59 protein-coding genes (2 of these 59 cut by a window edge) are annotated in these 57,671 nt (G+C 44.7%); 21 read left to right on the top strand and 38 right to left on the bottom strand.

The genetic code is table 11. The features are described from left to right. The 3 genes in view from RLN88_RS04585 to rsmA are tightly spaced (at most 1 nt apart) and all read right to left on the bottom strand, a layout consistent with a single transcriptional unit that may run on beyond the window. On the bottom strand, positions 1-144 hold the start of the coding sequence (locus tag RLN88_RS04585; protein WP_350220207.1) for an NAD(P)-dependent oxidoreductase. Its footprint begins 798 nt before the window's first position; only the first 144 of its 942 coding nucleotides appear in the window; its start codon is at positions 142-144; the stop codon falls past the left edge of the window. Continuing rightward, on the bottom strand, positions 141-1,505 hold the full coding sequence (gene mgtE / locus RLN88_RS04580) for a magnesium transporter (RefSeq protein ID WP_350220206.1): 1,365 nt from the start codon (positions 1,503-1,505) through the stop codon (positions 141-143). The genes RLN88_RS04585 and mgtE overlap by 4 nt, the downstream gene beginning before the upstream one ends. A 1-nt stretch (position 1,506) precedes the next feature. Further along, the gene (gene rsmA / locus RLN88_RS04575) at positions 1,507-2,262 is read right to left on the bottom strand and encodes a 16S rRNA (adenine(1518)-N(6)/adenine(1519)-N(6))-dimethyltransferase RsmA (protein ID WP_350220205.1); all 756 of its coding nucleotides are present in this window, start codon (positions 2,260-2,262) and stop codon (positions 1,507-1,509) included. 70 nt (positions 2,263-2,332) lie between these two features. Here rsmA and pdxA point away from each other — a divergent pair, with 70 nt between their 5' ends. The 10 genes from pdxA to RLN88_RS04525 all read left to right on the top strand — a co-directional run bounded on the left by pdxA (position 2,333) and on the right by RLN88_RS04525 (position 9,185). Next, entirely contained in the window at positions 2,333-3,376 is a 1,044-nt protein-coding gene (pdxA, locus tag RLN88_RS04570) for a 4-hydroxythreonine-4-phosphate dehydrogenase PdxA (protein WP_350220204.1), read from the top strand. Between the two features lie 39 nt (positions 3,377-3,415). After that, positions 3,416-3,958 (top strand): YceD family protein, encoded by a 543-nt coding sequence (locus RLN88_RS04565; RefSeq protein ID WP_350220203.1) that lies wholly within the window; start codon positions 3,416-3,418, stop codon positions 3,956-3,958. Between the two features lie 24 nt (positions 3,959-3,982). Next, on the top strand, positions 3,983-4,174 hold the full coding sequence (rpmF, locus tag RLN88_RS04560; RefSeq protein WP_089356102.1) for a 50S ribosomal protein L32: 192 nt from the start codon (positions 3,983-3,985) through the stop codon (positions 4,172-4,174). An 11-nt stretch (positions 4,175-4,185) separates the two neighbouring features. Further along, positions 4,186-5,184, top strand: a complete 999-nt coding sequence (locus RLN88_RS04555) for a beta-ketoacyl-ACP synthase III (protein ID WP_350220202.1) — start codon at positions 4,186-4,188, stop codon at positions 5,182-5,184. A gap of 76 nt (positions 5,185-5,260) precedes the next feature. Next, positions 5,261-5,824 (top strand): elongation factor P, encoded by a 564-nt coding sequence (gene efp, locus RLN88_RS04550; protein ID WP_350220201.1) that lies wholly within the window; start codon positions 5,261-5,263, stop codon positions 5,822-5,824. Between the two features lie 153 nt (positions 5,825-5,977). Further along, positions 5,978-6,451, top strand: a complete 474-nt coding sequence (gene accB / locus RLN88_RS04545; protein WP_350220200.1) for an acetyl-CoA carboxylase biotin carboxyl carrier protein — start codon at positions 5,978-5,980, stop codon at positions 6,449-6,451. A 12-nt stretch (positions 6,452-6,463) separates the two neighbouring features. After that, positions 6,464-7,810 (top strand): acetyl-CoA carboxylase biotin carboxylase subunit, encoded by a 1,347-nt coding sequence (gene accC / locus RLN88_RS04540; protein WP_350220199.1) that lies wholly within the window; start codon positions 6,464-6,466, stop codon positions 7,808-7,810. Between the two features lie 111 nt (positions 7,811-7,921). Next, complete coding sequence (locus RLN88_RS04535) at positions 7,922-8,230, top strand: hypothetical protein (RefSeq protein ID WP_350220198.1); 309 nt, start codon at positions 7,922-7,924, stop codon at positions 8,228-8,230. A gap of 214 nt (positions 8,231-8,444) precedes the next feature. Further along, complete coding sequence (locus tag RLN88_RS04530) at positions 8,445-8,966, top strand: DUF2975 domain-containing protein (RefSeq protein ID WP_350220197.1); 522 nt, start codon at positions 8,445-8,447, stop codon at positions 8,964-8,966. Positions 8,967-8,969: 3 nt separating this feature from the next. After that, the gene (locus RLN88_RS04525) at positions 8,970-9,185 is read left to right on the top strand and encodes a helix-turn-helix domain-containing protein (RefSeq protein ID WP_350220196.1); all 216 of its coding nucleotides are present in this window, start codon (positions 8,970-8,972) and stop codon (positions 9,183-9,185) included. Here the strand turns inward: RLN88_RS04525 and RLN88_RS04520 are convergent, their stop codons facing one another. Then, positions 9,186-9,758: a DUF3109 family protein gene (locus tag RLN88_RS04520; protein ID WP_350220195.1), complete on the bottom strand. Its 573-nt coding sequence runs from the start codon at positions 9,756-9,758 to the stop codon at positions 9,186-9,188. Between the two features lie 118 nt (positions 9,759-9,876). Between RLN88_RS04520 and RLN88_RS04515 the strand changes: the two genes are divergently transcribed. Further along, entirely contained in the window at positions 9,877-10,446 is a 570-nt protein-coding gene (locus tag RLN88_RS04515; protein WP_350220194.1) for a YceI family protein, read from the top strand. Positions 10,447-10,515: 69 nt separating this feature from the next. On the opposite strand, the gene thiL is transcribed toward RLN88_RS04515, so the two are convergent. Together thiL and mce are read right to left on the bottom strand one after the other, a co-directional pair. After that, positions 10,516-11,565 (bottom strand): thiamine-phosphate kinase, encoded by a 1,050-nt coding sequence (gene thiL / locus RLN88_RS04510; RefSeq protein ID WP_350220193.1) that lies wholly within the window; start codon positions 11,563-11,565, stop codon positions 10,516-10,518. A gap of 56 nt (positions 11,566-11,621) precedes the next feature. Further along, positions 11,622-12,029, bottom strand: coding sequence for a methylmalonyl-CoA epimerase (gene mce, locus RLN88_RS04505; protein WP_350220247.1), 408 nt, complete (start codon positions 12,027-12,029; stop codon positions 11,622-11,624). 80 nt (positions 12,030-12,109) lie between these two features. Here mce and RLN88_RS04500 point away from each other — a divergent pair, with 80 nt between their 5' ends. Both RLN88_RS04500 and RLN88_RS04495 read left to right on the top strand, forming a co-directional pair. After that, positions 12,110-12,517, top strand: a complete 408-nt coding sequence (locus RLN88_RS04500; RefSeq protein WP_350220192.1) for a hypothetical protein — start codon at positions 12,110-12,112, stop codon at positions 12,515-12,517. Then, positions 12,517-12,843 carry a HesB/IscA family protein gene (locus RLN88_RS04495; RefSeq protein WP_350220191.1) on the top strand — a complete coding sequence of 109 codons (327 nt, stop codon included), beginning with the start codon at positions 12,517-12,519 and terminating at the stop codon, positions 12,841-12,843. Before RLN88_RS04500 ends, RLN88_RS04495 begins: the two co-directional genes overlap by 1 nt. Positions 12,844-12,849: 6 nt before the next feature. Here RLN88_RS04495 and RLN88_RS04490 read toward each other — a convergent pair whose 3' ends face one another. From RLN88_RS04490 to RLN88_RS04435, 12 genes are all read right to left on the bottom strand, one after another. Next, positions 12,850-14,736, bottom strand: coding sequence for a class II glutamine amidotransferase (locus RLN88_RS04490; protein ID WP_350220190.1), 1,887 nt, complete (start codon positions 14,734-14,736; stop codon positions 12,850-12,852). Next, on the bottom strand, positions 14,729-16,156 hold the full coding sequence (locus tag RLN88_RS04485) for an NADH-quinone oxidoreductase subunit N (RefSeq protein WP_350220189.1): 1,428 nt from the start codon (positions 16,154-16,156) through the stop codon (positions 14,729-14,731). The genes RLN88_RS04490 and RLN88_RS04485 overlap by 8 nt, the downstream gene beginning before the upstream one ends. Further along, positions 16,153-17,736 carry a complex I subunit 4 family protein gene (locus RLN88_RS04480; protein WP_350220188.1) on the bottom strand — a complete coding sequence of 528 codons (1,584 nt, stop codon included), beginning with the start codon at positions 17,734-17,736 and terminating at the stop codon, positions 16,153-16,155. Before RLN88_RS04480 ends, RLN88_RS04485 begins: the two co-directional genes overlap by 4 nt. Before the next feature lie 6 nt (positions 17,737-17,742). Continuing rightward, positions 17,743-19,632: an NADH-quinone oxidoreductase subunit 5 family protein gene (locus RLN88_RS04475; RefSeq protein WP_350220187.1), complete on the bottom strand. Its 1,890-nt coding sequence runs from the start codon at positions 19,630-19,632 to the stop codon at positions 17,743-17,745. Further along, positions 19,629-19,940: an NADH-quinone oxidoreductase subunit NuoK gene (nuoK, locus tag RLN88_RS04470; RefSeq protein WP_350220186.1), complete on the bottom strand. Its 312-nt coding sequence runs from the start codon at positions 19,938-19,940 to the stop codon at positions 19,629-19,631. Before nuoK ends, RLN88_RS04475 begins: the two co-directional genes overlap by 4 nt. Then, entirely contained in the window at positions 19,933-20,424 is a 492-nt protein-coding gene (locus tag RLN88_RS04465; RefSeq protein ID WP_350220185.1) for an NADH-quinone oxidoreductase subunit J family protein, read from the bottom strand. The genes nuoK and RLN88_RS04465 overlap by 8 nt, the downstream gene beginning before the upstream one ends. After that, complete coding sequence (locus RLN88_RS04460) at positions 20,421-21,071, bottom strand: 4Fe-4S dicluster domain-containing protein (protein ID WP_350220184.1); 651 nt, start codon at positions 21,069-21,071, stop codon at positions 20,421-20,423. Before RLN88_RS04460 ends, RLN88_RS04465 begins: the two co-directional genes overlap by 4 nt. A 4-nt stretch (positions 21,072-21,075) precedes the next feature. Beyond that, entirely contained in the window at positions 21,076-22,050 is a 975-nt protein-coding gene (gene nuoH / locus RLN88_RS04455; protein ID WP_350220183.1) for an NADH-quinone oxidoreductase subunit NuoH, read from the bottom strand. A 19-nt stretch (positions 22,051-22,069) separates the two neighbouring features. Beyond that, positions 22,070-24,208, bottom strand: coding sequence for a T9SS type A sorting domain-containing protein (locus tag RLN88_RS04450; protein ID WP_350220182.1), 2,139 nt, complete (start codon positions 24,206-24,208; stop codon positions 22,070-22,072). Beyond that, positions 24,193-24,681, bottom strand: a complete 489-nt coding sequence (locus RLN88_RS04445) for a hypothetical protein (protein ID WP_350220181.1) — start codon at positions 24,679-24,681, stop codon at positions 24,193-24,195. Before RLN88_RS04445 ends, RLN88_RS04450 begins: the two co-directional genes overlap by 16 nt. A 9-nt stretch (positions 24,682-24,690) precedes the next feature. Continuing rightward, the gene (gene murI / locus RLN88_RS04440) at positions 24,691-25,515 is read right to left on the bottom strand and encodes a glutamate racemase (protein ID WP_350220180.1); all 825 of its coding nucleotides are present in this window, start codon (positions 25,513-25,515) and stop codon (positions 24,691-24,693) included. 309 nt (positions 25,516-25,824) lie between these two features. Then, entirely contained in the window at positions 25,825-27,198 is a 1,374-nt protein-coding gene (locus RLN88_RS04435) for a cystathionine beta-synthase (protein ID WP_350220179.1), read from the bottom strand. Between the two features lie 152 nt (positions 27,199-27,350). On the opposite strand from RLN88_RS04435, the gene RLN88_RS04430 reads away from it, so the two are divergent. From RLN88_RS04430 to RLN88_RS04420, 3 genes are read left to right on the top strand one after another with little or no spacing between them, the layout of a single operon-like run. Then, positions 27,351-28,496 (top strand): T9SS type A sorting domain-containing protein, encoded by a 1,146-nt coding sequence (locus RLN88_RS04430; protein ID WP_350220178.1) that lies wholly within the window; start codon positions 27,351-27,353, stop codon positions 28,494-28,496. A gap of 43 nt (positions 28,497-28,539) precedes the next feature. Continuing rightward, positions 28,540-29,898, top strand: a complete 1,359-nt coding sequence (locus RLN88_RS04425) for a M24 family metallopeptidase (protein WP_350220177.1) — start codon at positions 28,540-28,542, stop codon at positions 29,896-29,898. A gap of 4 nt (positions 29,899-29,902) precedes the next feature. Further along, complete coding sequence (locus RLN88_RS04420; RefSeq protein WP_350220176.1) at positions 29,903-30,394, top strand: hypothetical protein; 492 nt, start codon at positions 29,903-29,905, stop codon at positions 30,392-30,394. Between the two features lie 35 nt (positions 30,395-30,429). Here the strand turns inward: RLN88_RS04420 and RLN88_RS04415 are convergent, their stop codons facing one another. Then, on the bottom strand, positions 30,430-30,837 hold the full coding sequence (locus RLN88_RS04415) for a DUF1761 domain-containing protein (RefSeq protein WP_350220175.1): 408 nt from the start codon (positions 30,835-30,837) through the stop codon (positions 30,430-30,432). Positions 30,838-30,972: 135 nt separating this feature from the next. Between RLN88_RS04415 and RLN88_RS04410 the strand changes: the two genes are divergently transcribed. Then, positions 30,973-31,122 (top strand): hypothetical protein, encoded by a 150-nt coding sequence (locus RLN88_RS04410; protein WP_350220174.1) that lies wholly within the window; start codon positions 30,973-30,975, stop codon positions 31,120-31,122. Between the two features lie 51 nt (positions 31,123-31,173). After that, positions 31,174-33,441: an ATP-dependent helicase gene (locus tag RLN88_RS04405; protein WP_350220173.1), complete on the top strand. Its 2,268-nt coding sequence runs from the start codon at positions 31,174-31,176 to the stop codon at positions 33,439-33,441. Between the two features lie 1,114 nt (positions 33,442-34,555). On the opposite strand, the gene RLN88_RS04400 is transcribed toward RLN88_RS04405, so the two are convergent. The 3 genes from RLN88_RS04400 to RLN88_RS04390 all read right to left on the bottom strand — a co-directional run bounded on the left by RLN88_RS04400 (position 34,556) and on the right by RLN88_RS04390 (position 41,850). Then, a complete protein-coding gene (locus RLN88_RS04400; protein WP_350220172.1) occupies positions 34,556-35,035 on the bottom strand; it encodes a hypothetical protein in 480 nt (159 codons plus the stop codon). A gap of 714 nt (positions 35,036-35,749) precedes the next feature. After that, positions 35,750-37,468: a hypothetical protein gene (locus tag RLN88_RS04395; protein ID WP_350220171.1), complete on the bottom strand. Its 1,719-nt coding sequence runs from the start codon at positions 37,466-37,468 to the stop codon at positions 35,750-35,752. A 620-nt stretch (positions 37,469-38,088) separates the two neighbouring features. Further along, entirely contained in the window at positions 38,089-41,850 is a 3,762-nt protein-coding gene (locus RLN88_RS04390) for a S8 family serine peptidase (RefSeq protein WP_350220170.1), read from the bottom strand. A 301-nt stretch (positions 41,851-42,151) separates the two neighbouring features. On the opposite strand from RLN88_RS04390, the gene RLN88_RS04385 reads away from it, so the two are divergent. Continuing rightward, the gene (locus RLN88_RS04385) at positions 42,152-42,574 is read left to right on the top strand and encodes a hypothetical protein (protein WP_350220169.1); all 423 of its coding nucleotides are present in this window, start codon (positions 42,152-42,154) and stop codon (positions 42,572-42,574) included. On the opposite strand, the gene RLN88_RS04380 is transcribed toward RLN88_RS04385, so the two are convergent. The 16 genes from RLN88_RS04380 to RLN88_RS04305 form a co-directional block, all read right to left on the bottom strand. Next, entirely contained in the window at positions 42,575-42,814 is a 240-nt protein-coding gene (locus RLN88_RS04380) for a CDGSH iron-sulfur domain-containing protein (protein ID WP_350220168.1), read from the bottom strand. 71 nt (positions 42,815-42,885) lie between these two features. After that, positions 42,886-43,119 (bottom strand): hypothetical protein, encoded by a 234-nt coding sequence (locus RLN88_RS04375; RefSeq protein ID WP_350220167.1) that lies wholly within the window; start codon positions 43,117-43,119, stop codon positions 42,886-42,888. A 138-nt stretch (positions 43,120-43,257) separates the two neighbouring features. Then, the gene (locus RLN88_RS04370; RefSeq protein WP_350220166.1) at positions 43,258-43,935 is read right to left on the bottom strand and encodes a hypothetical protein; all 678 of its coding nucleotides are present in this window, start codon (positions 43,933-43,935) and stop codon (positions 43,258-43,260) included. Between the two features lie 31 nt (positions 43,936-43,966). Next, the gene (locus RLN88_RS04365) at positions 43,967-44,989 is read right to left on the bottom strand and encodes a hypothetical protein (protein ID WP_350220165.1); all 1,023 of its coding nucleotides are present in this window, start codon (positions 44,987-44,989) and stop codon (positions 43,967-43,969) included. Beyond that, positions 44,934-46,082 carry a fibronectin type III domain-containing protein gene (locus RLN88_RS04360; RefSeq protein ID WP_350220164.1) on the bottom strand — a complete coding sequence of 383 codons (1,149 nt, stop codon included), beginning with the start codon at positions 46,080-46,082 and terminating at the stop codon, positions 44,934-44,936. Before RLN88_RS04360 ends, RLN88_RS04365 begins: the two co-directional genes overlap by 56 nt. Beyond that, complete coding sequence (locus RLN88_RS04355; protein ID WP_350220163.1) at positions 46,079-48,361, bottom strand: hypothetical protein; 2,283 nt, start codon at positions 48,359-48,361, stop codon at positions 46,079-46,081. The genes RLN88_RS04360 and RLN88_RS04355 overlap by 4 nt, the downstream gene beginning before the upstream one ends. Before the next feature lie 4 nt (positions 48,362-48,365). Beyond that, entirely contained in the window at positions 48,366-50,630 is a 2,265-nt protein-coding gene (locus RLN88_RS04350; RefSeq protein WP_350220162.1) for a tape measure protein, read from the bottom strand. Next, positions 50,627-50,749 (bottom strand): hypothetical protein, encoded by a 123-nt coding sequence (locus RLN88_RS04345; RefSeq protein WP_350220161.1) that lies wholly within the window; start codon positions 50,747-50,749, stop codon positions 50,627-50,629. The genes RLN88_RS04350 and RLN88_RS04345 overlap by 4 nt, the downstream gene beginning before the upstream one ends. After that, positions 50,749-51,393, bottom strand: a complete 645-nt coding sequence (locus RLN88_RS04340; RefSeq protein ID WP_350220160.1) for a hypothetical protein — start codon at positions 51,391-51,393, stop codon at positions 50,749-50,751. Before RLN88_RS04340 ends, RLN88_RS04345 begins: the two co-directional genes overlap by 1 nt. Positions 51,394-51,406: 13 nt before the next feature. Continuing rightward, entirely contained in the window at positions 51,407-51,985 is a 579-nt protein-coding gene (locus tag RLN88_RS04335; RefSeq protein ID WP_350220159.1) for a hypothetical protein, read from the bottom strand. After that, the gene (locus RLN88_RS04330; RefSeq protein WP_350220158.1) at positions 51,982-52,188 is read right to left on the bottom strand and encodes a hypothetical protein; all 207 of its coding nucleotides are present in this window, start codon (positions 52,186-52,188) and stop codon (positions 51,982-51,984) included. The genes RLN88_RS04335 and RLN88_RS04330 overlap by 4 nt, the downstream gene beginning before the upstream one ends. A gap of 2 nt (positions 52,189-52,190) precedes the next feature. Continuing rightward, positions 52,191-52,703 (bottom strand): glycoside hydrolase family 108 protein, encoded by a 513-nt coding sequence (locus tag RLN88_RS04325; RefSeq protein WP_350220157.1) that lies wholly within the window; start codon positions 52,701-52,703, stop codon positions 52,191-52,193. Then, on the bottom strand, positions 52,703-53,071 hold the full coding sequence (locus tag RLN88_RS04320) for a hypothetical protein (protein WP_350220156.1): 369 nt from the start codon (positions 53,069-53,071) through the stop codon (positions 52,703-52,705). Before RLN88_RS04320 ends, RLN88_RS04325 begins: the two co-directional genes overlap by 1 nt. 96 nt (positions 53,072-53,167) lie before the next feature. Next, positions 53,168-54,241 (bottom strand): hypothetical protein, encoded by a 1,074-nt coding sequence (locus RLN88_RS04315; RefSeq protein ID WP_350220155.1) that lies wholly within the window; start codon positions 54,239-54,241, stop codon positions 53,168-53,170. Between the two features lie 67 nt (positions 54,242-54,308). After that, positions 54,309-54,662 carry a hypothetical protein gene (locus RLN88_RS04310; RefSeq protein WP_350220154.1) on the bottom strand — a complete coding sequence of 118 codons (354 nt, stop codon included), beginning with the start codon at positions 54,660-54,662 and terminating at the stop codon, positions 54,309-54,311. 43 nt (positions 54,663-54,705) lie between these two features. Further along, positions 54,706-55,872 carry a head maturation protease, ClpP-related gene (locus tag RLN88_RS04305; protein WP_350220153.1) on the bottom strand — a complete coding sequence of 389 codons (1,167 nt, stop codon included), beginning with the start codon at positions 55,870-55,872 and terminating at the stop codon, positions 54,706-54,708. Between the two features lie 178 nt (positions 55,873-56,050). Here RLN88_RS04305 and RLN88_RS04300 point away from each other — a divergent pair, with 178 nt between their 5' ends. Together RLN88_RS04300 and RLN88_RS04295 are read left to right on the top strand one after the other, a co-directional pair. Further along, a complete protein-coding gene (locus tag RLN88_RS04300; protein ID WP_350220152.1) occupies positions 56,051-56,497 on the top strand; it encodes a hypothetical protein in 447 nt (148 codons plus the stop codon). After that, a protein-coding gene (locus RLN88_RS04295; protein WP_350220151.1) for a phage terminase large subunit family protein crosses the window boundary here: on the top strand, positions 56,490-57,671 show its 5' portion. Its footprint extends 411 nt past the window's final position; only the first 1,182 of its 1,593 coding nucleotides appear in the window; its start codon is at positions 56,490-56,492; its stop codon lies beyond the right edge, outside the window. The genes RLN88_RS04300 and RLN88_RS04295 overlap by 8 nt, the downstream gene beginning before the upstream one ends.

Below are 57,671 nucleotides of genomic sequence, written 5' to 3'. Positions count from 1 at the left end.
CCCATCAAAGCCACCAATAATTTCCAGGATACCAGACCGATCTATGACAGGCATATATACAGGCTCATACCCCATCCCCTTGAGTAGTGGAAGGATGCATTCGTGCATATCGTCAGCGATGAGAATTCGCTTCTTGGTCGTCATAAATTATACAGTAGGTGTGCTGTCGAGAAATAGACAGCCAAACCCAACAAATCGTTCGTTGTAGTAATAAACGGACCTGAGGCCAGTGCCGGATTTACGCCAAAGCGATTAAGTAAAAGTGGTGTGATAGTGCCCATGAAAGAGGCCAGCAGCACCACAGAAAACAAAGCAATGGCTACTGTGGCCGCAAGGGGCTGCTCCCGCATCACCAGGATCACCGCACCAAAAACCATTAGCGAAAGAATGGCTCCATTGACAATGGCCACCATGAATACTTTCAGGAGGCGCTTCCACATACTGTCCGCAAAGACATTGGGATTGGCCAAACTCTGAACCACAATAGAGGAAGATTGAATTCCAACGTTACCACCCGATGCAGTAATAAGTGGAATGAAAAAAGCTAACGCCGGCACGATGATAATCTCATCTTTAAAGAAGCCCATGAACTGTGCTCCCACCAACCCTCCTACCATCCCGATGATCAACCACGGCAACCGGGCACGTGAGATTTTCCATACGGTATCATCCTCCTCCACATCGGAGCTCATACCTGTCATCAACTGCCTTTCTTCATCGGCGATCTCTTTGATTACATCAATCACGTCATCAATGGTGATACGCCCCACAAGCTTGCCACGGGCATTCACCACAGGCACTGCTTCCAAGTCATATTTTTGCATGATGTCAATAACCTCATCTTCAGATGTTGAGGTCTCGACAGATATAAGTTGACTATCGAAGACATCTGCAACCTTAGATGAAGATTTTGCAATGATCAGGTTCTTTACCGCCACTTTGCCCACCAGTCGGTCATGATCATCTACCACATATACAGAGTAAATTTTCTCCACATTCTCTGCCTGCTTTCTGATCTCCTCGATACACTGGAGAATGTTCCAGTTCATGTTGGCTTTGATTAGCTCCTTTGCCATCAGCCCCCCAGCCACATCTTCGTCATATTCCAGAAGCTCCATCAGGTTGGAAGCTTTCTCTTCATCGGATATCTGTCGAATCACCTCATTACGATCAGTAACCGACATCTCATAGAGTATATCTGTGCCATCATCGGAATCCATCAACTCCACAAAAGAAGCCAGATCAGTCGCTGAGAATTCTTTCAAAAATTCTTCTCTAACATCCTCCTCCAGGTCTTCTAATATCCGTGCCCCCACCTCTCTGGGCAGAAGGTCGAATACATACTTGCATTCCTTGGAGTCAAACTCATCCAGCAAGGCCGAAATATCCGCAGGGTTTACTCCCTCCAGGGTGGATTTAATGAAAGCAGTATCCTGAGCATCAAGGGCCTGCTGAAACCGATCCTTGAATTCGACAGATAATTCAAAAGTCATTGCTGCTTCCATGTCAGGAAATTTTTTCGGTAAGCGAGATAAAATCTTGAACGGATAACTGCTCAGCCCTCAGGTCCATTTCGGCGAGTGCTTTTGCAGATTCCGACAAATTTAGGTCTTTTAGGGCGTTGCGCAAGGTTTTCCTGCGCTTGCCAAACCCGGTCTTCACTACCTGCTTGAATCGCTTTTCATCGCATGGTAGTTGAGTTACTTCATTCCGTTTCAGGCGGATTACAGCAGACTGTACCTTGGGTGGCGGATTGAAAACTCCAGGTGACACTTTGAATAAATATTCGATATCGAAGAACGCCTGAAGCAAAACACTCAGAATACCGTAGGTTTTGTTTCCGTGCTTCGCACAGATCCGATCAGCCACTTCTTTTTGGATCATGCAGACCACCTCGTCAACCTTGCTTCGATCATCCCAGATTTTAAAAAAAAGCTGAGAGGAAATGTTGTAGGGAAAATTTCCAATGACATTAAATCGATCAAAAGGAACATCATACTTCAGATAGTCCTGAAGTATAAACCGATATCCGAAGGTTGGGTATGTGTTCTTCAGGTATTCGATGGATTCTTTGTCCACATCAAGCGCATAAAAATCCACCTCGTGCTGGATCAGATATTTGGTAAGCACTCCGGTACCCGGGCCGATTTCCAGCAGAGGAAGAACGGCATCATTCTTCAATGCCTCCACAATTTTGAAGGCAATGTTTTCATCCTTCAAAAAGTGCTGGCCTAAATGTTTTTTGGGTTTTACGCTTGACAACTTCTTTGGTGTTTATATAATTGGTCGAATTTTTCGGATTAACTTCAATTTTGATAAAAGTACTGTGCAAATGGGTGAATCCTCACACAAAAAAAGTAAACCTGTCATTGGAATCACCATCGGTGATATAAATGGAATTGGTCCCGAGGTAATAATCAAGGCGTTGGAGGATAATCGCATCCTGCGTCTATTCACTCCGGTGATCTATTCATCTGCAAAGGTGATTTCCTTTTATCGTAAAAACCTGGACAAAGAGACCTTCAACTTTCAGCAGATCGCGAGCATTGATAAGGTAGCACACAAAAAGGTGAATGTGCTTAATGTGTGGGATGAAGCGGTGGAAATAACACCAGGCCATGCCAATGAAATCGGTGGGAAATACGCAGTAATTTCATTGCAAAAAGCTGTGGCTGATTTGAAAGAAGGAAAAATTGACGCCATCACCACTGCGCCCCTCAGCAAGGATCTTGTGCAGTCCGATGATTTTAAATTTCCAGGTCACACCGAATACCTCACCCAGGAAGCAGGAGAATCTGACAGTCTGATGTTTCTGGTGCACGATGGTTTGCGGGTTGGTGTTGTTACCGGGCATATCCCCCTCCAGGAGGTAAGCAAAAAAGTATCAAAGGACAAAGTCATTTCGAAACTCCAAAAAATGATCAAATCCCTGCAGAAGGATTTTGGCATCAAAAAACCAAAGGTTGCTGTTCTGGGGCTTAACCCTCATGCAGGGGAAAATGGATTATTGGGAGATGAAGAAATCAAAGTACTCATTCCCGCCATGGAGGAAGTAAGGAAGGGTCACAATATTGTATCCGGTCCTTTTCCTGCCGATGGATTCTTTGGAATGGGCTCATACAAACAGTATGATGGCGTATTGGCAATGTACCACGATCAGGGACTGATTCCTTTTAAGACATTAGCCTTTGAGGAAGGCGTGAATTATACGGCCGGACTACCTTTTGTACGTACCTCACCCGACCATGGGACAGCCTTTGCCATAGCTGGTAAAAATCAGGCTGATCCTACCTCCTTCCGAAATGCGCTCTACCTGGCCAATGACATTATCCGTCAGCGCAACGAGAATAGGTATGAAAACGCTGATAAAAAGTAATTAGCTAAAGTTTTTCTAGTACTTGGATTCTATCTAAATTTGCGGGTCTTTACCGGGAAGCGGATGGATATGAAGGAATTGAAAGCGTTTAAAATTGAGATTTTTGGCCTGAGTAACAAGGTTCATGACTACAATTTCAAGTTTGACGATCAGTTCTTTTCACATTTTGAAAACAGCCTGGTAAGCAAGGGCAAGGGCTCTTGTGACGTGATTTTGACAAAAACAGATTCGATGATCACACTCAATTTACAGATTGAGGGATCGATTGAACTGGAGTGCGATCGCAGTTTAGAACTGTTCGATTACCCGATCTCAGTTTCCAAAGAAGTCATCTACAAGTATGGAGATGAAGAAAAAGAATTGAGTGAAGATGTGTTTGTGATTTTGAAGGGAGAGCAGGAAATCAACATCGCTATGTTTTTGTACGAATCCATCAGTCTGGAAATACCGATGAAAAAATTGCATCCGAAATTCCAGAACGACGCTGACACTGACGAAATGATTTACGTTTCTGAAAACAGTGACGAGTCGCAAGGAGAAAGCACTGATCCCAGATGGGAAGCCCTGAAAAAATTGAAATAAGAAAAATTTAGATAGAGAAAGAAGATGGCGCATCCAAAACGAAAGATTTCGAAAACCAGAAGAGACAAGCGAAGAACTCATTACAAAGCAACTCCTAAGAGCTTTGTGATCTGCCCTACCACCGGTGAGGCACACCTTCCACACAGGGCCTTCTGGCACGAAGGCAAACTTTACTATAAGGGTAAAGTGGTGATGGAAAAGGAAGTTCTGGCATAAGCTAACGATTGATGCCTAAAATTCAAGCAGCCATTACAGGCGTTCACGGGTACGTTCCAGAGGACGTGCTTACCAACCATGATTTGGAAAAGATGGTGGACACCAACGACGAGTGGATCACCTCCCGAACAGGCATCAAACAAAGACACATACTTAAAGGCGAGAATCAGGGTACCTCAGTAATGGCCGTAAAGGCACTGGAGGGGCTGCTGAAGAAAACCAATACAAATCCGGAGGAGATCGATCTCATTATATGTGCGACTACCACTCCGGATTTGGTATTTCCGGCCACTGCCAACATCATTGGAAACAAGATTGGAGCCACCAATGCGTTCGGCTATGACCTGCAGGCGGCATGCTCAGGATTCCTTTATGCGTTGGCTACTGGCTCGCAATTCATCGAGACGGGCAAATACAAGAAAGTGGTCGTTATCGGGGCAGATAAAATGTCCTCCATCGTAGACTACACCGACCGGGCTACCTGCATCATCTTTGGAGATGGTGCTGGTGCTGTTATGCTTGAGCCTACCGAGGAAGATTTTGGAATCAAAGATTCAATACTAAGGTCTGATGGTTCCGGTGAGCCATTTCTTCACATGAAAGCTGGTGGTAGCCGAAGACCGGCCACCCTTGAAACGGTACAAAACCGAGAGCACTTTGCTTATCAGGAAGGTTCGATGGTATTCAAGTTTGCCGTGAAAAACATGGCAGATGTAGCAGCGGAGGTGATGGAGCGAAACAACCTGACAGCCGACGATGTATCGTACTTGGTACCTCACCAGGCAAATAAGCGAATCATCGATGCGACAGCAAGCCGGATGGGTGTAGGTGAAGATAAGGTGATGCTCAACATAGAAAACTATGGAAACACGACCAGTGGCACGATTCCGCTTTGCTTGTGGGATTATGAAAGCAAACTAAAAAAAGGAGACAACCTGATCCTTGCAGCATTTGGTGGAGGATTTACCTGGGGGTCAATTTGGGTAAAGTGGGCGTACGATCCAAAATAATACGGCACCCGTGAGGAATATATTTAGAAATCTACCTCAGAAAAATCAAGAATAATTAGATAATTAACATTCCAAAATGGCAACTACAGCAGACATCAAAAACGGATTGGTGATAGAGTTTAACCACGATCTGTTTAGCGTAGTAGAATTCCAACATGTGAAGCCCGGAAAGGGTCCTGCATTCGTTAGAACCAAGCTGAAAAGCATTACCACGGGAAAAGTGATCGACAACACTTTTTCATCCGGACACAAAATCACCACAGCGCGAGTAGAGCGCAGGCCCTATCAGTTCCTTTACAAGGACGATTTGGGCTACCACTGCATGGACACCAACACCTACGAACAAGTAGCAGTGCAGGAGTCGCTTATCAACGCTCCAAAGTTCCTAAAAGACGGACAGGAAGTTGAGATCCTCTTTCATGCCGAAGAAGAGAAAATATTAGCTTGTGAGCTACCTCAGCATGTGGTCATGACTGTGATACAAGCGGATCCTGGCGTAAAAGGCAACACCGCTACCAATGCAACTAAAAATGCTGTGGTGGAAACAGGGGCTACCATCCAGGTTCCTATGTTCATTGAGCAGGATGAGGTGATCAAAATCAATACCGTGGATGGTTCGTATGTGGAGCGAGTGAAATGAGCATAAATCCATAAGCTTCAAAATGAAGCAAAATCAGATTTATGTGAATTCCATGTCGCCGCTGAAAATGAATCACGGACGTGAAATAATTTCACTCACCCGAAAGAATTTAACTACCTTAGTTCTTAAGATTTTTTAATCAACATTTAACCTATGAAGGCCAAAGAAATTCAAGAATTAATCAACTTCCTGTCAGAGTCAGGATTGGAAGAAGTAAATATTGAAACAGATGATTTCAAGGTAAGCATCAAGCGAAGTGCCGAGCAACACGTGATCGCTTCTGCTCCTATAGCTCAGCCCGCTGCGGCACCCGCCCCAGTCCCGGCCCCTCAAGCTGCTCCTGCCCCGTCGACAGATGGTGGCGCTCCTGCTGCTGCTAATAGTAACCTTGTAGAGATCAAATCTCCAATGATCGGCACGTTCTACCGATCACCAAACCCAGAGTCTCCATCGTTTGTGGAAGTGGGTAGCTCTGTAAATGCAGGCGATCCGGTCTGCATCATCGAAGCAATGAAACTGTTCAATGAAATTGAATCGGAAGTTTCTGGCAAGATCGTGAAGGTACTGGTTGACAATGCTCAGCCGGTGGAATACGATCAGCCGCTTTTCCTTGTTGATCCATCGTAACACATCACGCTTATGTTTAATAAGATTTTGATTGCCAATCGAGGCGAGATTGCATTACGCATTATCCGTACCTGCAAGGAAATGGGCATCAAGACGGTGGCTGTTTACTCCAAAGCTGATGCGGAAAGTCTTCACGTACGATTTGCAGATGAAGCCGTGTGCATCGGCCCTGCAGCCAGCAAGGATTCATACCTAAAAATTCCTAATATTATCGCAGCTGCTGAGGTCACCAATGCAGATGCCATCCATCCGGGATATGGATTCCTGTCAGAAAATGCAGAATTCTCCAGGGTTTGCGCAGAAAATGGAATCAAGTTCATCGGCGCAAGCGAGGAGATGATCAGCAAAATGGGAGACAAAGCCACGGCTAAAGCAACGATGATTGCCGCTGGTGTTCCTGTTGTTCCTGGATCTGACGGACTATTGGAGTCTGCTGAACAAGGGATGGAGCTGGCGAAAGAAATTGGCTACCCGGTGATGATCAAAGCAACTGCCGGTGGTGGTGGTAAAGGGATGCGTCTCATCAAAGAAGAAAGCGAATTCAAAAAGGCATGGGATAGTGCCAGACAAGAAGCCGCTGCATCGTTTGGCAATGACGGGATGTACATGGAGAAGTTTGTGGAAGAGCCTCGCCACATAGAAATCCAGATTGTGGGCGACAGCAGAGGAAAAGCCTGCCACTTGTCAGAGAGAGATTGTTCGATCCAGCGGAGACACCAGAAGCTGATTGAAGAGACTCCATCCCCTATTGTATCGCAAGAGCTACGGGAAAAGATGGGAGCCGCAGCGATCAAAGGTGCTGAGGCGATCAAGTACGAAGGAGCTGGTACAGTTGAGTTTCTGGTGGACAAGCATGGCGACTTCTACTTTATGGAGATGAACACCCGTATTCAGGTGGAGCACCCGATCACTGAGGAAGTGACGGACTATGACCTGATCAAAGAGCAAATCAAAGTGGCAGCCGGAGAGCCGATCTCAGGAAGAAACTACTTCCCGCAGCTACACTCGATAGAGGTGCGAATCAATGCAGAAGATCCAGCAAACGGCTTCCGACCAAGTCCGGGAAAAATCACGAATCTACACTTCCCCGGTGGACATGGCGTACGTATCGATAGCCATGTGTATGCGGGCTATGTGATCCCACCGTTCTACGACTCGATGATAGGTAAACTGATCGTGAGTGCACAGACCAGAGAAGAAGCGATCATTAAGATGAAGCGCGCATTGGAAGAAACGGTAATTGAAGGTATCAAAACGACGATTCCTTTCCACCTAGCGATGATGGATGACGAAGCATTTAAGTCCGGGAACTTCACTACGAAGTATCTCGACACGTGGGACTTCAGCGTGTTGAAATAATTAGGAAATCTTGTAAAGATTGAAACCCCTTGCCGGAAACGGTGAGGGGTTTTTGTTTTAACCATTCATAAAAAGAGGTATAAGAGATATTGTGTAGCTTTATATAAAAAAATGAAAAAGCTATTAACAACTTTGCTAATTACATTCTCTGTCATTGCATTTTCACAAGACGTAAAAGACCCACAAGCAGCCGACGAAGGTCAGAGGCCTAAAGCTGAGTATAAATTAGGATCAGCTATCGTTACCGTGTGGGTTAACAAAAAAAGTGACGGGACGACATGGAAGAACTTCCAGGTAAAGAAGATTTATAAAAAAGAAGGCAAATGGTTATCCACAAACAGTTTTGATGAGACTGAACTGCTAGAATTGAAAGCTGTTATTGACAGAGTGATCAGTGAAGAAGCTGTAACGAAAGAATGATTATATGGCCGTTCAGCCCTTGTTGGTGTTTCTCACCAATAAGCTATCCTAATTTCAAAGTATAGTCGGTCACAAGGCCAACAATGGCGAGATTCCTCCAAGAATGTCTTTCGGCTTTTCTCAACTAAGGTTAACTTCTTAATAAAAAATAATTATTTATTGTTTTTAAATAAATATATACCGATAATTGCTAAACGATCAGTAATTATCATTTATGACAACAAAACAAATACTTGACATCCTGAAGGTAGTTTCCTGGGTGCTCTTCATCGGGCTGTGCATCTACGCCGGTGCTATTCTCACTGCTTTTACCGTAAGCCTGTTTGTCAACACCGAAGCGGCAAAAGACCTATACATGGGTATGGATCTCAGCCAGCTTCATTCTTATGGCCTCAGCCATTACATTGCCCTGGTCAGTCTTGTTGTGACGCTCGCTGCACTGAAAGCATATCTCTTTTTTCAAGTAGTGAAAATTATTTCGAAGGTCAATGTGACGCACCCATTTACAAAGGAAATCTCTACGTTGATTTCTAAGATCAGCACGATTGCCCTGCAAATCGGTATCACTGCGGTGATCGCAGATGGCTATGCCAAATGGTTGATGAAAAAGGGGCTCTCCTTTACCTATGAAAGTGGAGGCACAGAGTTTCTGCTTCTTGCGGGTATCGTGTTTGTTATCGCACAGATTTACAAGAGAGGAATTGAGCTGCAGTCTGAAAACGAACTAACCATCTAAGCCATGTCGATAGTTGTAAACCTGGACGTAATGATGGCCAAGCGAAAGATGTCTCTCAATGAGCTTTCCGCCCGAGTTGATTTGACTCTTTCAAACCTTTCAATCTTGAAGACCGGAAAAGCAAAAGCCATAAGATTTAGCACGTTGGAAGCTATCTGTAAGGTACTGGAATGCCAGCCTGGAGATATCCTGGCGTATGAAGAAGAAGCAGCAGACTGATTAGTGATTTTTTCTTGCCTCAACGATTTCCTCCAGCTCCGCATACCAATCCTCACCGTACTTACGGATTAGTGCGTCTTTCAGGAATTTGTAGACAGGTACCTTAAGCTCCTTTCCCAGTTCGCAGGCGGGTGAGCAGATTTGCCAGCGATCATAGTTGAGCGCTTCAAAATCCGGTAGCTTAGCGACACGAATGGGATACAAGTGACAGGAAATCGGTTTTTTCCAGTCTGTTTTGCCATCCTTATGCGCCTGCTCAATACTGCATTTAAGAATCCCTTTTTCATCATAAAAGGCAAAGGCACACTCCTTTCCATGGATCGTGGTGGTGGACAGGTCCCCGTCCTCATCCAGCAGGTAGCCGCCCTCCTTTTCCAGTATCGCGATGGCTTCATCTGTGAGGTAGGGTTTCACCAAATCAATTACTTTGTCAATTTCCTCTAACTCCTCTTCCAAGAGCGGAGCGCCCAGGTCACCTTCCACGCAGCAGGCGCCTTTGCATTTGGTGAGATCACACACGAACGCCTCATCTATCACATCATCAGAAATCAACGTCTTCCCTACCTCAATCATATTTTTTAAATTTTCTTCAAAAGTATGGAACAATTTTCGACTTAAAGCGTTGTAGAGTTTGTACATTAAATGTATGTACATTTATTTTGAACAAAAGAAAACTTAACACACAAAAACCATGATTAAAACATTCATCATCCTGGCGGTAATACTGAGCGGACAGGCTAAAGAAAAGTACAATGTAAACACTGAAGAGAGCACCGTAGAGTGGCTCGGCAAAAAAGTAACTGGAGAGCATAATGGAACAGTACAATTGCAAGGGGGCAGACTGGAAATGGAAGACGGGCAATTGGTTGGTGGAATCTTTACAATCGATATGACCACTATTTCTAATAACGATCTATCCGGAGATTACAAGGGAAAATTGGAAGGACACCTAAAGTCTGACGATTTCTTTGGCGTGGAAAAATACCCAACAGCCACTTTTGTCATAACAAAAACAGTACCTCAAGGCCCTGGAAAATACAAAGTGATCGGAAACATGACGATCAAAGACAAAACGGAGGAAGTGCAGTTCACAGCAAATGTGGAAGAAAAAGACGGGAAAGTGACTGCTACCGCTACACTCATAATCGATAGATCTAAATATGATGTGAGATATGGTTCTGGTAGCTTCTTCGACAACCTGGGCGACAAGACGATCTACGACAATTTCGATCTGACTGTAAGACTGGTGGCAAGTAAATAAATAGTAGTAGTAGTAGAGTTAGTGATTAGGTGATAACCATCCGCCAAACTGGCGGGTGGTTTTTTTGTTTTAAAAATGCCTCCAACCTTGCGCCTGAAGTTCCACTACATTCTGGCTTCTGGTCACAAATGTTCTACCCTTCTCTTTTGCTTGCATATACCCGATCGTATGGATGTCCGGGTGGTTTTTGATCTTTTCAAAATCATCCTGACCAATGGTGAAAAGTAGTTCGTAATCTTCCCCGCCGTTCATAGCGCAGGAGTTGGGATCGATGCTAAACTCAGCAGCAGTTTCAAAGGCCTGCTTCTCAATCGGGAGTTTATCCTCATAGATGGCCACCCCAAGTCCTGACTGCTTGCACAGGTGGAAAGCTTCGGAAGCCAACCCATCCGAAACATCAATCATAGATGTGGGCTGAATACCCAAATCTTTGAATTCGTGAATGATGTCCATTCTGGCCTTGGGTCTTAGCTGGCGTCCCACCACATAGTCGTATTTTTCAAGCTGGGGTTGCATATCCGGGTTGGCGAGGTATTCCTGCTTCTCACGCTCCAGCACCTGTAGCCCAACAAATGCACCACCCAAATCGCCAGTCACACAGAGTATATCATTTTCCATCGCACCATTTCGGTAGACGACTTTATCTCTATCTACCTCACCCAATGCGGTCACGGAAATCACAAGTCCGGAAGGTGAGGCGGTGGTATCTCCACCTACCAAATCGACATTATACTCATCACAGGCAGCTTTTACTCCCTCATAGATCGCCTCCACGGCTTCTACGGAAAAGCGATTGCTCAATCCCAGGTTAACCGTGATCTGTGTGGGCGTGCCATTCATGGCAGCAATGTCTGAGATATTTACGGCGACTGCTTTGTATCCCAGATGTGGCAGTGGCATGTAGGATAAGTCGAAGTGAACTCCCTCCAGCAGCATGTCAGATGTGGTCAGTAAATATTTATCGCCCAGATCATAGACAGCAGTATCATCCCCGATTCCTTTGACGGTCTTTTCGTTTTTAGGTATGAAATGCCCGGCAATCCGCTCGATGAGACCAAACTCCCCAATCTCTCCTATTTCTGTTCTTTTTTCTTCGCTCATATCCGTTTCTATTGTCATGCTGAATTTATTTCAGCATCTAGACCCTGAAACAAGTTCAGGGTGACTTAAAATTTCTATTCCCGTATCTCCTGACAAAGCTCTACCAACACCCCATTCGCAGATTTTGGATGCACAAAACACACCAGCTTATTATCCGCTCCTTTTGATACTTCTGGTCGAGTGAACTGAAAGCCCTCCTTTTGTAAACGCTCCAGTTCATAATGGATATCTTCCACTTCAAATGCTATATGGTGGATGCCCTCCCCTCTCTTTTCAATAAACTTTGCAATCGCACTATTTTCATCGGTCGCACTCAAAAACTCAATTTTGGTTTGACCTACTTTGAAAAAAGAAGTATCCACCTGTTCGGTATCTACAGACTCCATTTTATATGGTGGCTCGCCAAATAACCTTGTATAAATTTCATTAACACCTGCTAAATCTCTGACCGCTATGCCAATATGCTCAACGTTTTTCCACATTTGCGTGTTCATTAAGTAAGTTTGCAAAAATGCAGGAACTTTCAGTCGATCTGAAAAGTTTACCGATTAATTGATAGAGAATGGAGCTACGATCAGACATTCACGTAGAATCGGCAAAGATTCAAAATGAGATAAAAAACTTCCTGGGACTGAGGAGCGATGAGGTGATTTTTGAGTTTTCAAAAAACGATGGGAAAACCAGGCTGGATTTGATCACTATCAACCCAAGACATAATCAGTCGTTTCTGTTCAAAGCCATCACCGGATTTGATAAGACGGATGTGCTCCATAAAATGCTCGACTATGTGCGAACACATAAGGACAAAGAGAGCTCTTTTACGATCCAGTGGATGATGAAGGGAATGAACGAGCTGCAAACCTCCTATTTCCGCGCAAAAAACATGTATGATGCCATGGACAAGCTGTATTATGGGCGAGACATGAATAACATAACAGTATTTAGCATTGTATTAAACCCTGTGGCCTGATGATAAATGTGACTGACAAAGCGAGAGAAGAAATTGTGACCCTTTTGGGAAAAGAGGGCAAATCATTGGATCATAATATCCGTGTATCGGTAAAAGGCGGGGGTTGTTCCGGCCTGATGTACGACCTTTCATTTGATCCTGAAGTGCAGGATGCGGATGAGGTGTTCGAGGATAAAGGAGTGAAAATCCTGGTTGACAAAAAGAGCCTGCTTTACCTACTCGGAACTACACTTGATTTCTCCGATGGGCTTAATGGCAAAGGATTCCAGTTTGTGAATCCGAATGCTTCCAGAACCTGTGGATGCGGAGAGAGTTTTTCGGTGTGATACTGGCTAGTAAGCCCTCACTTCCACACCTTTCATGTAGTTCACAAAGGCTCGATTAACTACCCGGTTTCCTCCCTTGGTCGGATAGTTTCCGGTGAAGTACCAGTCTCCCAAGTGATTAGGGCAGGCTTTGTGTAGGTTTTCAACGGTCTGATAAACCACCTCAACCTCCGCCTTCATTCCCTCCGGCTTCACAATCTCGGTTATTTTCCTCGAAACCTGCTCATAAGTAAATGGCTTGTACAACTCATTCACATAGTTCTTTGGATTATCTTCAGCTTGACTAGCAAGACATTTGTCAAAAACTTCGTCGAGTAACTCTTCTTTGTTGTGTTCCTTGAGCAACGCAAGCACTGCTCTGAAGGCAGTAAATTCTTTCATCTTGCTCATATCGATCCCGTAGCAATCAGGGAAACGGATCTGAGGAGCGGATGATACGATGACAATCTTTTTCGGCTCAAGTCTATCAAGGAGTGTAAGGATACTTTTCTCCAGTGTGGTACCCCTGACAATACTATCGTCAATCACCACGAGCGTATCCGTATGCTTATTGATTACCTCATAAGTGGTGTCATACACGTGAGACACCAGCTCATCCCGGCTATTATCATCGGTGATGAACGTTCGGAGCTTGGCGTCTTTCAGCACCAATTTTTCTACCCTGGGCTGGAAGTTTAGCATCTCCTCGATGGAATCTGCTGAAGGTTTTCCTTCCAGGATCACTTCTTTGCGCTTGGCGATGAGGTACTGCTCCACTCCTCTCATCAGCCCAAGGAAGGATGTTTCCGCAGTATTTGGTATGTATGAGAAGACTGTATTTTTTAGATCGAAATTGATTGCCTTCAATACCTGTGGCACCAGCAACTCACCGAGCTTTCTTCGCTCATTATAGATATCCGGATCTGTACCTCGTGAAAAATAGATTCGCTCAAACGAACAGGATTTTCTCTCAATTGGCTCTATAAATTGCTTTTGTTCATAGCTTCCGTCTTTGGAGATGATCAAGGCATGACCCGGTTTCACCTCCTGGATTTCAGAATATTCACAACCAAAAGCCGTTTTGATGGCCTGCTTCTCTGACGTCACCACGATCACTTCATCATCCGCATAATAGTAGGCCGGACGAATCCCTGCCGGATCACGGGCTACAAACGATGCGCCATATCCGATGATTCCCGCCATGGCATAGCCTCCGTCGAAATCCCTACATGATCTGCGAAGCACCCGCTGAAGGTCTATCTCCTCCTCAATCTTATAGGTGATCTCCTCGTTGGTGTACTGGTCTTTGTATTTATCAAAAATTCGCTGGTTCTCCTCGTCCAAAAAATGGCCAATTTTTTCCATCACGGTCACAGTATCCACCTTATCCTTTGGAAACTGGCCCAACCCAACAAGAATATTGAACAGCTCCTCCACATTGGTCATGTTGAAATTGCCCGCCATCACCAGGTTTCTGCTTCGCCAGTTGTTTTGTCGCAAGAACGGATGGCAGTTTTCAATGCTGTTTTTGCCGTGAGTCCCGTATCTGAGGTGTCCCAGCCATGATTCCCCAGTAAAGGCGTAGTTTTCCTTCAACCATTCTGCGTTGGTCATGTCGCCGCTTGGGTCTTTCTGAGCTTTTAGGTATTTCTTACTGATCTTCCCGAAAATTTCTTCAATCGGATTGGAATTGATCGTACGATATCTGGAAATATATCTCAATCCCGGTGGTATGTCGATTTTGATGCTGGCTACTCCTACTCCATCCTGCCCTCTATTGCTCTGCTTTTTCATTAGCAGGTACATTTTTTTGGCTGCATAGGCAGGCGTGCCGTATTTGTCAATGTAATATTGGAGGGGTTTCCTGAGGCGGAGATGGGCTATGCCACATTCGTGTTTTATCGGGTCACTCATGGACGTTGTTAACCAATTGTTGCATTACAGTTACCAGCTTAGGTGCAAAGAACAACAATAACAGCGCAATAGTGAAAAGAGTTGCAACAATTTTCGTTGAGAAATTGAAATTGACAGACTGGTTGTTCTCACCGCTATCGAGGAAAATCCGCTTGGGGATTTGGAGGTAGAAAAACAATGAACCAACAGTAGCCAGCACCGCAACAATCAGGTACCACAGATAAAGTGTATCTCCCAGTAAATAATAGTTCTCCCATAAAGTGCTGAAGAGAAAGAATTTCGCCATGAATCCGGCCAGCGGTGGTAGACCCACCAAAGAAACCAGTATTAAGGAAAACATTACCCCAATCCACTCTGGCTTTGTTTTTGAATAATCCGAAAGCTCATTTATCCCCTTTCTTTCATAGCTATCGAGAAGGAAGAATATTACTAAATTCATCAGCGCATAAATAACTGAGTAGTACCAGAAAGACTGATCGGACAATTCGGTATTGATCAAGGCAAATGGTAGCAAAAAACCGGAATGAGCAATCGCTCCAAAGCTGACCACCCGGCGGGCATTGGTTTGTCGAAATGCACCCAGTGTACCAATGATGATAGTTGCAATTCCCAAAATCAGTGTCAGGTCATACACCCAATGATCGGGAAGAAACACACTAGTCTCAAATACTTTTTTAAGTAATACCAATCCGGCAATCTTGGGCACTACAGACATGAAAGCCACTGCATCCGCCGGTGCAGACTGATAGGTGGCAGGCACCCAAATGTGCGATGGCACAATGGAAATTTTGAAGAAAAATCCGAAAAGCATCATCACAAATCCCACCTGAGCGATCAGCGGTTGAAATGTGGTTTCATTCCATTCGGAGAGGAGAAAGGTGCCCGTTGATCCATAAATCAACCCTAAACCAAACAGCATCACTGCCGAACTGATGGCTCCAAACAGTAAGTACTTGATTCCGGCTTCAAAGCCACTTTTCTTAAAGGAAAAGTTGGTAAGGATGTAAGATACGAGTGAAACGGTTTCGATGGCCAGGTAAACAATCAGCAGGCTGTTAGCCTTCATCATAAATATGCTTCCAACCAGCATGGCCAGAATGAAGAAATAAAACTCTACTGCATGCTCGTTCCCTCTGCGGAAAATCAGTATGAGAAGGGCAACCCTTAGGAACAAAGAGCTGAAATGAATACTTATGGGAGATGCGCTAATGCTACCCAGAATAAGCACCCCAGATGTTGAATGATCATTAAAATAGAGCGCTACTATAATAGCGACCGAAAAAATGGTCTTTAAGAGAAATGCTCTTGAACTAATCAATCCCACAATCAGCAACAGAATTGCCCCAAGCATGAGGGTACTTTCTGCAGAAACCTGCTGCAGGTCATTGAGAATTTCATTTAGCTGCTCACTCAGGTTCATGGCTGAAGATTGGTGATCTGCCGAATGAAAAATTCGATGGTCTCGTTAGAATAATCAAGCATGAAACGTGGATAAACACCTAAGAGTAAAACCAATATGGCCAGAGGGATTAGCATCAGTTTTTCACGCATGGTCAGGTCAGTCATATTCGGCTCCCAGACCGACTCCCGCACAAAGTATTTCCCAAAGAACATGCGCTGGATCGTCCACAGGAAGTAGGCTGCCGAAATTGCAATGCCTATGGTTGCCAAAATTCCAATCCACACAGAAAGCTTCGAACTTCCAAATGCCCCCATCAACACCATCAACTCACCCACAAATCCCGAGAGACCTGGCAGCCCCAGCCCGGCAAAGAAAAAGACCGCCATGAAAAAGGTGTACATGGGCATTTTTGACGCCAAACCACTAAAGTTCTCCATCTGTCGGTTTCCTGTCCGATCATAAATAACTCCGGCGATAAGAAACAAAGCCGGGGAAATCAAACCGTGAGAGACCATGTGAAAGAGTGAGCCGGAGAAGCCGACGGCTGTCAATGAAGCAAGCCCTACCAGTACAAACCCCATATGAGAAACGGAAGAATAAGCTACCATACGCTTCAGATCCCGCTGGGCCAGGGCATTCATTCCTCCATAAAGAATAGATAATACCCCTACGATAGCAACAAATCCTGAAAAATCAACCGCCACATCCGGGAATATCCCATAAGCAATCCGAAGCAATCCGTAAGCTCCTACCTTCAAAAGCAATCCGGCTAATACCACCGAAATAGGTGTGGGTGCTTCCACGTGCGCATCCGGCAGCCAGGTATGTACCGGAACCGCCGGTAATTTGATTCCAAAACCGATTATCAGAAATAGGAATGCTAGTGCTCTAGCAGAATATCCTAGTATCAGCTGTGATGAATTTGGATCAAGGATGGTACCTGACTCATAGTTGCCATCCATCATGTTCACCAGGCTAAACGTATTCACTTCTCCATCCAAGACACTCAGGTAAAGGCCGATCATTACCACCAAAATAAAGAGTGAACCTAGTAGTGTGTACAGGAAAAACTTGATGGAAGCGTAAGATCTTCTGGTACCTCCCCAAATCCCAATCAGGAAGAACATCGGAAGAAGCATAAACTCAAAGCAGAGGTAGAAAAGGAAGAAATCAAGTGCGATGAAGCACCCGATGATACTGGAACTGAGTATGAGATATAGGATAAAATACCCTTTTGCCTTTTCCTGGACATTCCATGAAGAGATCACCCCGATGAGCAACACAAATGTGGACAAAACCACAAGTGGGAGGCTGATCCCATCCGCGCCCAGGAAATACTGAATGCTGATAGACCCAATGGATCCCATCGATAGGTTGATCCAGTCCATTTTCTCCACAAACTGAAAAGCACCAGCCCAGCTCTCCGGGCTCAGGCTCTGGTCGAAATTCACCATCAGCAGGATGGAAAGCATAAACTGCACCCCCACTGCAGCCAGTCCCAGTCTTCTGAATATCCTCCATCGCTCGGATGGAATGAAGAGCATCGCAAGCGATACGAGCAATGGAAAAAGGAATATGTAGGTCAGGATGTTTTGCATGCTGCGCTAAAGAAATAGTATCCAGGTTAAAATCAAAATAACTCCCAACACCAACCACGCTAGTTGCGTCTGTGAGTCACGTGAACTTAGCGACGCTAATCTACTTCCAATGAATGAGGAGATCTGCCCAAAAAGGTCAATAGGCCCATCGACAATAAAACGATCAATGAGTGAAATGATCTTCGATAAAACCACCGTCCACACACCAAGAAGGTGGATTGTACCATCAATCACTCGCTGATCCACCTTGAAAGTAGACTGAGATAACTGCTCTATTCCACTTCCAATTTTCTCATACGAGCGTACTAGCAGAAATCCATTCAATGCCAGCCTGAATCTTTCAACTTCATATTTACCGTAGCTCGATGAATAGGATGAACCCGGCTTGAAAAAGGAGTACGCCAAAACCATCCCTGCCAATGCCAGCAAAATTGAAAGGAACATAATGATCATTGACGCTGAGTCCGAAACCGGCTCAATCCCCTGAGGAAGTAAAGCATTTAGCCAGCTGTAATGTGAAAATGGGCTCCAACTGTAGAAGACCCACAAAGCACCCAGTGCGAGGATTGTCAATGGAATTCGGAAACCGAACCCCTCTGTAAATTTTGTTTTGAATCCAGCAATTCGTGGTTCACCCCAGAATACCAATAGCATCATTCTGCCCACATAGAGTGCCGTCAAGAAGGCGGTAATTAAGCCTAAATCAGGAACAAGATATGCCCAGGTGCCATGCTGCTCTGCCCAGGCCCATCCCGCAATCAGAATTCCTTCCTTTGACATGAATCCACTAAAAAACGGGATACCTGCCAGTGCCAATCCGCACATCATAAATGTCCTGTATGTCCACGGCATCAGATTTCTCAGCCCACCCATATTACGCATGTCCTGAGGATCCTTGTCACTCACCTGATGCAAGTAATGAATGATGGCCCCAGCTCCCAGGAACATCCCGGCCTTGAAGAAGGCATGGGTAAATAGGTGGAAAAGGGACGCATCGGCACCACCTACCCCAACCCCCATAACCATGTAACCTAGTTGGGAGATGGTAGAGTAGGCCAATACTTTTTTAATGTCATGTTGGAAAAGGGCACACAAGGCACCATAAAAGGCAGTCAGGATCCCAACCAATGCAATCACCATCAGAGCTGCCGGATGCAGAAAAGGGGCCACCCTGAAAAGAAGATACACACCTGCTGTTACCATGGTGGCAGCATGGATCAATGCGGAAACCGGAGTAGGTCCCACCATGGCTTTGGTGAGCCAGCCGGAAAATGGTAACTGAGCAGACTTCCCAAATGCTCCAATCGCTATCAGGATGGACGGAAGAAAAAGCCACTGCTTGTCAAATGCTGAAATTGATAATTCGCCAGTAAAATCAAGGATCAATATACCAGCCAAGAGCGCCACATCGGCCACCCGGTTTACCATGAAGGCCAGTCGCGCAGAAGCAGGAACTCCATCTTTTCCATACCAAAAGCCAATGAGCAGGTACGAGGACAATCCCACCAATTCCCAGAAAACGAACAGCAAAATCAGATGGTCAGCCGTCAAAAGACCAATCATGGAAAAGGTGAATAAACCGAGCTTGGCAAAGTATCGGTGCTTCCCTTGCTCTTCCTTCATATACTCTAGCGAGAAAACATGCACCAATAGCGAAATGAATGAAACGAGTGCGATCAGTATACTTGCCACCGCGTCAATCCGAAGGCTTAGTTCATATCCCGGAAGCCACTCAAAAGCTATCACTAACTCCGATGAAAATACGAGCAACATGGATGTAAGGAAAGCAATAGAGAGGCTGGCTATTGAAACTGCACTTTTCTTTAAAATAAACGTCAGTACCCCTCCGATCAGCGGCGCAAGCAAAACCAATATGATACTGATGATTGGGCTCATGGGTTTCCTACCTCCGTCAGCTCATCCAGATTGGATGCTTTGGTTTTCCTGTAAATATTTAAAAGAATGGCCAGGGCAATGGAAACCTCACAAACCGTGAGTACTACAGCAAAAATGGCAAAAATCTGTCCTTTCAATCCAGCATCAAACTGTGAGAAAGCAGCCAGCACTACATTGGCTCCATTGAGCATCAACTCCACACCAATCAACACGAAAATGGCACTTCGCTTGGTGAGCACCACGTAGGTTCCCGATGAAAAGAGGAAGGCGGCTAAGTAGAGATAATATGTTAGCATCGTTTCATTCATCAGCAGCCATTTTGGCAAGGTATGCCGCTCCTACCAGCGCAATCAACAGGATAAATGCAATGAGTTCAAAAGCAACAATGTGCTCGGTTAAAAAGGAAACTCCGATTTGCCTAATCTGATCTGTTTCCCCGGCTGTTGTAATATTAAATGTGGTTTTTGATATGGCATAAACCAATCCTGAAAAAAGGCTCAACGAAAGTATTCCTCCAAATACCTTGTTATTTGATCCTGATAGTACTTTTTCTCCTCTCAGCCGGTTGGTCATCATCACCCCAAAGGCCAACAAAATAACCACTCCTCCAGCATACAGCATGATCTGAACAACCGCCAGCAGCTCAGACATCAAGACCACATAAATACCGGCAATGCCTATCAGAGTCAGACAAAGTGCATAGGCGGCATGTATAATGTTTCTGCTCAGCACGATAATTGATACTCCCATAAGCACCATCAATACCAAAAAAACCTGGATAGCGATGATCATTTCTTTTTCGGGATTCGTGGTTTAAAAACAGGTTTAGCAGTTGGTCGTTTCATCACATCTGCTTCGCTTGTCACAGGCGGCAGTTCCGGCTTAGCTTTCAACTTGTCTGCTTGATAGTCTTCAAATTCCTTCTTTTTCTCCGCAATTTCCTGATCGGTCATCTTGCTGAATGAGAAATTATGATCAAGGATATCTGTAGTGCTAAAATCAAATTCCTTGGTCATGGTGAGGCACTCGGTTGGGCATACCACCGTGCATAGCCCGCAAAAGCAGCACTTCGACATGTCGATATCGAATTTGGCTGCATGAATGCGAAGAGGCGTGCCATCGGATGTCTGCCCGAAAACCTCCGGCGACCGAATTGGCTCAATGTCAATGCAATCCACCGGGCAGATCTTGGCGCACTTGTCGCACACGATGCAATCGTCGATTTCATTGTGAAGCTGGTACCGGCCATGATCAGGAATTGGGATTTGCTCCTTGGGATACTGCACCGTGAAAGTGCCACGAGCTTTTTCAAAATAGTTGTCCTCCCCCACCCATTCCTTTTTCCTACCAAACCTGGCCTGAAAAAAGTAACGGATAGAAAGCATCAATCCTTTCCAGGTTGTCTTTGCTCCAATCGCTATATTTCCAAAGTAGCTCATGTACCTAGCTCATTATCCAAAGTTTCCACAAGGAACACACAAACAACATTAAAATGGAAGCTGGTGTTAGGTACTTCCACGAAAGGCTCATCAACTGGTCTACTCTCAGTCGTGGGAAAGTCCAGCGCACCCACATTTGAATGAATACCAATATTAACGCCTTGGACAGTAACCAAAAAGCTCCCCAAATAGGTCCACTGACCATATCGGCAATCGGTGAACTCCATCCACCGAAGAAAAGTATGGCGCCAAGAATGGAAATCAGTAGCATCATTCCGTACTCTGAGAGCATAAACATACCCCAGCGAAAGCCGGAATATTCGGTGTGATATCCACTAATAAGTTCTGACTCAGACTCTGGTAAATCGAAGGGTGCCCGATTGGATTCCGCCAGGCCTGCTATAAAAAAAATAATGAACGGGATAATCAGGATCGGGAACCTGATAATGTTCCAGGCCAGCATCCCACCATCCTGAAGCGCACTCATCTGGTTCAGATTTAGGGTGCCATTCATGATGATGACACAAAGCACACTTAACCCCAGTGGTACCTCATAGGAGACAATTTGTGCAACAGATCTCATCGCACCATAAAGGCTGTATTTATTGTTGGAGGCCCAGCCAGCCATCAAAATCCCGAGCACGTCTAATGAGACAATAGCAAGCAAAAAAAATACTCCGCTGGAAATTGCTGATCCTGTCCATTCACTGCTTATTGGAAGTACAGAATATCCACAAAAAACAGCTGCAAAGACAATGAAGGGGGCAATCAAAAATGGGACTATATCAACTGCATTAGCTCGAATATCTTCTTTCTGGAGCATCTTTAGCAGATCTGCTACTGTTTGAAGGATTCCTTTGGGCCCTACTTCCATAGGACCCAGTCGATTCTGGATAAATGCCGCTGTTTTCCGCTCAGCATACACAGCGAAAACTACGAAGATCAGAAGGAAGGCCAGATAGAAGACGAATGAAATCACACTCGAATTTACCTGCTCTTTATTGTTTCAGGAAGCGACGACTGATCTTTTGTCCATTCATATGAAACTCTACAATGTAGAGACCTGAATTTAACGATCGCACGTCTACCCTTTCAGCAAACGATTGATTTAAAATCTCCTTCCCGGAAATATCTCGAATTGAAACCTGCTGAATATCATTTTTAGGCTCTCCGGTGAGTGATAGGTTCAAATAATCCTGAGCGGGATTGGGATATATTTTTAGACTAGCCTCGATCTGATCTACACCAAGGATTATAAATGGTTCAGTGGTATTGGTACAGGAGCTATTGCTGACATCAACGGTATATGCCCCGATATCAGTAGCCGTTATTGATGAACCTGTTTCTCCTTCAAGAGCTTCCTCATCAAAGTACCATTGTAAATCTAATTCTTCAGATACATCAACCATAAGTTGATCACCATCTTGTACAATCTCATATACCTCTTCACATACAGCAGGCTCAAGCCTGTAGTCGTCAACAAATAGACTATTCCCATATCCATTCTTGGTTCGAAATGCCACTCGCCCATAACCTTCCATGGATTGGTCAAATTCAATTAGTACAGTTTCACTCATCCAATCACCAGCTTCCGGAACAAAACGGTCAGTCAATGGATCAGCTGTACTAAGCTCTTCCCCACCTTTTCTCCATGCAGATTCCCAATCAATGTTGCATGCATCAGAAAAGACTATGTCCAGCGTATCGGTGTAGTCACCTTCCTCTATATCAGAATAATAAGTATAGGCATATTCAAAAGTCAATTCGAACACCTTGTGCTGATCTGTCTTTACTAATGGCAAATTGAAGTAGTCGATTTCATCAGCCCCTTCATAATTGTAATGATCCATATGCAAAGACTGGGTCGCACTTCTTGATGCCTCGGTTGAAATAATAAATGAAAACCCATCATCATTTGTCAGTTGTGCATCTATTGTATTGGCTTCATCGAACTCCTCAAAATCAGAAATAGCCATTATACCTTCCGCTTCACCGCCCGGATATACGGTTATATAATTTTCCAGATAAAGCTCTTCTTCGTCTCCTCCTGGAGTCATGGCTGTGAGGGTTACATCATAGGTGCCCGGCTCGGCATAGCTAACCATTGGGCTTTCATCACTAGAAGACGAGGGAGACCCGCCTTCAAATGTCCAGCTAAATCCGGTCATTTCTTCAGAAGTATTTGAAAACTCAACCATATCGTTCACACACACTTGCTGGTTTTCAACCTCAAACTTGATAGCATAGCCCAACAGATAGGATCGGTGGTTTACATATCCTGAGGCTATCCGATCATATTGACCCTGACTGAAAAAATCACGACAATTCTTAACAGAATAAGACATTATGTTGTGGGTATTAGGTGAAAAAATATCGCCATTCCCATCCACGGCGGTCCCGGTGTAATCGCATGAGCCTGACACTACGCCTGATAAATTAGGGTCTGCCTCTGTATCACAAAGCTGATCACCTGCGGTATCACAGTTTGCTGGCAGACAATCTACCTCACATGCTGTTGATTCCTCCCCTGGTCTTATAACAATCTCGTCGGTTGTGCCGGTATTTGTAGTTCCATGAGTGTGGTAAAGAGTGAAGTAGTGACCAATCTCATGAGGTAAGGTGCTTCCATTTATTGCACATGAGTTGTCCATCAGAATGATGTCTTTCCAACCTGGGAAATATGCGTAACCACAATAGAATCCCCCCTCCCCATCTCCAACGCTATTGGCAAAATAGATATTGATGGTGTTTTCAATATCATTTGGCTCGTTAAGTGCATCCTCATCAGAAGTGACGAAATCAAAAAATTGAGTGCTGTTGATGTAGTTAATTTCATAGATGAAAAATGACATCCCTGCGTTTGCATAGTAATCGTTTACATTATCTATTGCATCAAATAGCTGCTGATCCGTGAGGCCTCCACCGCCATCATCACGTCTGATAATGTGAGCTGTAATAGCAACTGTGGCCGGATCAGATAAAAGATTGACTGATGTGCTTCTCTGATTTTGAAAATTTTCCAGCAATTGCTTCTGAGCCAATGTAAGCTCAGGAGTATAACATTGAAGTTCCTGGGATTTTAGATCGATTGAAAGTGCAAAAAGAATTGTTGCTAATACTGTTATCCTGGTAGCCATCCTACATTAATGTTTTCGAGACGTAAATAATCTATGGTCATGGTCTCAAAAACTATTTTCTTGAGAACTATGGTCACTTTATAAGGTTCCTTTTTTTCTGCTTTCTCCTTTTCCAGCAAGTCTACATATACTTCTACAATGCCATCAATCGCCACTTCTTCAAGAAGCTCATTAGGTTTTTGCATCATCACATCATTGCAAAGTGAGGCATTGATCGGGCCGTCGTATTTTTTTCTTTTCACTTTTACCACCTCAGCCTTATCTACAGAGTATGCTTGCATCTTCTGCAATTCAATAGAAGTCACATCCAGCACCACGGAGACATATTCCTGATTATCACCGGACAGTTTGTAAACGATGAAATTCCCACAGCCTACGCTTCCACCATCGAATGGGTGCATAGATTGTGTGCTCTTGGTCACGCTACATGCCGAAAAAGAAATAGCGGCTATTAAAATGATGAATCGGAGCATTCGGTAAAACTACGCTAATTCATCCCAAATTGGAACCAGCTCAAGGTGTACTTCTCTGCCAAAGAAGGTTTTGGTGGTATGCTCGAATGATTCCGTAAAGTCGGAAACCAGAAATTTATCCGCTCCCTGTCTGGCGGTATTCACCAGCTGATGGTACTCGAGGAAAGCTTTTAGGGCCTTGGCTACCGTTTCCGCTGAGTCAATAATCTCTACTTGCTGATGTTGCTTTTTGAAGTGATCATGTATCTCATTTTTTATAATCGGGTAATGCGTGCAGCCCAGGATCAACGACCTGATGTCCGCTAAAGAAGGATCATTCAGATATTTGGCAATAATATTCTGACTGATTTCGTCATCGTAAATGCCCTCCTCTATCATGGGCACCAGAAGTGGTGTAGCTAGCGAGGTGAATGAAATTCCCTGATTGAGGGTCTCAATCTTTCTGGCGTATACACCTGCAGAAACGGTCTGCTTCGTGCCAATTAGTCCAACCTTCTCATCCGTGTAATTTTCCCTAATGAAATCAACCGTGGGGTTAATCACATCAAACACTTTTGCCCGCTTGCCTACATACTCGGTGACCAAATCAAAAGCCGCTGAAGAGGCGGAATTGCACGCAATCAAAATCACTTTGCATTTGTGCTTTAAAAGCAAATCCGCAATACGAACGGAATAGGCCTGAATGGCTGCAGTCGACTTGTCTCCGTAGGGCAAATGCGCCGTATCCCCAAAATAGATGATGGACTCATCCGGGAGAAGCTTCTTTACGGCTCTGGCCACAGTCAGCCCGCCTATTCCGCTATCAAAAATCCCGATTGGTTGACTTGATTTCATATGTTATAAACCTCCAAATTTCAAATAATAAATCACAAACAAACTCCAAAATCATTATACATAGACCTGACCTTAACTTGATTTATTGATTATGGCAGATAATATCCTTTCAATTCAATTGCTTCATCAAATTTTAACTCTAAGGAAGAAATCATTTTTACTCAATGCTAAACCTATCAGACATTGAAGTTTGAAATTTGGCTCTTTTATTTTTGGGATTTTGTGGTCAAAATAAAAAACCCCTCAGTGAATAAACCAAGGGGCTGCAAGTAAAGAGTTAAAAATTTAATTTGTGCTGGTCAAATGTAATTAATTCGTCATAGCCACCAAAAGGTCACTTTGCGTGATGATGTGCGGCTGATTATTTTCATCCCTGATCATCAAGGCTTTCTTTTCCTTTCCAAGCATGGACGACATCACGTCTATGGGCTCCAATGAGGAGATGAACTGAAAAGGCGGCTCCATGATCTCGGAAACAGACTTCTCTTTCAATGCCGGATTCTCTACGAGACTTTTGAGCAGCAAACTATCAGATACGCTTCCAACGAACTCACTCCCCTCTACCACAGGAGCCTGATCTATCCCCTTTTGATGCATCACTCTGATAGCCTCTCCCACCTTCATTTTGTGATCCAAAGTGACCAGGTCAGCTGATCCATTTTTGCTCCTGATAATATCCTTTGCGGTAGCGAACTTTCGATCCTCAAGAAATCCATGATCTTTCATCCAATCATCATTGTACACTTTACCCAGATACCTGGTTCCATGGTCCGGCAGGATAATCACCATTACATCATCTTCTTTCAGGTTTTCCTTCGCATACTCTAGCGCGCCATAAACCGCTGATCCACATGACCATCCCACAAAAAGTCCCTCCTCTCTTGCCAATCTGCGCGTCATGATCGCTGCATCCTTATCCGTCACTTTTACTATATGATCCACAAGATCAAAATTTACATTCTTCGGCAGGATGTCCTCTCCGATCCCCTCCGTCAGGTATGGGTAAATCTCTTTCTCATCAAAAATTCCTGTCTCTTTATATTTTTTAAAAACTGAGCCATAGGTATCCAATCCGATGGTAATGATATCCGGTTTCTGCTCTTTCAGGTATTTTGACGTCCCGCTGATTGTCCCGCCTGTGCCCATTCCTGCTGCATAGTGGGTGATTTTTCCATCGGTATCTTTCCAGATTTCCGGGCCAGTGGTTTCATAGTGTGCCAGCGTGTTGGCCGGGTGGTCGTATTGATTGGGATAGAATGAATTGGGGATGTCTTTCTCCAGCTGCTTGGCCACCGAATAATACGATTTAGGATCATCAGGTGCGACGTTGGTAGGACATACCACCACTTCAGCACCCATCGCGCGAAGTACATCCATTTTCTCTTTGCTCTGCTTGTCAGCCAGGGTGAAAATGCATTTATATCCTTTAGAAATTGCCACCAGTGCCAGGCCCATTCCGGTGTTTCCAGAAGTACCTTCGATGATCGTGCCGCCCGGCTTTAAAATTCCTTTTTGCTCCGCATCCTCGATCATCTTTAGGGCGATTCGATCTTTCACCGAATTGCCGGGATTGAAATATTCTACTTTGACCAAAATCGTTCCCTTTATGCCTTCATTGATACGGTTCAATTTGAGGAGTGGGGTATTTCCTATTCCCTCCGTTAGATTATTCAGATACTTCATTTATGCTTTTTTCGAATTGAGCCACAAAGGTAGATAAAAGGACTTCAAAGCCATAAATACTGACTCCATCGAAGAATTTGAAGGTTGCTTCTAAAAGAAAACCAGTTGCATAAACAACTACGTATATTTGCATAATTTATCAAATGATAATAATGAAACACGGACTTTACCTAGCTCTGATCTCTTTGTCTGTATGGGCTTCTGCTCAACGGTCAACGCATAATAATTATTCTGGTGACTGGAATTCTTCCGCAAGTTGGACAGATGCACAGGCGACTAGTAATGATGAAAATGGAAGTTTTATTATCAATGGTAAAATCACCAATGGAGCCGCCCTGCTCACCATAACTGGTAGTGTAACAGTCAATGACACCCTGATTGTGGAGGGTAATTTCAATATGGATCAAAATGGTGCCACTTTAACAGTTGGTGCAAATGGAGTTTTGATAGTGCTGGGAGACTTTGATTTTGCCAATCAGCTTAACATTAACAACAATGGTGTAATTGCTGTTGGTGGGACTTTCGATAAGGACGGCTCTGCCAATCAGGGATCATTTACAGGTTCAGGAAAAGTGTATGCTACCAGCTACGGACCTGTAGGCGGACCTGGAAATCCTACCACAGGGGATTGGATTGATGATGAGACAGGAAACACAAGCCAATCGGAATCCGTGACTGACCTCTCAGGGGATGGATTTAGTGAAATTGAAGAATTCATCAACGGTGGGGGTACTACGCCACTCCCGGTGGACCTACTATACTTCACCACGGAATCAAACGAAGAGATAAAACTTAGCTGGGCCACAGCCACTGAGTTGAATAACGATTTCTTCTCGATTGAGCGTTCTGAGGATGGAAAATATTTCTATGAGATTGGTAGAGTAGCTGGAAATGGTGACTCCAATGAGGTTATTGAGTACGAGTTTACAGATAAGTTTGCTTTTGCCCCTATAGAATACTATCGCCTGAAGCAAGTGGACTTTGACGGTCAGTTTGAATACTTTCAAGTTCACAGGGTAGAAACAGGTTTAGCAAAAGAGAAAAATGAGTTTACAGCCTATCCCACAATAGTAAAAAATGGCCAAATGAACCTTTCTTCGACGAAACCATTTCAAATTCAGAATATTACTTTTTATAGCCTTTCTGGAGGTGAATCTAAGAGCCTTAATGAGCAACTCGTGCAAGAAAATCCTTTGAATTATTCCGTAAACCTGAGTGGATTGGAAAAAGGGATTTACTTAATAAAACTTTCCTCGTCAGAAGGTGATCAACATAGCTCTCGTATAATTGTAGAATAACCTCCAGATTGAATCATTATCTTTAGTGCCCAAACACTAAAGCATGAGATCAATTCTTAATCTTTCCCTTATTATTCTCGGCACAGCTCTCTGGGCTCAAAATCCCTATACTCCAAAAATCCTTTCCATGAAGGAAAGAGCAGAGGTCATTGACAACTGGCTGGAAGAGCGAATACAAACGGTTCTCCCTGAGGTGATGCGACGCACCGGCATTGATATGTGGGTCATCATTGCCAGGGAATACAACGAAGATCCTGTAATTAAGACCCTCTTGCCAGCTACCTGGCAATCGGCCAGGAGAACCACAATGCTCATCGCTTTCGATCCCGGGGAAGGCAAGCCCCTGGAAACTTTCGGGATGTCCCGCTACAACACAGGTGAATTATTCAAGACCATGTGGAATAAGGAAATGCAGCCAGATCAGTGGAAAGCGCTGGCAGATATGATCCTGAAAAAAGATCCCAAAAAAATAGGTATCAATAAATCAGAAACATTTGCGCTTGCGGATGGCATCTCATCCACCCACTATGATATGCTGATGGATGTACTGCCGAAGAAATATCAGGATCGTGTCGTAGGTGCGGAAAATGTGGCAATAGGATGGCTGGAAACCCGCACCGAAAGTGAGATGATCGTTTATCAAAATATTGTGAGGATCGCCCATCAGATCATTGCAGAGGGTTTTTCAGAAAAAGTAATTCAACCTGGCATCACAACTACCGACGATGTGGTGTGGTGGTACCGTGACAGGATTCGTGAGTTGGGTTTCACTGCCTGGTTCCATCCTTCGGTATCCATCCAGCGAAAGGATCCGGAATCTTTTGATCATTTGCGCTCATTCTCCGAGCGACCAGAACAGCAAATAATCTATCCCGGGGATCTGCTGCATGTAGATTTTGGGATTACATATCTCCGACTCAATACCGACACGCAGCAACATGCCTACGTGCTGAAGCCCGGTGAACAGGATGTGCCGGATTTTTTAAAATCCGCATTTAAAAAAGGGAATCGTGTTCAGGACATCCTTACCTCTAATTTCGTAAGTGGCCGTAGTGGGAATGAAATACTCAGGTCTACGTTGGATCAATGCGCATCTGAGGGCCTCAAGGGTGTGATCTACACACACCCAATTGGCTTTCATGGGCATGCAGCCGGGCCAACCATCGGACTGTGGGACATGCAGGGCGGTGTACCTGGCAAGGGCGATTATCCACTCTATCCAAATACCGCTCACTCCATCGAATTGAATGCTGGGGTATTTATTGAAGAGTGGGGTAAAGAAATCCGTATCATGCTGGAAGAAGATGCGTTCTTCGATGGCGAGACCGTCAGGTATATTGACGGAAGGCAAATGGAGATTATGTCCATCCCGAGAAAACTTAGCCCTAATTCAAGAAACTAAAGAGATGAAAAACCTGCTGCTGATTTCCCTTCTCATTGCCTCACAGTTTACTCAGGCACAAAATGAATCAATAAAGGCCTTCGAGAATCTAGTCGGGAGCACCTGGATTGCTGATGGAAAACAACTCGGAGGTCATGACGGCAAAACCGTGAAGGAATTCGAATGGGGACTGGAAAGGAAGATTGTGAAAGTGAAAACCTACACCACAGATCCTAAGACTCTAGAGTTTGGATTGAGAAATGAGGGTGTTAGAGCTTTTAATTCGGAAACAAAGCAACTTGAATTCTATGAGTTTGATAAGCTAGGGGGTGTGAGTAAGGGAATAATCAAAATCGAAGGAAAAAACATCTATTATGAATATGCCTATGGTGACATGCTACTCAGGGACAGTTGGATATTTCTATCTGAGGATGAGTACAGGTATCAGGTATGCTCTATGAAAGATGAAACGTGTGATCAAACCTTTCACGAGGGGGGTTTTAAGCGAAAAAAATAGCCCTCAAAAGAGGGCCATTTATTCTTTATCTGTTTTCACATCACTGTCAAAATCACTCCCATCAGTGTCAGAAGGATCACGAAATAGAACGCATTGATAAACCATAGCTTCAGGGACGTTCTGGAAAACAGGGCATTGACACCCATCGCCGCGGCGATGAAAAACAAGCCGATATGCAACCCATAGGCTGCTCCCTGCCCTACGGATGGATCCGTATTTCCATGACCCAGAAAGTACGCCAGCTGAAGTGCAATGATGAACTCAAGCACGAAGGCCGTACCATAAATTTTGGCCATGTTGGCATTCTTTAAATCATCTTCGGTAAAGCCCATCTCAGCCATCCAGGCCTTTCCAAACAATGGGCCGTACCATAATCCCCCTACAATAAATGCTGAAACAGAAGCTACTACCACTGCCAGCCAATTAATTGATGAAAAATCCATAATAGTGTAATTAAGTTAGTTTGATGCTAAACAAGATAACTATTTTAATCCATTACGGAAGTAATTTGATTTTCGAGATTTAGCTGAGTGCGTTAACATTGCAATAACATTTTTATAATGTTGTAATTTTATCAATTGCAAAAGCTCGACTTATATACACAAGCCACCCGCGTGAAGAAGCCTGCATTCAAAGCAAGAAATATTATTCTCATTCTGGAAGTAATTTTTTTTCTGGCCTTTCTGGGCTTCATCATTCTCAACAACATTTTCCGGTTCATTTCCTGATTTCGTTTAGGTCGAAAAATATTATTTGACCAAATCAAATACTTTTGCCGCATGGCAGAAGCGCAGGCAGATTACCTTGATCAACTCAATCCCCCCCAACGAGAAGGTGTAGTAAATGTAGAAGGACCTTGCATGATCATAGCAGGTGCCGGATCAGGCAAAACAAGGGTACTCACCTATCGGATAGCCCACCTCATTCGCGCCCATGATGTAGATCCGTTCAACATCATGGCACTGACATTTACCAACAAAGCAGCCAGGGAAATGCAAAAGCGAATTGAGCAAATGGTGGGGGCTGAAGCCAGAAACCTGTGGATGGGGACATTCCACTCGGTGTTTGCTCGAATCTTACGAGCAGAAGCTAGCCGAATCGGGTATCCCAGCAACTTCACCATATATGACACGGATGACTCCAAATCCCTTATCAAGCTGATCGTCAAAGAATTCAACCTGGATGACAAAGTCTACAAACCTAACATCATCTACAGCCGAATCTCTGGAGCGAAAAACAGACTCGTGTCATGGAGGGAGTACCTGAACAACCCCATCTACCTGGAAGACGATACGCAGAATATGCGACCGGAAATGGGGCGTATTTATAAGACGTATTGTGAGCGATGCTTTGCTGCCGATGCAATGGATTTCGATGACCTCCTGTTCAATACGAACATCCTTTTCCAGCAACATGATGATGTGCTTAACAAATACCAGCAGCGTTTTCATTACGTAATGATCGATGAGTTTCAGGACACGAATATCTCGCAGTACCTGATAGCCAAAAGACTGGCTGCCGTCCGACAAAACATCTGTGTGGTGGGTGACGATGCGCAAAGTATCTATGCTTTCCGGGGAGCCGATATCCAAAACATTCTAAATTTTGAGAGAGACTATCCTGACCTAAAAACCATCCGGCTTGAGCAGAATTACCGATCCACCAAGACAATCGTAAATGCTGCCAATGCAGTGATCGGGAGGAACACTGCCCAGCTAAAAAAGAACGTCTGGACGGCCAATGATGATGGTGATCTCATTGAGCTCATCAAAGCCACTTCAGACAATGAGGAAGGAAAGCTGGTGGCCTCCGCCATCTTTGAGACGAAGATGCAAAGCCATGCTTCAGAGAAAGAGTTTGCTGTACTGTACCGCACCAATAGTCAATCCAGGGCCATTGAAGAAGCGCTGCGACGAAACAACATCCGGTACCGGATTGTGGGTGGTGTTTCATTCTACCAACGCAAGGAAATCAAAGACCTCCTCGCCTATTTCCGCTACACGGTCAATCCAAACGATGAAGCAGCCATGCGTCGGATCATCAACCTACCCAAGCGAGGGATCGGGCCAACAACGATTGATAAGATGGTAGTCTCTGCCCATGAAGAAGGGAAGGAACTTTGGGAAATCATGGAAAAAGCTTCTTCCTACGTAGGAAACCGTGGAGGCACTCAGGTAGAAAATTTTGCCGCCCTGATCAAGTCTTTCCGGCTGACCAACGAGAAGAAGGATGCCTACGAAACAGCCTCTCAAATAGCCAAGACTTCTGGCTTGCTGAAGGAGCTCTATGAGGACAAGACCATCGAAGGCATGAACCGCTATGAGAATACGCAGGAGCTCCTGAATGCGATCAAAGAATTTACCGATGATCCGGAGCGGGAAGATAAAAGCCTTGGAGCGTTCCTGCAGGATGTAGCACTTCTGACAGACGAGGATCGAAATCAAAAAAATGAAGATGCCGTAACCCTCATGACCATTCACATGGCGAAGGGGTTGGAGTTTCCGTACGTTTTCATCGTAGGTCTGGAAGAGGAACTTTTCCCTTCTCAGATGATGCTGAGTAGCCGCGCCGATTTGGAAGAAGAGCGCAGGCTTTTCTATGTGGCGATCACACGTGCGGAGAAGAAACTTTATATGAGCTATGCGCTAAACCGATATCGATTTGGCCGACTCAAAAACTGTGAGCCCAGCAGGTTCCTGGAGGAAGTAGACCCGCAATTCATCAAGGTAAACCGGAAGTTTTCTTCAAGTGATCCGGTCTCGCCCGGGGTGAATTATGTTACCAAAAACTTCGTTTCGAATATCCGGAAGGAAAACACCAACAAACGCTTTGCTGCGAAGGTGAACCATACCCCAAGTGCTGATTTTGAGCCGAGCGATACCAGCAACCTGGCCGAAGGCATGAAGGTGGAACACCCGAAATTTGGCTTTGGCGTGGTGACGGAGATAGATGAGCAAGGTGCCAATAAAAAAGCCAAAGTGGATTTTGAACAAGCCGGAGAGAAAACGCTGCTGCTGAGCTTTGCCAAGTTGAGGATTCTTGGCTAGGATACTTTCAAATTTTAGAATAAACTTCATTATATTTTTTAATTGCATCCTAAATCAGAAATTGGTCTCAGTCCTAGAAGGACTTCTTTCACCTCATCCCAATCAGGGCGATCAATTTGCGGATTTTCCTGATGCACTATGGCCTTATATTCTATAATTTTTTGCTAAATGGGTACTGAAGGGGAAGGTTAAAAAAGGGATAAAGGGAGGAATAGATATTTCATGAGATATCTTTGGCACATTGAATAGCATTTTCTGATCAATTAAGATGTTATTCCTTTTGATTAGAAATAGTTGGCAATTAGATACGTGATTAAAAGAATAAGGGATAGGTAGCTCCATGCATAAGCTAACCTTTTTTTTGATTTGAAATCAGAAATTGTTGTAACAATGAGAGCTAGAATTGCAGCAATTCCAGGAATTACTACAATATAGCCATTCAAATAATTTTTATATTTCACAAAAAGCAGAGCCAAAAAAGCGATGCTGATGCCTATGTAAAAGATCAATTTTGTCCATTGAGTGCTATTCCTTAGGATATCTTTAATTAGAATATAAGCAAATAAAGATATTGGAAAGACGATCATGCTTATCAAGTTAATATATGCAAAATTCATACTGATAATGCGATCAGATATCATTAATGAAGCCACCAATGATATTAGGAAAATTGAACCATCGACAATAAGGATGTAACGGAGTACTTTTGCTAAGGTATTCATGATTGTGTGTTTAGTTACATTCTAAATCGCTAATTGGACGATTACCATTTAATACTTCCTTTACTTTTTCCCAGTTAGGTCTGTCGCCTTGATTTCTTTGGGATGGTATGAATGATATTTTATTAATTCCAAATTGGTTTATTCAGATAGGATAAATTATGAAAAGAATTGTTGAAATAACAAAACCAATCAATCCAAAAAAATGATATAATTTGGGTTTTTTTTTATTTGCAAAGAACTGAATAATCATAAAAGACTTATATGCTAAAAATACTATGGTTAAAACTAAATAGTAGCTAAAGTAGTCTGCTGGATAAAGTATTCTGTCCCAGTAATAGAAAAGAAGTACACTCCATACAATAAATGCTATTAGCAAAAAGAATTCAAATGCTTTAACAATCATTTCTTAATTCTTCTAAAGTAATTTCACCATTTAAGAACTGTTGCGCTTCATGCCAGTTAGGCCTGTCTCCTTGATTCCTTTGAGATGGTAGGGTAGCGGATCCACCATTTTGCTCAACAAATTCCTTTATTTTGTCCTGAAATGACATCCAAAGATCGTCTGCTCGATTCATCATATCTTGACCATCAATTAAATATCTTAAATCTCGAACCAAACTGGCTATTGGTTGAGTAAGCCGATCAACACCCATCGTATAGAAGGTATAAGATCCATCACTGTTTTGTGTAAATCCAAACTCCCTGTTACCACTTACCGGATGATGTAAATCAAGAGGTGATCTTATAACACTAAATATCCAGCGATTATTTTCTGCTTCTGTAACTATCACTGTTCCATCATGAGGGGATAGATCGATATGTATTATGGTTCCTAATTCATTACCGCTCCAAAACAGACCTTCTTCGGGCATCAGATCAGGATATGGCTCAAAGTAAGCATCATTAATGAAGCCACCAATGATATTAGGAAAATTGAACCATCGACAATAAGGATGTAACGGAGTACTTTTGCTAAGGTATTCATGATTGTGTGTTTAGTCACATTCTAAATCGCTAATTGGACGATTACCATTTAACACTTCCTTCACCTTTTCCCAATCTGGTCGATAAATTATATTATCTGAGGCTTTGGGGACAACTGACGACCCACCATTGTTTTTGATTTTCTGATCTAGAGGGTTGACCTCCATTTGAAAGATCGTTGAATAGACCTTTAAGTACTCTTATTCAATTTTTTCCTTAGTAAGAACTCAATTTCGACCAAAGCGGGAATCAATAGTAAGAATCCAATAATTTCTCTCCAACTAAAGTTGCTAAAGAAATCACTATCAATCATATCGGGTATTCTTGAAAGGAAATATCCTAGCATAAGAATGATAACGGCTTTTAAATACCTAGCGCTCCTCTTAACATCATTTCTTGATATATATATATATATGCCATTGAGTAGAACATATGCCCATAGCCCAAATATTAAACCGTACACAAAAACACCAAAGCCAGAAAAAACATAACCGGACGGTTGTCCATAAAAGTGATCACAAATCAATATTGAACCCATATGAATTGTATATAAGAGCAGCCCTAGTATTATAGATTTGAAAATAAATTTTTTCATATTTATATTAATTACATCCTAAGTCAGAAATCGGCCTGGTACCCATTAATACTTCATTTACCTTATCCCAATCAGGGCGATCAATTTGCGGATTTTCCTTTTGTGCTTGCCCTCCATTTGCTGGGTCATTGATGTAATTTTCCAGATTATCCTGAAACGCACTCCAGAGAGCATCCGCTCCTTCAAAAGCTGATGGGGCAATTGGCAAGTCTCCAACAAAATTGTCAAACGTTTCCGCTACTCTATCAACACCTCTTGTGAAGAAAGTATAGCTTCCATCTTGATTTTGTTCTAATCCAAATTGTCTGTTTCCACTCACAGGATGATTCCAATCTTGTGGTGATTCAATTGTAGTAAATATCCAACTCCTATTTTTCTGATCAGAACATATGACGCTCCCATCTTGCTGAAATGGACCTGGAAGGTCGATATCAAACCTCATAATTGTGCCTAAATAGTCATCGGACAGCCAGTTCAGCAATTCATCATCATTGTAAGGGCCAAATTCAGTAGAGTTATTAGCAAAGAAGGTGTTTAGGTTTTTTCTCACATAGTTAAAAAAACCAGTTGGCCCAAACCGATTTCCGGTGTTAGGATTGATCGGAAGCTGGGTGATCTTAACAGGAAAATAGTCCAGGTTCACTACTGGGCCTTTGGCATCTTTGATGTACTGTATATCCCAATCTCCAGAAATTATACTTGTATAGTTGTCATCTAAATTCTGAATTTTATCTATTACCTCTTGTGGGGGTGTATGTTGGGCTAAGGCTTGCCAGTTTTCGATCTGGTCACAATTTTGAATAAGGGCAAAGGGATCTTGCTCTAATAAGTCGTAAAATTGCTTCTCTATGGCATCAAGCAGGCTAAGCTGGGGTCCGCCGCTGGGCACCAGGCTGAGCACCCCGGAAAAGTTGTTGCCGGAAAACTGCGGGATCACCTGGTATCCATTGGTATTGAACCAATTGTAGTGGCATTCGGAAAAGTCAGTGTCCAGGTGGCAGGTGATGGTAATGTCAGTAATCGTCTCTTTGGTATCGGAGCGCACCCAGTGGGTACTTGTTTGTGTTTGGCCGGCATTTTTGCCGGTTTTTTCCACTTTTATTGTTGTGTATTTTACCCGGCCACCTACTTCATAGGTGTTCACCTGTATAAAGCATTCGGAACTCATGGTTTCCTGCTGGTCAATGTAGCATCCGTACTGAAAATCGCCATCACCGTCGGTTCGTCCTCCCTCATGCGCTTCCCCATCAATGGATACCCCATCCTGCATTTCTGTGGCATAAAAGATTTCGCCTGTTTCCAAAGATTGGTAAGAAATTGTTCCTGAGAAATAGGCCAAAAAACTTGCCGTGTCCAAATTGGCCAGATGATACTGGGATGGCTCATATATGATATTGTATGCGGCGTATACAGAATCAAAGTCTACAAATACAATGTTCTCAATACGGTCCAGTCGGTTACCGGAAGTAAGAATGGAATAATTGGTCAGGTCCAATACTTCGTCATGTAGATATTCCGCACTATCCAGGTCCAGGGCTGCCACTCTACCGGAAGAGGACTGAAGGGCACTCATGAGGTTTTTAAGGGTAGGGTCATCATCTATCCTCACCTTACCATAGGAGTGGCCCGGATTCTCCCTCGGTTCATCGGGCTGTATTTGTTCTTCGTTAGGGTTGCATCGGATGATTATTACTGATACAAAGGTCAGCAGGAGAAATTTTTTCATGAAAATTTTTATACTTAATGGATTAGGTTTTTAATGATTTTCATCAAAACTATTCCTTTTCAATAAATAATACTAAAAAGAAAGTGAAAGAGGCTGCTACTTTTGCTGTGTTGAATGTACAAATAGTACTACATGATTCTGATGGGCATACAGAGAAATAGTAAAATCCTCACACCCACCTCCTCACTTTCTCACAATACTCTCTATACTCCTTTCCGAATAGCTTGGTTATCGCTTCTTCTTCCGGTTTGATTGGGAATCGGGGATATACCACATTCCTATGTACATCGGATTTCGGGTGTATTTGTAGATGCCGTGAGTCACAAGTACATAAGCTTTTTGAGGATTCATTGGATCTACCGTGGTACTCTTGTTCCGAAAAGCAATGATGGCCCATCATAACACACAACATTCCGCCTATCAAAAACACCCTGGAAATGAGTTCTTGATATGAATGAATATGCCAAATCGTGAATGAGATAATATGAGCCAAATAACAACCCGAGGGATAAAGAGAATATTATGACCGGTGGAATTTTCAATTTCATTTGGGGAAGCTAGCCAAACAAAAAGCCCCATCCACAAGTGTGAACAGGGCTTCCGATTAGGTTAGATTTAGGTTACTCTTTTACAAACTTCTTCATGATTGATTTTCCACCTTCATCCATGAGGTGAATCATGTACATTCCCGCATTCAGGTTTCCTACATATACCTTACCATTTACCAACTGACCACTTTCAACTGCCTGACCGTTCAGGTTTGTAATGGTGTAAGACACCTCAGACCTATTTGATGCAATTGTCAGTTGCTCCCCTACTCGGTAAGTTGGATACATGCTTACGCTCACAGGCGAACCTACAGAAGCAGATGACTGCACGGCAAATATCGAAGAAGTAGCTCCACCAACACAGAAGCTGGTGGTCTCGCTGGATCCAAATGAGCCCCCTGTAGCAAGCGTAGTGCTTCCATCTGTCAGGCTATATGAGCCGCTTCCGTATGAGCAGCAGATTCCGTCACCGTAGCTATCATTGATTACAAAATCATAGCATCCGGTAGCAAGGGAAATTACTTCTGTCACGGTTGATCCATCGGGCTGGGAACCGTAAGTTCCACCTGAAGCTAGCACGGTCGAACCGTCTCTGATCTGCCAGCTGGTTTCCTCAGGATAGTTATCCAATACGATTGTCAATGTCACATCCGTATCTCCACCGGTACTTCCCGCGCTTACCGAAAGATCATCGATTGCAATATCACTTGACCATCCGTTTCCAGTGGTTCCTATCATTCTCAGTTTCACGTCATCACCCAGGTAAGCAGCCAGATCAATATTGGCAGTCTGCCATGAGTTACCCTGATTTCCAGATTGCGTCCAAATGTTCGTCCAGTTATTTCCATCCGTGGAAGCTTGGACCGTGAGTGAGCCTATATTGCTTCCATACATGTGGTACTTGAATGCGAAGGTTGCCGCACTTTCACCTGATAAATCGAAACATGGACTTTCCAAAATGGCGGTCGCATTGCTTCCTATCTGTCCTGTTCCTGAGGTTGATGCCTCCAGATACATGTAATATGATCCCTGGGCTGCTGAGCTTGGTCCTGTATTTGATGAAGGGGTGCCGTTGGCATCTCTAAGCCAGTTACCATCATCACCGGTAACCTGCGTCCACCCAGCTCCGGTTTCAAAACCTTCAGCATATGGTAGTGTAACTGTAGATGCACAACTCATTCCCGCACTTTGGGTAGTCACATTCAGGGCATTACTTGCCGCTGAAACATTACCTGCCGCATCTTTCGCTCTTACAGTAAAAGTATACGAAGTGCCAGCTGCCAGACCTGTAATATTAGCAGATGTTCCGGTTACACTTCCGATGTTGGAAGCTCCCTGATACACGTCATATCCCGTTACTCCCACATTATCCGTCGAAGCGTTCCAGTTCAATGTCAGGGTCGTCTGTGTAACATTTGAAGCATTCAAACCAGTAGGTGCAGTTGGTGCCTGGGTATCTCCACCTACGGTAATGTTTACTGTGTAATCCTCTACTTCCCCGTATTGGAATGACTCGCAAGATGTTGGTATTCCATTGTATTTCATGGAAACTCTCAAACGAGTGGTTCCTTCCACAGCACTACTTGGAACGGTGAAAGTCCCGGAAACCGGCGTGGTTTGAGTTGCAGATCTCGTCCACACCTGCTCGCCGGCATCAGTGAAGTCGCCATCTTTGTTGTAATCAATCCATGCGCTGTAAGCTTCATTGTACGTTGTACCTGTCCATGTAGGGGTTACCGTAATGGTAACAGAAGCATTTTTAGCCAGGTTGGTAGACTGTCCAGTAAAGTCCCCATATCCCCCTGAAGATGCGCCGGTACTGTTGTCTATTGTTCCAATTTGAACACGGCTTATGTATTCATCTGATGTGTTGTTTCCATTGGAAGCACAATAGTTCAGTTGAACTTCAGTAGTAGTGAAAGTCACTGAGCTGGAATATGATGAATTTGATCCATCTGAACACTTGCTTCTTACTTGTGCCTCATACTGTGTCTGCGGAGTTAGCCCCGAAAGGCTTGCTGATGCTCCTGATGAAGCCTGAGTCGTCCAGGTAGTAGTTCCTGTTTGTCTGTATCTCACATCATAAGTAGCGCCGGCAACTGCTGACCATGAAAGGCTGGCAGTAGACGATCCTACATTTGATGCGCTAAGACCGGTTGGAGTAGTAGCTGTACATGGTTGGGATGCTCCCAATCCTGTAACTACCAAAGAAAAATTTTGGCTTCCGCCAGAAAGTGATCCTTTATGTGTCACTGTCACTGTATACGATCCTGTGGCACTTGAAATATCCACCCGCTCATACGGATCAACCGTATTGTCTCCTGTTCCGTTGGAGTTTACTCCAGTCAATCGGTACGGGGTATAAGTAGTAGCTCCTTTTGAAACACGGATATCCAGATCATTTACCAATACCGGAGTGGAAAGGTTTGTAGTACCTGTATTAGCAGTTCCGGCTGGATCTGTCCAGGAGATAGAAGCTATCAATGGATTGCTTCCATCGGAATCTACGTTGAGGGTATAGGTTTGTCCGGGACTTAGAGTTAGCTCTGAAACGATGGAAGCCCCACCGTTTGAGCTGATGGTCTCTGCTGCTTTTTTTGCATTCAATAGTCCCCATCCGTAAACGGCATCAGGTCCGGAAATTCCAGCATCGTCTGCAGTATGCAGAGCAAGGCCCTTCAGAGTAGCCGCTCTCATGAATGATCCATTTACATTGTTGTAGTGCTGCTGCAAAAGCAACAACGTACCAGCCACATTGGGAGAAGCCATGGAAGTTCCACTGATGGAGTTATAAGCAACATCGCTATTGTCGTATGTTGAGTAAACTCCTGTGCCATTTCCAGTGATATCTGGTTTTATTCGATAATCATCAGTTGGTCCCTCACTACTGCTGCTGTTAATAACTACAGAGTTGAAGCTACCGTCGTTGTTTACATTGGCATCCTGACCATTGGCAACAACCATGTTGTTTTTAGCGGTGGAGTGGCCGGTCAATTTGTCAAAAGATGATGCGCCTGCCAAAGGTGAGCCATTTGATGAGTTGTCGTTTCCATCATTGCCGGCAGCTACCACCATCAGATAATATGGCGAGTTGTACAATAGGTTGTCCCAGTCTCTTGTTTCATCAATGTACGCTCCAAAGTACCAATCTGGTACCAGATCCGCACGATATCCATACGAGTGGTTGGAAATAAGCATCCCTGAGGCAGCTTCAGCAGTAGCCTCAGAAAGGTCGTTGTTCCAATCGTGGGTTAAGGCCCTAGCTCGTGGTGCCATCCCTTTTGCAGCGGCCTGCACTCCTGAAGCCACAATGGTGCCGGTAACGTGCTGAGCATGAAAGCTGTTTCCGTTCAATCCGGTTACACCGTCATTGATTGATACCCTATTGTTTCCACCAGGGCCATCAAACTCCTGGTGAGTCACTCGGGTAGGACCACCGTCCCACACGTGAGCCGTCATGTTCTGGCCGTCAAGACTTAAGCCAAGAGATCCGCCAATGTTCAAATGATTCGCTCTGGTTGATCGAGCGGCATCTTCATTGTAGATCGTGTAATAAATAGGTTGGCCGTCGTTGGAGACAGCTACCAATTCATCAATAGATCCGTCGGAATTTGCTTTTAGAATCTCCCACCCACGGAGGGAGGCCATGTTTATGGCCTGAGCTTTTTTGCTTTCCTGCTTTGCTCTGAAATCCTGCTTTAATTGGGTGAGTTTTGCTTTGTCGTACTTGCTGCTGATCTCTTGCCGCTGTAGTTGAGTTTGGGCAAAAGTAGTCATGGTGGACAAGGTAAAGGCTAGCAACAACGCCTTTACCCGTCGCTCAATTCTTCTCATAATAAAACGATTAGGTTACAAAATATTCAGGCGAATATAAGGGTATTTCTTTTCCACTTCCAATAAGGTTCGTCCTTAAAATTAAAAATTGAAATATTATTCCGTATATAGAATAAATTAAGAATAATATTTCATTTTATATGTAAATTAAAATGGATTAACTCCAAAATAGCACTATTAATAGAGGTAGATGGATTATCAAGTGATAATGTATGTTCTGTTTAATATGAAAATTAAGAAATTAGTTAGACCATTATTCTTAAATTGAAGAATATTCAACCGATAATTGAACCAAATCCAAATGACCAAAATCACCCTTTCAAGTATACTATTAGTCATTTTTTGGACCTCCGGATGCACGGCTCAACAGGCCAACCAGCTAACCGGAACTCTCCAAGGAACAATCGGCTTGTATGAAGGAAATTGCATGCCGGGTCCGGGAATTCCACCATGTGAGCCCAGACCTATCTCTGCCTGGATATTGATTACGGAAGTCTCTGAAACGTATAATCCTAATTTACTAGTGGATAGTGTACGATCGAATGCGGAAGGGAAATATTCAATCAGGCTGAAAGAAGGAAGTTACAGTTTGTTTGTAAGAGATGGAGACCAAATAGTATGCACTGAAATACAATGCCCCGACTCATGCATCTGCCATCCCTTTATCATCAAACTTGACTCAGTAACGGTGATAGATGCGAATCTGGATCATGCAACGTGGTAATTACAGTTGCTTATGTGAGCCATCGCAAAACCCGGGATTGCTGGTGTGCTTACACATACACATGTAAACAGTTTTAGATTTTTCCGCTTTGAAAACTTTGGGGGAGAATTCCGTGCCACCATGTGAGCCATCACAAAAAGGCTGATTGGAGGATTGACCGCAGGCACACCATGCGTAGGTCTTACCTTCTTCTACTTCAATTGACACAGGAGCTTTACCTGCAATCTTTGGTTCTTCCATATCTGATCATATTAGTTTACTTCATTAACTAAAATTCAAGACCCTCGTAAATGTTTTGAGATTACCAAAATTTAATCTTCAGACCGCTCCACCAAAAGAACAAAACCTTCTTCCAGATTTAAGTATCCGTGCTCATAGCAGAAATAATAGGTATCTCCGGCCTTGGTGGTGTATGTACTCGTATGAAAATCAAAATCAAATCCTTTTTTTAGCAACTTGTCCCTGTGCGTTTTCTTCTTTCCCTCGGGGTTCAACTCAGCCAAAATCCTGCGGTTTTTAGCCAACGTGTTATTGACGTTTCTCATGTAGTTAGTAGATACTGAATTGGCTTTGTTGTTATATAGAATCGCAAAAATCAAACGTACGTAAGAAATAAAATCAAATGTACACAAAAACAGCCCTCGAAAGGGCTGTGAATGTAGTCATTAAAGGCTAGTTAAACACTAGTTAAGCTTAAAGTTTGCAGCAGCACTACTCACATCAATTTGATAGGGTTGACGCTTGTGTTTAAACATGGCATTAACCTTAGTGGATCTTTCATCACCAATCTCCTCACTCTCACTTGCCGCTCTAGCGTTAAAGGTCATTGGAATAGGGATTAAGTCCTTACCCAGGTAGATGAACGCCTTCAGATCCTCAAACACAAACATCATGGACCAGTCACCTGGTTGATCCGCAATTGTATCCCAAAAAGCCAATGCTGCCTCTGCAGTATTAGCATGAACAATAGGGACATCCATTGAATGATATTTCTTTCGCATATCTAAAAAACCATATCCACCGCCGGTGGTCATTGATCCCTCGGGCAAAGAACCCCTCACTGGTCCAATAATATGCAGATCGCCGGAAGTCTCCAGAGCATCCCAGGCCGTGTCATCATTTGCATCCCATCCGCTCACGTCTACAGACGTTTTGAAAATCCCTACAGACACAATCCGCGCAAAGTCATCCGGTGCATTATCCGAGATGGTAGGAGTAGTGGGAGCGGCACTTGTGTCGCGCTCAGATACTGCCATAAGCCTGATAGGCTTCAACAACTCCACTAAGTTTATCAGTGGAGCAAATAGGTAGAAGAACAAGCTGCTCATCCCTCCACCAAAACTTAGAATTGTCCAATTCATTTTGAATCTATTTTTAACGTTAAAAAATCCTTTATTTATGTTTTTCTAGCTTGCTGATCCTTTTTTCTAACTCCATGATGTATAAGAACTGCACTTCTATTGTTTCATATAGTTTCTGCTGGAGTTTACCTAGTGATGGCCTGTCTTTTTCCCACTCTTCACGACTTGGTAAGGTGCTGAGGCTGTAATTTTTCTTTACATGCCTTATCTCCTGTTGAAGGGATTTTCTGCGGAAATTCTGCCCATAATCACCCAAAGTATAGCCACAAAATTCCTTTTCAAAAACATAGTCACTCAATAAGCTGTTATCGTCATATATAGCTACAGCATTTATAGTCCCAGCCCCTTTTGCCCCTCCAGTCGGTGACCCAAATACAGTCCCTGAATTTGCGGAAACGATGAATTGATTTGCTAATATGTATGTGGTATCTCCCTCTAAAAAAAGGTCATCGGATTGAAGGTTTGCACTAATTGTGAGATCTCCAGGGCTTCTTATTTCTCCTGTTGGATATATATCTCCTGGTACAGTCAAATTATTGCCCGAAAACGTGCTTCCTTCAACCAAAATATCTCCTAGATCATTTGATATGCTTGGAGTATATATGTTTGAAGTTACAAACAAGCCATCAAATCCAGGACTGTCAGAAGTCCCCAATCCTAAAAAATCCCTTGCCCCAGATCCACCAGCTCCTAGTGTTGTGAGGTCTGCATCATAAGCTTGTACATCTGTTCCTATCACAAGCCCTAAACTTGCCCTTGCTGTGGCAGGAGATTCGGAAACAATATTACTTCCATTTCCCACTAGAAAATATCCATTTGTGGTAGATACTGTCGGCCACAAATTATACCTCGTAATTAGTGAGTTCAGTTTAGTCCTCACAGAGCTGCCAGATTCTCCATTGGAAATAGAGGTTATCTGAGCAAAAGACGCTATCATAAGGAGCGTCATCATGCATGTTAAAATTGTCCGTTTCATAGTCCTTTTTGTTTTTAAGTTTTTAATCATTCCAGAATTCATTATCTTGCCAAATTCCTCCATCATTCCAAGTGCCATCCTCCAATATCCAAGCTGTTTTGCCGTATACCCACTCTGAGTAACCATTAGCATTTACAGCTCTTATTCTTAGCCTTAAAGTTTCTCCCGGGTCCCATGCACTGATATTCTCATTGTGTGTCTCCGCATTTGCAGCAGTAGTTTCCCAATGCGTCCACTCTCCACCATCCAGCTGATACTCTATTTCAAACCCTGTTTCGTCACTTGAGTTATCCGTCCAGTTAGCAGTAACGTTCAGGGGATCTCCAATACCTGAGAAAGTGAAATCAGAAGGCGCAGCAGGAAATGAGAATGTTGTCCTGGTCTCGTGACGGTTGATCATCGCGTCTTCTACCACCTGCATCACAGCTGTGCCTTGAGCCAAGCTGCTGCCGTCTTCAAACTCCCATTCGTAGGGTTCCACAGGCTGGCAAACAATCCCATCGATGCGGATGTAATCATGGCTTAAAGCCAGTTTAATAATATTGTGCAAATGCCCCGGAAGGTGTCCGGTTTGTAGCCTGATGCCTCTGTGGTTAAAAGAGCTTAGTGTGCTTATCAGACCCGCATCATCCACAAATCCGGTACGATCACCGATAGGTACTTCATCACAAAAGCTGCCCTCGATACCAACCGCAAAAAGCCTGACAGGTGTATTATAGTTTACACCAAAAGCATCATCATAATTGTAGTAATCAATCGTTACCACTCGCTTATTTTCCGCTAAAGCTTTGAATGGCTCGCTGACTACCTGAATGTCTGGTTGTCCACCCTCAAATGAATCAATCTGAATAAAGTATCGCTCACCGTACTCAAGTGACGATGGGCTCACCACAAACTTCAGGTAATCAGTCGGGAACTCTATCTTGGAAAGTGACTGTACCACAGTGTCCGGGTCGGTCACCTTTCGGATGCTGATATTGTTTGTGCTGTAATCAGTATTGAACTGAAACCATGAGTCCTTAGCCATCGGCTGGATGTACGGGTCCATGTCATGAATACCAAAGTGATACTGATCGGCATAGAGCTGGCCGTCCCTTCCCGGTCCTACCAGGTTGGCCGGTGACTTAATCACAAACCTGAGCGGATTCGCACGTGATATGATAAAACTCATGGCTCGTAGATTTTAAGGGTTTTAAATTCTGCTTCCATGCTGTTGCCGTCCTTCACCTTGCACATCTCCAAAAAGCCTTTCTTAGTCAGACCCCTCCAGCTCACCGTGATTACCTGGTTAGGATTAGCCAGCAAGGATGTCCACTGGCTTTGCGTGAGTGGAAACTTATACTCCTGAAAGTCCGGGATAAACAAAGGAGTGCGCCCTTCAGTCTCGCTGATGTCTTCATTTTCCACCGTATTCTCTGACTCCCCGGATGAGAGACGAGTGGCCACCAATACATTACCTAGACCTTTTTGGAATCTTAGTTGTTTGTCCGGAGCTGTATCATCATTGTATCGTTTGAATCCTCCGATCAGGAAGTTTGAATGGCGGATCAGAGACCGCACCGGAGTGAGCTTCAGGTTATACTGATCATCCGGGTACTCAATGTTATTGACCATACTAAAATCTTCATCCTTCTCACTAACCCAATCACTACCACTTTTGCGCACAGCGATGATGAACAAATCATCATCATATTGGGTGTCTTTGGATGCTCCCTCTATATACGGCTGCTGGCGGAGCTGCTCGATCAGGTGGCCGCTGCATACTGCCGGGTTCTCAGCATCGTATTCGTTTTTAATTACCTCGTCCAGGCCGGTAGTATAGATCCTCGGTGTGTGCGGTGATCTCAGGATCGTTTCTCGCTGCTGCTCGTACCTGGTGTTCCCACACTTGACAGACCCGAAGAGATACTCCAAGGCGGGGTACTCTCTAAACTGGGCAGGATCTGTGATAGTGAAAGCAACCTGGCTGCTATCCATAAAGTCCTCTATCGGTTCGATGGAAATGTACTGCGTACCGCTAATGGTAACGATACCTACACCAATATTATCGAGCGCATTGAATGCCCGAAATAAATCGTAGAAGCTGGTATATATAGGATGGTCTGCAAGCGGGAACTGGCGGATACCAAACCCATTAGCAACCACTCGTTTAGATCCTGCGCCATCACTACCGTAGGTATGGACTTCACTGTCCGTACGTCCGTAGAAGTTTGACCGTAATGGATCTGCTACCCCCGTGATCTTCTGAAGTGAGCGAAGAAATGCCTCATAAACCAGCATCCCTTTGCAGTTGGTTTCTTCATACTTGAGCTGCCGCTCAATGTTAACATCGAGTGTGTTAATTGTGATGTCTACTTTTTCGGATGTAGTAGTGTTAAAGCGTGGATGAGATGTAGGCCCATCAAATTGAAACCACATTTTAATTGCATCATTTGGATCATCGCCCGCAGCACTTGAAATCGTAATTGAAAAGGAGGCAGTCACACTGCCCGTCTTTTGGTAGAGCGTTCGGCCTCCATCCGTTGGATCCGTGCCAATATTAGACCATGAGCTGAGGCTCTCATTATCCACAGTAGTCACCGATTTAGAATCAGCCACACCATCATACTCTTGGTACTCAAATTTTATTGAGCCATCAGTTGCAGGGCTACCGGTATTTGATGACACGATAACATCATAATCATAATCCAGATCTACTGTGATGTCTATATCCTCAGAAAAGTCTGCATTACGTTGGATCTCTAAGAAGTTATTAACCAGATCTCGTAGCTGATTGGTAGTAGGATCTCCACTTTGATGCACGTAACCAAATGGTAAATTGAAATACTCTTCAGGTATCTCATTGATGGTATACTTATTAGTGCCTAGTTGAATGAAATGGCGACCATCTCTTTCAGCAGCATCATAGTCGCCGATAGCCTCGCCTGCTCCAACCGTGAGGTAAGGGATCAGGGTAGGCTCTGACATGCCCGCATCCACAAACCGGTCATACACCTGGTTGTGCATGGTCACGTCAATAGTCTCATCAGTGAAGCTGGTGATCGCATTGTTGTCCAGGTCGGTTAGCTCTTGAAGGCTGGTCTCGATCTCGTCCCTTCTCAGCCACTTGCTTACTAGATCCACTTGTCTCAGACCTACGATAGTGATTAGGTTTTCTTCATCCCTGTCGTAGCTGGCATAGTCGACCATGCCTTCCAGGTAGTCCTGAAAATCCGTACCGTCATGTCGTTGAATTTCTACACTGGTGCTGGCCAGCACACCACGAGCTTCGTACTTATCTTTGATGTATTTAGCCGCTGCTTTGGTCAGCTCCAGTTGCTTCAAAGAGAAGGCAGGCAGTATCGTGCGGTATCTTTGATCCCGCTGTAGCAACGGCATCAGGTCCTTCCAGTTTCGGATCTGGCCGAGGTACTCGTTTGAGGTGTCTAATATGAGTTTAAACTGATGCACGACACTATTTAATTTTCACATTAAAGTATTTTTCCAAATAGGTGAACCGATCCATACCTTTCACTACGCTCAGGTGAGAGCCGTGCTCGTCTATGGTGATCGCCACCCCCGGCTGGCTCTTTAGTTGTTTTACGATAGGTCTGCTAATCTCAGCAGCCAATATCTTAGGGTCGAGGCTCGCGTTACTATTCATCAGACTGATCAGGTCAGAGCGTACCTCGCCCGGCATGGACTTGTAAAACTTGGCAGCTGCCACCAGCTCCTCGTTGCTCATATCAAAGCCGATCTCTTTGTTGTGAGCTGCTTTTAATACCCGCTCATTCTTGCTGAGCCTGGCGTGGATGCTGTCGCTCGTCTCTGATCCGGGACCCTGCACCCGCTCAATACCCTCGGCAAACGCCGGGAGTGATTGTGCAAGAATGATTCCCGCAGAAATAGCCCCCTGAATTCTTGCATTGGTCGCCCAGGGCTCTCCAAAGGTTAATGGAGATGCAGCGATGGATTCAATTACTGCTAACCTCGTTTTTATCAGCACTTCCGCAAGGGCAACAGCCTGCTCAAATAGAAATTGGCGTTTTTCAGCTTCTCGCTGTTCGTTCATAATCTCCTGACGCTCTCTTTCTGCTTCTCTGAGTATCTCCGCTTTTCGCTCTTCATTATCCCCGGCCAGTGCCAGCTTGGCTTCTGTATCAGCGGCCAAAGCTTCCAACTCTCGGTCTCTGTCCTGCTGGTTTATTTCAAATAAAGAATCAGTAAGGGTAAGCCCCAGGTCTATCAACCCATCTACCACCTCTTTGCGGTGGTCCTTCATCGCTTCCCATTCCCGCTTGGTCCGCTCTACGATTTGTTCATTCGCCTTTACAAATTCGTCCCCTTTTTCATCCATCACTTCGATGGCGTCATCCATCATTTTTTCTATCTCATCATCAAACTGGAATTCCACACTACCCTCAAGGCCATCCAGATCTTTTTGCAGCCGCTCCAGCTCTTCACGGGTTTCGCGCATCTTATCTATTACCGCCTGGTCGCTGGTGCTTATAATAAAATCTTTCCACTCAAGGGTAGTTTTTTTGGTCTGGTTGCTGAGCTTCTTCATTGACATCTCAAGGAAGTTGATGGCATTAATTGTCGCCATTTGCTCTGCATTTAGACCTTCTAATGTTTCTTTGAGTTCCTTGTCTTTATCAACCGCTTCTGTTACTGTGAGATTAGCATAATCCCCTAATGCATTTGATAAGCTTTCTTGATCTGCTTCCGTTTGCTGAATTTGATCTGCTAGGTCTTTATTAGTATCCTTTAGTTCCTTAATTTTATTTATATAATCCTGCTCACTTTCTAGATCCTCAAAAGAGGATCTCATTTCATCAAAAATGACAGAGGCCGCCTGTGTGGTTCTAGCCATATCTGTCATGATAAGCTCATTTATCTGTGTAACTAAGTTTGTTAGGCCAGTAACTACTCTAAAAATCACACCACTCTCCGCCTGACCTATGGTGTTAAATAATTGATCGAAACTATCATCCAAGTTAGAGATCGCACCGCCTGTAGTCTTGCTGATACCCTCCATAGCCCCGGCCACACCTTCCATCTCTCCAAAGGCTTCCACCATTTTAAGCGCGCCCTCTTCGGTACGTTCGGCCTCCACGGTCATCCCTTTAAAGGTTGCTTTTATAACATCTCCCTCGGTCTTCACTTTTAGCCCCAGCTCAGTCCATCGCTCGGTATTGTTCACGTCCAATATAGCCTCCACCAGTTGCTCCATATCTTTCCCGGAGGCTGCCGCGAAATCACCCATCGCGGTGAGCTGCCTGTTGGCCGGAACTATCCCTCTGTTCACCAGCTTGGTGTAGCTGTCGGTCAGTTGGTTTACCTGGAAAGGGGTATTCTTCGCAAAATTCTGGATCTGTGCCATCGCGATCTGCGCCGCACTGTTTGACCCCAAAGCTGTAGTAAGTACCGCCTCCATGCGTTGGTATTCCGCGCTTATCTGGATGATGCGTTTCTGGTAGTCGATAAGTCTGTCCACAGCAAACACGGCCAGCAGGGTAGCGCCCACCTTCTTGCCCATGTTGTTCAGGCCGTCCAGCTCGTTCTTTACCTTCTTGGTATTCTTCTCACCGGACTTGCCCATTTTGTCCAGGCTTTTGTCCAGGTCTTTTATCTCCCTGTCGCTGAGTCCTGCTTCCTCACCAAAATCATGCATGAGCCGGATCAGCTTTTTCAGCTGATCATCGCCTATGTCCCATCTTATTTTGGAGTCTACACTCATTTTTTTCGTTTTGGTGTCCTTCGTCTCACTTCATTGTCCAGCCACATCCAGTACTCTTCCCAGCTCAGCTCTTTCACTGCCTTGATGCGCGAGGGATCACCCTCGCAAAAGCTCTGCACTAAGTCTTCCCATTCTTTCCATGACTTGATTCTTCCTGCCCGGAAATGATCCGGCGATAGCTTTTGATTTTTACCTGGCTTTTGATCAAATAGCTTTGGATGTCTTTTAAGGATTGATCCCCAGAGATACCCGATTGACTCAGCAGCAGATTCAAAAAAAAACCCTGATCCGGGTGTGCCTTCATCGCCTGGAGCTTCACATGGTGGCGGTCACCGTCAAACCTTCGCAGGTCTTCCTCCTCATCAAAAAACATGATGCCTGCCTGGTTTAGCAGCACCTCCATAGGGGTGAGGTTGTCCACCCAGTCTTTGAGCATGATCAGGTTAAACCCTGCCTGGCTTACTTCGCCTTTGTTCACAGAGTCGATGGTTTTCTGCAGGCTCTTACTGAGTTCATCACGCTGGATCCTCAGCTCCTTTTCCGTATCAAAAAACTTGCTCCAAATGGCACGGGCCACAGCCATGTCCGCCTCGTTTTTAAACTTGTACATCTGGCGGTCTTTGCCCAGGTAGTGCAGCACCAGCGGGTTACCATCTTTATCAATCACCGGCTCCACTTTGTGCTGCTCTTTTGCCACCGTGCGCTCCGTATAAGTGAAGCGGCTCAGGAGCCTGATCAGAAATAATGCGATTCTTCTTTTCATTGCTGTATTTGGTTTATTTAAACACCCGATAACCACCGTATAAAAGCCCCATGATGATGAGTAGGTACACCCACCACGGCAGGCTCCAGATCCCGGTCTTTACCTTGGTTTTGGTTTTGCTTTCTGTCTCTTTTTTGGTCGTATCCTTCCGCTCAGTTTTTCGCTTCTCTGTCTCCTCCTCTTTTACTTTCTCTTTTTCCTCTACAGTGGTTCGGCTGGTAGGAGTGGCCTTTGCTTTGTAGCTGATAGATCCATCGCTGACTTTGATGTCCAGGTCTACGCCATCCCCGGAGACGGTATAGGTGGCAGTGTCCCGGTTGCTGATCAGGTCGCTAAGGTTGATGGGCACTGAGCCGATGAGATAACCGCCAAACTCTTCTGTGATCGTTTTCTTTTCCAGATCACGCTCCGTTTTACTGGTTACATCCGTGTGCGTTACCTCCTCGGTAGTTACTTCCTCAGTAGAGGAGGAGCTGCTCACTACCTTTTTGCTCTTGCACCCTGACATGGATGAAATAAGCAAAATGATTAGGAACACCAGTAACAGACCTCCCCAGAATCTATTTGGCGATATGTCTAAAGTGGCACTCATTTCTCGAGTCTTTTCTGAGCCACCTTGATGCCCATCACCGCCGCTACTATGCCTACGATCGTGAATGAAGGATTGAAATCCAACGCCCTCACGATGTGCATGATCCAGTCAGCGCCGAAGCACGAGACCACAATCAGGTTTGCAAGCCTTGCGTTGCTGAACCTACCGGTTCCTGATTCTTCTAAAAATTCGTTTAGTCTCATGATTATGTTTTTTTGATTTCAACCCTGTTAAACCACCCGATATATTTCTCCATCACCTCCCTGCGCCTCATCAGCCCGATGTAGAATTCGCCTTGCAGTATGTTCATCACATTGAAAAGGACCTTACTGCCCACTTGATTGGAGTGGTAAGCTCTAATCGTTGCAGGTCCTATATCTCCATCCAGCTTGATGTTCGAGTAGTCTCTCTCATTTCTATTGGTTAGGTTGAGCGCATCCTGGAAAATCATTGCTCCTCTATAAGTGCCCATGTTCACCGATGTGTCGAATAGCTCGATCGCGATTTCATCCGCTAACTGATGACATCCTAGCTTTTCCCAGAAGTCCTTGAGGTAGATCGCCTTAGCCTCTTCCACGGTTAGGTTCTTAATGTCCAGATGTGGGTAGCTCCTTTTAGAGATACCATATTTAGTCTCACCTCCCGGATCATCCGGGTCATTCACATACCGCCCCTCATGTCCGATCGTGTACTTAAATGCTTTCTCAAATGCTTCCATCAGTCCTTGATTTTCTTTTTCAAATCCTTATTCTCTTTCGTCAGCTCGTCCACCTGTTTGGTCAGTCGCTTCACTTGCGACTCCAGGTCATCGATGTACTTACTCAGCTGCTTAACCTTAGCCTCAAACTCCTCGGTGGCTGATTGGTACCGCTTGCGGGTATCCTCCAGCTGATCGTTTAGGTCTTTGATCAGGTTTGAGTATATCTTACTATAGATCTCCTTTTCCTCTGCCGCTGTTTTTCCCTTCTCCGCCATCACCTTCCCCTTTTGGGCATTCATCAGGTGGCGGTTGGTGAGCCAGGCCGCAAACGTTGTGAGCGCCCCGCTACCAATTACTGCGAGTGTTACAGTCAACCATATCGGCATAATCTTCCTTTTTTTAATGTGTGATAAAAAAGCCAGGGAAGGAATCCCTCACCCTGGCCCAGTTCAACCAATTCAGCAATTTGAAGAAGATTGTCTTTATACCGTATCTCCGTGCACGGCCACTACACCCTCGGTATTGGTTCTTTCCGGACTGGATCCTGCCCTTACCTGCGCACTGTAAATGTCCGCCTGGTATGTAGGGTCATCAGTAGCTCCGAAGAACTTGATAGTACCTTGTGCCAGATGTACAAAGTCCGCATCGATCAATAGGATTGCATCCTCATCCGTAGCAGCGTTTGCAGCACTCGGTGCTTTCTTCACCGGCGTTGCTGCGTTAGTCCAGCGCGGCATCACATCCGTCCGCACAATCTTAAAGCCGCAGATCTCTACCAGGTCACCCTTAGACCACACCGCACCGTACCGGTCATGATTGTCTTTGCTTTGGATACTGGAGTCAGATTTTAACTGATTGTAAGCATCCTCGCGCATGATCGCCACTCTGTTACCTTGCTCTTTTTTGGTTTGGTTGTTTAGTACCGTCTTGCCAGACCCAATGTCTGCCACCAAAAACTTCTTACGGTTGCCGGTCGCGCCGGTCAGGTATGCTGCTGCACTTGCTCCGGTACTCGGTACGATGTTGGCCGCTGCAGTAGGAGCCCAGTTATACAAAGTCCATCTCGCCACCTCACGGTTCAGCGCCTTCATGTGGTCCTGCAATACGTCATCCATTTTATCATAGCTCAGCTCGATCTTGTCAGCTTCCGGGATAGAAATAGTCTCCGTGCTAAACTCATCGATCTCATACATGAGCGTAGTATCTGCTCTGCGGGTCACATTAATCGGGAATGTTTCACGATTTCTAACTACCTCCGGCTCAGCACCTGCCTGCGGGATGTAGACAAATTTGCCCATCATCACATTGCGGTCCCGGCTTCTGGAGTATGTCCTCAGCCACTCGTATCCCTTAAAGAGATTACTGGCGATGAAGTCCTCCCATATCTGGATCTGAATAGTGGAGGCCAGCACCCCGGCGGGCAAGCTTACAAAAAGTCCCGCTGCGCCCATCCCAACCCCCAGAGTAAAGCCAGCCACGGGATTTTCAACGGCAACTGACATCCCCACAAACAGGGCCATCATGATATTAAATAATAGTTTGCTAAAAGTTTTCATTAGTCCTTGATATTTTGAGTTTTCAATTAGTCCTTAAAGTCCTTTTTGCTCAGCTCTTAATCACTGATTAAGCAGCGTCTACAATTTTCAGCCAGGCAGTCTTTGCGATAAATTCAGTGGCTGTCCACACGAGTGTGATCACGTCACGGTCATTTGCTACACCCGTCAGAGCCGGGGCTACAATAGTGCTGCCTGCAGATCCGAAAGTCACATCCCGGCCGGTTGCTCCCTGCGAAATATCTACCACCACTTCATCGCCCGCCATCAGTGTGTCTCCGGCCAGCAAGCTTAGTGCTGTGATCTCCTGTCCGGGCGTGTCTATGGACGCAATGGCAGGGCCGTCAATTTGAAGCGTGCTGGTGCCAGCATCTTCAATCGAAAGCGCCTCCGCGTCATTAAAAGGGTATCTTACTTTTCCCATGATTATTTGAGTTTTTGAGTTTTTAAAAATTGATTTATGCCGCTTACGCTTCGGGAAACTTCTCAGCTTTCAACTGCGCGAAGTGCTCCGGGTGCTTCTCTTTGATCAGCTCCAGCTTGTCCTGCTTGTGCGCCTCATCCCAGCTAAGTTTTAGCAATGGATCGTTTGGGTTAGCTGGTGGTGCTCCACCACTTAATGGATCACGTCCTTTCATCCCATTCAATGCCGCCTCTGTGCTTTCAAAATCAGCCAGTGCCAGCTTTTCATAGGTAGCCACCTGAGCATCCACTATCTTCCCGGCTTCTTTCGCTGTGTTCACCAGCATTTTAGCCTTGTCCTCCAGGTTCTTTTTCGCATCATCTTTGATCTGCTTTTTCAGCTTCACATTTTCAGCAGCCACCTCGTCAAACTTGGCAGTCAGCATGCTTATGCCTTTCTTCAGATCATCCTCAGTGGGCGCTCCTTTTTCACCTGAAGGCTCAATCGCCACCACCGGTGCTTTTTCAAATTGGATGCTGGTAAGCATCGTAAATAGTGCAATTAGATTTTTCATCTTATTTCCGTTTTTAGTTTGTTTTTGTGGTTCGGTCGGCATCAACTCATCATCATAGCGGGCGGCAATGTTTCGCACTTCCTGTTCCTCATTCTCGCTCACCAGACCATCCTCGATTTCATCGACCAGTCCTGCCTTTAGTGCTTCGTCAGCAGTAAACCAGGTGTCTTTTCCGTGTTCCATCCAGTTGTCCAGCACCCATTGCTTATCCTTGCCCACTCGCTTGGCATAGAGTTCTGCCATTTGCTCATTGAAAGAATCCATCAGATCAGCCTGTCGGCGCATATCCTCACTGCCCCCTTCTTGCCAGCCGTTGCTTTGATGAATCATCAACCTGGCATTCTTGCTCATGTATACCTTTGCTTTAGGCACGGTTACAAATACGCTGGCCATACTAGCCGCCAGCCCGTCAATATGAATGGAGATATTGAGCTTAGTGTCACGCAATGACTGGATCATAGCCAGCCCGTCAAACACCTCACCACCTACAGAGTTGATCCGAACTTTTAGGTTTGTATAGCCATCTTCCTCAGCTTTCTTCAATTCCATTTTAAATGCTTTCGCATTGTTATCACTCCAGCTGGCAATCGCGCCGTAGACCAGGATCTCCGCAGTGGCGGAATCGAGCTTTAAAAGAATGAATGGCTTGCGTTTCATTTTGTACTTTTCAATGATTACAAAGCCAAAGAAATAGCAGCCATACCATACCAAAAAACCACTAAATTTTAAAAATAAGAGGTTTCTTAGCTCAACTAAGAGGTTTCTTAGTTTTGAATTTTACTAAGTTTATAAAGCTGTTTTCCTGCCGCACATTTGTATCAAATCAATACCCCCAATGGCAGGTAAAATCACGAATAAGGAGAAAAGAATATTGGCCGAAAGCCTCTATATGACCGGCATGACCGGCAAAGAGATTTCCGATTATGTGAAAACCAGCGAGACCCAGATCTCCAGATGGAAAAAAGAAGGGAAGTGGGAGGAGCTAAGGAAGGTGAAAACGATCAGCAACAATCAGCTGATCATGAATGCCTACAAAGCAAGCCAGGCAATCTATGATCTGGCTGACAAAGATGATCGTGTCCTCAACTCTAAGGAGACGGACCAGGTGCTGAAACTATCGGCGACAGTAAAAAATCTGGAGCGCGAGCTGAACGTCCAGACCGCCACCCTGGTATTCAAGGGATTTAACGAGCACCTCATCAAGTCCGGACAGCTAGACCTGGCCAAAGAGTTTATTGAACACCAGCGGGAATTTGTACTAAGCCTGATGCCAAATGAGTAAGTTCTACCGCACATCGAACTACAAAGAGCGCCGGGCGTTCGACAGCTTTGAGGAGCACCTGCAGTGGGTGAAGAATGCCACGCCTGTAAACCTGCAGGAATCCGAAGAGCAGCGCGAAAAACGAAAAGCCAAAGCGCGAAAGGACTATCGCTATTTCGTGGGCGAGTACTTCCCACACTATGCCACAGCGGAGTGCTCAGACTTTCAGGTGCGGCTGGCAAACCTTATTCTTAAGTACCCCATCCTCCGGGTGATCGTGGCGTGGTTCCGCTTTGCCGGGAAGTCCGTGCACACAAACATCTTCATCCCGATGTGGCTCAAGATCCAGCAGCCAAAGCAGTTCCACACGATGGTGCTGATCAGTAAGTCTCTGGATGCGGCCAAGCGGTTGCTCTCAGATCTCCAGGCTGAGCTGCAGGGAAACAATAAGTACAATGGTGACTATGGTAAGCAAATCAAGATGGGCACCTGGGAAGAGGGCGAGTTTACCACCAAAGACGGCACCAGCTTTGTCGCGCTGGGTATGGGACAGTCCCCACGGGGTTTGCGTAACAGGCAGCACCGTCCGGATCTCTACGTGCTGGATGATATAGATGATGATCAGACCGTGCTAAACGAATCGCTGATCGATAAACGAATCGACTGGATCATGCGCGCACTCATACCTTCGATGGATGTAGGCCGTGGGCGTGTGCTCATCCCAAACAACATCATGCACGAGAAGTCCATCATCGCCAAGCTCGTGCACCGTTTCAAAGACAACATTGACAAGCTCACCCAGCTGGGTCAGGATACCAGCAACCCGATCAATACCCACTACCACATCAGCAAGGTGAACATCCGGGATAAGAATGGAAAGCTCACCTGGCCGGAGAAGTTCACCGAGCTGGAGGTGGACAACCTGGAGATAGAGCTGGGCTATGCTGCAGCACAAACGGAGTTGTACAATAACCCTATCACCGAAGGCAAGACATTCAAACGTGAATGGATGCAGTTTAAAAGCCTGCCATCCTTCAATCAGTATAATGACATGGTGGCATACTACGATGGTGGCTACAAAGACACGGCCACCAGCGACTCTAAGAGCCTGGTACTTGTCGGCATTTTAAAAGGTGAGTACCACATCATTAAAACGTATACCGGAAAAGCCACCCGCATGGAAGCGGTAGAATGG

The organism is Ekhidna sp., assembly GCF_040223195.1.
GTDB lineage: Bacteria > Bacteroidota > Bacteroidia > Cytophagales > Cyclobacteriaceae > Ekhidna.
Note: the sequence above shows the minus strand (reverse complement) of the source record. Positions and strands in the feature narration are given on the sequence as shown.

Coding starts and splice junctions, on each gene's coding strand:
- mgtE (WP_350220206.1), bottom strand. CDS start 1,505: ATGGAAGCAGCAATGACTTTTGAATTATCTGTCGAATTCAAGGATCGG.
- pdxA (WP_350220204.1), top strand. CDS start 2,333: ATGGGTGAATCCTCACACAAAAAAAGTAAACCTGTCATTGGAATCACC.
- rpmF (WP_089356102.1), top strand. CDS start 3,983: ATGGCGCATCCAAAACGAAAGATTTCGAAAACCAGAAGAGACAAGCGA.
- RLN88_RS04555 (WP_350220202.1), top strand. CDS start 4,186: ATGCCTAAAATTCAAGCAGCCATTACAGGCGTTCACGGGTACGTTCCA.
- efp (WP_350220201.1), top strand. CDS start 5,261: ATGGCAACTACAGCAGACATCAAAAACGGATTGGTGATAGAGTTTAAC.
- accB (WP_350220200.1), top strand. CDS start 5,978: ATGAAGGCCAAAGAAATTCAAGAATTAATCAACTTCCTGTCAGAGTCA.
- accC (WP_350220199.1), top strand. CDS start 6,464: ATGTTTAATAAGATTTTGATTGCCAATCGAGGCGAGATTGCATTACGC.
- RLN88_RS04535 (WP_350220198.1), top strand. CDS start 7,922: ATGAAAAAGCTATTAACAACTTTGCTAATTACATTCTCTGTCATTGCA.
- RLN88_RS04530 (WP_350220197.1), top strand. CDS start 8,445: ATGACAACAAAACAAATACTTGACATCCTGAAGGTAGTTTCCTGGGTG.
- RLN88_RS04525 (WP_350220196.1), top strand. CDS start 8,970: ATGTCGATAGTTGTAAACCTGGACGTAATGATGGCCAAGCGAAAGATG.
- RLN88_RS04520 (WP_350220195.1), bottom strand. CDS start 9,758: ATGATTGAGGTAGGGAAGACGTTGATTTCTGATGATGTGATAGATGAG.
- RLN88_RS04515 (WP_350220194.1), top strand. CDS start 9,877: ATGATTAAAACATTCATCATCCTGGCGGTAATACTGAGCGGACAGGCT.
- thiL (WP_350220193.1), bottom strand. CDS start 11,565: ATGACAATAGAAACGGATATGAGCGAAGAAAAAAGAACAGAAATAGGA.
- mce (WP_350220247.1), bottom strand. CDS start 12,029: ATGTGGAAAAACGTTGAGCATATTGGCATAGCGGTCAGAGATTTAGCA.
- RLN88_RS04500 (WP_350220192.1), top strand. CDS start 12,110: ATGGAGCTACGATCAGACATTCACGTAGAATCGGCAAAGATTCAAAAT.
- RLN88_RS04495 (WP_350220191.1), top strand. CDS start 12,517: ATGATAAATGTGACTGACAAAGCGAGAGAAGAAATTGTGACCCTTTTG.
- RLN88_RS04490 (WP_350220190.1), bottom strand. CDS start 14,736: ATGAGTGACCCGATAAAACACGAATGTGGCATAGCCCATCTCCGCCTC.
- RLN88_RS04485 (WP_350220189.1), bottom strand. CDS start 16,156: ATGAACCTGAGTGAGCAGCTAAATGAAATTCTCAATGACCTGCAGCAG.
- RLN88_RS04480 (WP_350220188.1), bottom strand. CDS start 17,736: ATGCAAAACATCCTGACCTACATATTCCTTTTTCCATTGCTCGTATCG.
- RLN88_RS04475 (WP_350220187.1), bottom strand. CDS start 19,632: ATGAGCCCAATCATCAGTATCATATTGGTTTTGCTTGCGCCGCTGATC.
- nuoK (WP_350220186.1), bottom strand. CDS start 19,940: ATGAATGAAACGATGCTAACATATTATCTCTACTTAGCCGCCTTCCTC.
- RLN88_RS04465 (WP_350220185.1), bottom strand. CDS start 20,424: ATGATCATCGCTATCCAGGTTTTTTTGGTATTGATGGTGCTTATGGGA.
- RLN88_RS04460 (WP_350220184.1), bottom strand. CDS start 21,071: ATGAGCTACTTTGGAAATATAGCGATTGGAGCAAAGACAACCTGGAAA.
- RLN88_RS04450 (WP_350220182.1), bottom strand. CDS start 24,208: ATGGCTACCAGGATAACAGTATTAGCAACAATTCTTTTTGCACTTTCA.
- RLN88_RS04445 (WP_350220181.1), bottom strand. CDS start 24,681: ATGCTCCGATTCATCATTTTAATAGCCGCTATTTCTTTTTCGGCATGT.
- murI (WP_350220180.1), bottom strand. CDS start 25,515: ATGAAATCAAGTCAACCAATCGGGATTTTTGATAGCGGAATAGGCGGG.
- RLN88_RS04435 (WP_350220179.1), bottom strand. CDS start 27,198: ATGAAGTATCTGAATAATCTAACGGAGGGAATAGGAAATACCCCACTC.
- RLN88_RS04430 (WP_350220178.1), top strand. CDS start 27,351: ATGAAACACGGACTTTACCTAGCTCTGATCTCTTTGTCTGTATGGGCT.
- RLN88_RS04425 (WP_350220177.1), top strand. CDS start 28,540: ATGAGATCAATTCTTAATCTTTCCCTTATTATTCTCGGCACAGCTCTC.
- RLN88_RS04420 (WP_350220176.1), top strand. CDS start 29,903: ATGAAAAACCTGCTGCTGATTTCCCTTCTCATTGCCTCACAGTTTACT.
- RLN88_RS04415 (WP_350220175.1), bottom strand. CDS start 30,837: ATGGATTTTTCATCAATTAATTGGCTGGCAGTGGTAGTAGCTTCTGTT.
- RLN88_RS04405 (WP_350220173.1), top strand. CDS start 31,174: ATGGCAGAAGCGCAGGCAGATTACCTTGATCAACTCAATCCCCCCCAA.
- RLN88_RS04400 (WP_350220172.1), bottom strand. CDS start 35,035: ATGCCCGAAGAAGGTCTGTTTTGGAGCGGTAATGAATTAGGAACCATA.
- RLN88_RS04395 (WP_350220171.1), bottom strand. CDS start 37,468: ATGAAAAAATTTCTCCTGCTGACCTTTGTATCAGTAATAATCATCCGA.
- RLN88_RS04390 (WP_350220170.1), bottom strand. CDS start 41,850: ATGAGAAGAATTGAGCGACGGGTAAAGGCGTTGTTGCTAGCCTTTACC.
- RLN88_RS04385 (WP_350220169.1), top strand. CDS start 42,152: ATGACCAAAATCACCCTTTCAAGTATACTATTAGTCATTTTTTGGACC.
- RLN88_RS04380 (WP_350220168.1), bottom strand. CDS start 42,814: ATGGAAGAACCAAAGATTGCAGGTAAAGCTCCTGTGTCAATTGAAGTA.
- RLN88_RS04375 (WP_350220167.1), bottom strand. CDS start 43,119: ATGAGAAACGTCAATAACACGTTGGCTAAAAACCGCAGGATTTTGGCT.
- RLN88_RS04370 (WP_350220166.1), bottom strand. CDS start 43,935: ATGAATTGGACAATTCTAAGTTTTGGTGGAGGGATGAGCAGCTTGTTC.
- RLN88_RS04365 (WP_350220165.1), bottom strand. CDS start 44,989: ATGGCACTTGGAATGATGGAGGAATTTGGCAAGATAATGAATTCTGGA.
- RLN88_RS04360 (WP_350220164.1), bottom strand. CDS start 46,082: ATGAGTTTTATCATATCACGTGCGAATCCGCTCAGGTTTGTGATTAAG.
- RLN88_RS04350 (WP_350220162.1), bottom strand. CDS start 50,630: ATGAGTGTAGACTCCAAAATAAGATGGGACATAGGCGATGATCAGCTG.
- RLN88_RS04340 (WP_350220160.1), bottom strand. CDS start 51,393: ATGAAAAGAAGAATCGCATTATTTCTGATCAGGCTCCTGAGCCGCTTC.
- RLN88_RS04335 (WP_350220159.1), bottom strand. CDS start 51,985: ATGAGTGCCACTTTAGACATATCGCCAAATAGATTCTGGGGAGGTCTG.
- RLN88_RS04330 (WP_350220158.1), bottom strand. CDS start 52,188: ATGAGACTAAACGAATTTTTAGAAGAATCAGGAACCGGTAGGTTCAGC.
- RLN88_RS04325 (WP_350220157.1), bottom strand. CDS start 52,703: ATGGAAGCATTTGAGAAAGCATTTAAGTACACGATCGGACATGAGGGG.
- RLN88_RS04320 (WP_350220156.1), bottom strand. CDS start 53,071: ATGCCGATATGGTTGACTGTAACACTCGCAGTAATTGGTAGCGGGGCG.
- RLN88_RS04315 (WP_350220155.1), bottom strand. CDS start 54,241: ATGAAAACTTTTAGCAAACTATTATTTAATATCATGATGGCCCTGTTT.
- RLN88_RS04310 (WP_350220154.1), bottom strand. CDS start 54,662: ATGGGAAAAGTAAGATACCCTTTTAATGACGCGGAGGCGCTTTCGATT.
- RLN88_RS04305 (WP_350220153.1), bottom strand. CDS start 55,872: ATGAAACGCAAGCCATTCATTCTTTTAAAGCTCGATTCCGCCACTGCG.
- RLN88_RS04300 (WP_350220152.1), top strand. CDS start 56,051: ATGGCAGGTAAAATCACGAATAAGGAGAAAAGAATATTGGCCGAAAGC.